A 57,671-nucleotide genomic window follows, 5' to 3' on the forward strand; every position below is an offset into this window, starting at 1 on the left:
CCCCCCCCCCCCCCCCCCCCCCCCCCCCCCCGACCATCCCGCGAATTTCGGCAGGCTCTGTTCGAAAGGTTCGGCTTTGGCCGAAACCATCGACCTCGAGGGCAGGCTGCTTCATCCCGAAATCCACGGCCGCCGGGCCGGCTGGGACGAGGCGCTCGACCTTGTCGCCTCGACCTTCTCGCAAACCATCGCCGAGCACGGACCGGATGCGGTCGCCTTCTACGTTTCCGGCCAGTTGCTGACCGAGGACTATTATCTCGCCAACAAGCTGATGAAGGGTTTTGTCGGCTCGGCCAACATCGACACCAATTCGCGTCTCTGCATGGCCTCGTCGGTCGCCGGCCACCGCCGCGCCTTCGGCTCCGACACGGTGCCAGGGAACTACGAGGATCTCGAGCTTGCCGACCTGATCGTGCTGGTCGGCTCCAACCTCGCCTGGTGCCATCCCGTCCTCTACCAGCGGATCGCCGCGGCCCGCCAAAGGCGGCCGGACATGAAGATCGTGCTGGTCGACCCGCGCCGCACCATGACCTCGGACATTGCCGACATGCACCTGGCGATCGCGCCGGATGGCGACGTCGCCTTGTTCACCGGTCTGCTCGCCTGGCTCGGCCAGCACAATGCGCTGGACCGCGCCTATATCACCGCGCACACCACCGGTTTCGGACAAGCGCTTTTCGCCGCCTCGGCGCTCGATCTGGCGGGCGTTGCCGCAGCGACGGGCCTCGGCGAAGACGAGCTTGTCCGTTTCTACAGCCTGTTTGCCGCGACCGCGAAGACGGTGACCGTCTACAGCCAGGGCGTGAACCAGTCGTCCGCAGGCACCGACAAGGTCAACGCCATCATCAACTGTCATCTCGCCACCGGCCGCATAGGCAGGCCGGGCGCCGGACCATTTTCGGTGACCGGCCAGCCCAACGCCATGGGCGGCCGCGAGGTCGGCGGCATGGCCAACATGCTCGCCGCCCATATGGAGATCGAGAACCCCGAACACCGTGACCGCGTGCGGCGCTTCTGGAATGCACCTGATGTCGCGCAAAAGCCTGGCCAGAAGGCGATCGAGATGTTTCAAGGTGTGGCCGACGGGCGCGTCAAGGCGCTGTGGATCATAGCCACCAACCCGGTCGATTCGATGCCGGACGCCGATGCCGTCGAGGCCGCGATCAAGGCCTGCCCGTTCGTCGTGGTTTCCGACGTGCTGGCCAGCACGGACACCGTCCGCCACGCCCATGTCCGGCTGCCCGCCGCCGCCTGGGGCGAGAAGGACGGCACTGTCACCAATTCCGAGCGCCGCATCTCGCGCCAGCGCGCGTTTCTCAGCCTGCCCGGTGAAGCGCGGCCCGACTGGTGGATCATTGCCGAGGTGGCGCGTCGGATGGGATTTGGCGAGGCGTTTGCGCATAAGACGCCGGCGGCGGTTTTCGGCGAGCATGCCGCGCTGTCTGGGTTCGAAAATGAAGGCGCGCGGGATTTCGATATTGGTGCTTATGCTGGAATCGATGCGGAGGCCTATGGGGTGCTTGAGCCGTTCCAATGGCCAGCGCCGAGCTCAGGCACCCCCCTCTGGCCTGCCGGCCATCTCCCCCGCAAGGGGGGAGATCAGCTGTTGTCGCGGCATTCGCCAATTACCGACGACGCAGGACATATGCCGGCATCAAAGCTGCCAGTCTCCCCCCTTGCGGGGGAGATGGCCGGCAGGCCAGAGGGGGATGTTCAAGCTGGACCTGGCCCCTCCAACACCCGCTTCTTCGCCAACGGCAATTTCTACACCCCCGACCGCAAGGCGCGCTTCATCGCCATCCGCGCCACCACGGAAATCCGCACCACACCTGACTTCCCACTCGTCCTCAACACAGGCCGGATCCGCGACCATTGGCACACGATGACGCGCACCGGCAAAAGCCCACGTCTGTCCCAGCACATCGCCGAGCCCTTCGTCGAAATCCATCCGGCGGATGCAGAACACCATGGTATTGGCGATGCCGACATCGTGCGCATCTCCAGCCCGCGTGGCGAAGTGTTCGCGCGTGCGCTGATCACGGCCCGCCAGCGCCGTGGCAGCCTGTTCGCGCCGATGCACTGGACCGATCAGTTCGCCGCCAAAGGGCGGCTCGACACGCTTGCCGCGCCGCTCACCGATCCAATCTCAGGCCAGCCGGCGCTGAAACACGTCGCGGCCCATATCGAGAAATTTGCGGCCAGGGCCTTTGGTTTCGCGGTGACGCGGCAACATCCCCAGGCAATTGCCGCTCCCTATTGGGCGGCAGCCCGCTGCAAGGGTGGATGGCGGGTCGAGCTTGCTTTCGCCGGGGCCGAGGTCGATTGGACGGGCTTTGCCCGGTCACTGTTTGGTGTGGAGCCGCGACAAGAAATGCTTGCCTATCACGACCGCGAGGCCGGCCAGCATCGCATTGCCGCTTTTGATGGCGAGCGCCTCGCCGGCGCCTTGTTCGTCGCGCCCGGTCCGGTCGCGGTGTCGCGCGGCTGGGCGGCTGAACAGCTGGAAACATCCCACGCCGGCACGCGCGAACGCTTCCGCATCGTCGCCGGTCGTGCCGGCGCCGAACGGCCCGATGCCGGCGCGACCGTCTGCTCCTGCTTCAGCGTCGGCGTCAACCAGATCGTGACGGCCGCGGCGGCCGGCTGCACGACCGTCGAAGCCATCGGCGATGCGCTGAAGGCCGGCACCAATTGCGGCTCCTGCCGGTCCGAGATCCGCGCCATCATCCTGGCCAACCGCGTTCAGGCCGCCGAATGAGTTGCGTCCAGGGCGACCGGATCAGCCATGTTCCACGCGCCGGCGGCCCGCCAAAGACAATCAGGCCGTCGGCATTTTTGCCAATCACGATCTTCTTTCGATAATCCACTCAGTCACTTTTCGGAGTAGAACGCGGCAAAGCTTCGCCGCCGAGCGATCTCTTATCGCTCGTCAGACCATGGCTGGTCCGCACTCATGTCCGAAAGGCGTGCCCCGCCGCTCGGAATGACGCGGAAACCATGCCTGGCCCTCATGAAGATCAATTAAACGGGCGGCCGTTCGGCTGACTATTATTGGAAGGGGTTTTCCAAGCCCTAGCAATCAGTTAGCGGACTGGATCATGACCCATCGCCGTAGCTCCATGCCTTGGTTGGCCCAGTTCTCCACAATTGGTACGTCTGGACACAAGTGTTGAAGACTGGAAAATGGGAAACGTAACTTCGCCATGCGAGTTTGATTCAAGCATCAGGAGACCAGCGCTGAATCTGGAAGACATAGCCCGACATCCGGCCTTGCACCGCTACGTTCAAGAACAGTCGAAGGCGCTGATCCGAATCTATGAGGAGAGCCCGCGGCTGGCGTCCATTTTTGCCACGCAGCAGCGCTGGCTGTTGGGTCATGTCGGCCTGGCCATGCACTTCAGGCGCGACCCTAACGACCGCCGCAAGGACCTGACCGTATCGCGCTTCATCGAGGTCGTGCACAAGAACGAGGTAGCCAGCCGCAACACTGCGGACGCTTTCATCAAGGAGATGCTGCACTACAAGATCGCGGAGTATGTGGCGGGTGGGGATGGCCGCACCCATCCCCTGCAACCGACCGCGGCCACCATCGAGAGATTCACCGGCTGGGTGATCGCCCATCTGCGCACGCTTGACCATATCGATGGGGGCGACCGGCTCGCCAGATACCTGGACCGGCCCGACATGCTTGCCACGCTGCAGCCCCTGGTGGCTGACGGCCTGCTTGCCTCGAAGCCGGTGCGCGAACCCAACCAGACCTTTTCCCTGTTCATCTGGCTCAACAATGGCGGCATCGTCATGGATTGGCTAATGTCAGGCATCGATCCCGACCATGCCGACCTGGAGCGGATTCCGACTAGCGTGGTTGCGATCGGCGACTTCGCCAAATGGCTCAAGCTGTCGCGGACCCATCTCGGCCGCAAACTGCGGACCGCCGAGGAACTCGGCAGCATCGGCTGGCTCGGCCAGCGAGGCCATTCTGTGATGTGGGTATCGCACGGATTCTACGAGGAATACATGACCGTGCAGGCCGCCAAGCTGGCCGTCGTCGACGATGCCTTCAAAGCTTGCTTCCCGCCATCGCAAGCCGGCGCCTGAGCGGCGCCGCGCGAGAGGGACGCGGTCAAGCTGGCCATCGTCGCCAACGCCTTGCCAAAGCCCGTGTCGATTGATGCTCGCCGAGCACGCTGACACGGGCCTTGGTCGGCAATCTCAATCGATGTCGAACGAGACGCCCTGGGCAAGCGGCAGCGCCTTCGAATAGTTCACCGTATTGGTGGCGCGCCGCATATAGGCTTTCCACGCGTCGGACCCGCTCTCGCGGCCGCCGCCGGTTTCCTTTTCGCCGCCAAACGCGCCGCCGATCTCGGCCCCCGACGTGCCGATATTGACGTTGGCGATGCCGCAGTCCGAACCGTCGACGCCGAGGAAACGCTCGGATTCCTGCAGGTCGCGGGTGAAGATCGACGACGACAGGCCGGCGCCAACCGCGTTGTGCTCGTCGAGCACGGTATCGAAATCCGAATATTTCATCACATAAAGGATCGGCGCGAAGGTCTCTTCCGTCACCGGCGAGACCTGTTTCGGCATCTCGACCAGCGCCGGGTGCACGTAGTAGGCGTCCGGATGGCCGTTCTCGACCCGCGCGCCGCCGGTCACCTTGCCGCCATGCGACACCGCTTCCTCCAAAGCCTTCTGCATGTTGTCGAAGGCAGCCTTGTCGATCAGCGGCCCGACCAGCGAAGAGGTCTCCAGCGGGTTGCCGACCGACACACTTTCGTATGCCTTCCTCAGACGTGGAACCAGGGCGTCATAGACACTGTCATGCACGAACAGGCGCCGCAGCGTCGTGCAGCGCTGGCCAGCGGTGCCCATCGCTCCAAAGGCAATCGCACGCAGCGCCATGTCGAGGTCCGCCGTCGGGCAGACGATGCCGGCATTGTTGCCGCCGAGTTCCAGCACGGCGCGCGCGAAGCGCTTGGCCAGGCGCGGCCCGACGTCCCTGCCCATGCGGGTCGAGCCGGTGGCCGAAACCAGCGGCACCTTGGGATGGTCGACCAGGATCTCGCCGACCGCCCGATCGCCGATCAGCACCGGCGCCAGGCCCTGCGGCGCGTCCGCGCCGAAGCGCTTGACGGCGCGTTTGAAGATCGCCTCGCAGGCAAGTGCGGTCAGCGGCGTCTTCTCCGACGGCTTCCACACCACCGCGTCGCCGCAGACCAGCGCCAGCGCTGCGTTCCACGACCACACCGCGACCGGGAAGTTGAAGGCCGAAATGACGCCGACGACGCCAAGCGGATGCCAGGTTTCCATCATCCGGTGGCCTGGACGCTCGGTGGCGATGGTCAGGCCGTACAATTGCCGGGACAGACCGACGGCGAAATCGCAGATGTCGATCATCTCCTGCACTTCGCCGAGGCCCTCGGACGGAATTTTGCCGACCTCGATCGACACCAACCGGCCGAGCTCGGCCTTATGCGCACGCAGTTGCTCGCCAAGCAGGCGCACCAGTTCGCCGCGCTTCGGACCCGGAACCAGCCGCCAGGATTGGAATGCCTTGTGCGCGGCATCGATGGTCTTGGCCGCCTCAGTCGGCGAGATGGTCTTCAGCGCCGCGATCTCCTCGCCCGTCACCGGGCTGCGCACGATCAGGTCGCCGCCAACAAGCGCGTCCTTGGCGACACCCAGTTTCGCCAGAAGTTCGGCCGTTTCCTTCGCTATCGTCATTTTTGTCCCTTTCAGATCCCGTCGCTCAAATGGCTTCGGTCAGAGCTTCGCGCCACGTTCCCGCGTGCCGGCTGGCATCTCGGGCACAGTCATGGCGTGGCATTACGCGTTTCAGGGGGAAATCGCCACCCCGGCATGGTCCAAGCCCAACCTGCACGATTGAGCCAGGCAGACGGAGCTTAGTTGGCCTTTTTTGCCGGCGCGCGCACGGCGCCGTCCTTCATCAAGCGGTCGATATGCATGCGGATATGGGCCGCTTCGGCCGCCGTATTGGCAAGCGCGATGGCGCGGTCGAAAGCGATGCGCGCCTCGTCGCCCCGGTCGAGCTGCATCAACAGCCCGCCCTTGAGGCCGAAGAAGTGGAAATAGCCGGAAAGCCTCGGCTCCAGCGGTTCGATCATGGCAAGGGCTGCTTCCGGGCCGCTCACCTTGGAGACCGCAACCGCGCGGTTGAGCGTCACCACCGGCGATGGCTGCATTTGTTCGAGCAGGCCGTAAAGCAGGTCGATCTCCACCCAGTCGGTATCCTCGGCCTTCGTAGCCCGGGCGTGCAGCGCCGCGATTGCCGCTTGCACCTGATAGGGACCGGGCTTGCGATGGCGCAACGCCTTGTCGACCAGCGCCAGCCCTTCGTCGATCATCTTGCGGCTCCACAGGCCGCGATCCTGGTCCTCGAGCAGCACGATCTCGCCGTCTTGGTCGAAACGGGCCGGCGCCCGCGCATGCTGCAGCAAAAGCAGCGCTGTCAGCCCCATGATCTCCGGTTCGGTCTGGAACAGCCTGAGCAGCAGCCGAGCCAGCCGGATTGCCTCCTCGCAGAGCGGCGCACGGGCCGGCGCCTCGCCGCTGTTGGTCGAATAGCCTTCGTTGAAGATCAGGTAGACCATGGCCGCCACCGCAGCCAGCCTTTCCGAGCGCTCGACCGCGCCCGGCGTCTCGAACGGCACGCCGGCGTCCGCGATGCGCGCCTTGGCGCGGGTGATACGTTGTTCCATGGCGCTTTCGCCGACCAGGAAGGCCCGCGCGATCTGCTTGACGGTGAGACCGGAGACGATGCGCAGCGCGACGGCGATCTGCTGTGTCGCGGGCAAATCAGGGTGGCAGCAGATGAACAGCAGCCGCAGGATGTCGTCGCGGTAATGCGCGCCGTCCAGCCGCTCGGCGATATCACTTTCGGCATCCTCCAGATCGGAGATCTGGTCCTCTTCCGGCATCGGCGCCTGCTTGGCGCGCTTGCGCACCGCGTCGATGCCGCTGTTGCGGCCGACGAAGATCAGCCAGGCCGCCGGGTCGCGCGGTGGCCCGTTCTGCGGCCAGTTCTTCAACGCCCTGAGGCAGGCATCCTGGAAAGCTTCCTCCGCGGTATCGAGATCGCGGAAATAGCGCAGCAGCGCGCCCATCGCCTGCGGGCGGGCGGCGCTGATCGCGGAGCTGATCCAGGCAAGTTCGGTCATACGGCAACCTTGGATGGATTGAAGATCGAGACCGGCCGGATTTCGTAGGAACCGCCGCTCGGGTTGACCTCGGAAAGTTCGCGCGCGAATTCGACCGCCTCGTCGAGATCGGCGCAATCAAGCGTGTAGAAGCCAAGGAACTGTTCCTTGGTCTCGGCGAACGGCCCGTCGATGACGACCGATTCGCCCTTGACCTTCCGCAGCGTCGTCGCCGCCGTCGTCGGCAAAAGCCGCGCCACCGGGCCGAGCCGGCCGGCATTGGCGTACTTCTGCTGAACGTCGAGGAGATCGGTCATGACCTTGTCGTCCTGCTCCTTGCTCCAGGAGCAGACGACGTCTTCGGAGGCATAGCAGAGGATGGCATAAAGCATGGGCGGTCCTTTTCTGTATCAAAGGACGAAACAGTAAGACCGATCCCGACACGACGTCGATAAAAAAATCCGACGGCTTTGGATTTGCCGCCGCTGGCAACCGCAATCAACCTTCATGTGCCCTCAACCATCTCAGCACGAGCGCTTCCTCCTCGTCGAGACCGTCGATGGAACGCTTGCGCCTGTTGGCTTCGGCCATTTCGGCAAGTAGGCGCCCCTGTGACCAGGCTTCGAAGACCCGCGGGTGGATATAGCATTTTCGGCAGACGGCGCGGGTGTTGCCCAACCGCTCGGCCACCTTGTCGATGACGCTGTTCATCACCCGCTTTTGCTGTGCCTGGCTTTCGGGCAATTCCGTCTGCGCAAACAGCGACGCGGCATGGATGGTGCCGCCCCATGTGCGGAAATGCTTCGAGCTGAACGCATCGCCGGCAGCGCCCCTGATATAGCGGTTGACATCGTCGGAGCGGACCGGACGCCTGTTGCCCTCCTCGTCGAGATACTGGAACAGCTTCTGGCCCGGCAGATCCTGCGCACCGCGCACGATGCCGGCGATGCGGCGGTCGACCAGCTTCAGTTTCCATTCCTTGCCGGATTTGCCCTTGAACGCAAAGCGCAGGCTCGATCCCTTGATGTCGACATGGCGGTCTCGCAACGTCGTCAGGCCGAAGCTCTTGTTGTCGCGGGCATAGGCGGCATTGCCGACGCGGATCATCGTGTTGTCGAGCAACCAGACGATAGCGGCAACGACACGCTCGAACGGCAGGCCGTGACGGCGCAGGTCGCCGTCTATGGTGCGCCGCAGCTCCGGCAGGCTTTCGGCGAAGGCGACGAGGCTCGAATATTTGGCGCTGTCGCGTTCTTCGGCCCATTGCGGATGATAGCGATACTGCTTGCGCCCCCGCTGATCCCTTCCGGTCGCCTGGATATGCCCGTTCGCGTCGGGCGAAATCCAGACATCCGTCCAGGCCGGCGGGATGACGATCGCCTCGATACGCGCCCTCGCGGCATTCGAGACCGGTCGTCCGTCAGGTCCCTTGTAGGAAAATCCCTTGCCTGCCTTCAGCCGGCGAATACCGGGCTCGGCATCGCTGACATAGGTCAGCGCGGCGTGTTCGGCCGAGGTTTGCGCCCCGTTTTTCGGCACAGCGCCGCTGTCGGCCGACGTGCCGCGCGATAATCCGGATCTCTGCAGCATGACCGCTCCACGCCAAATATCCGTAGATAAGCCGTTGGCTGACCGCTGGTTCCACCGCCGGCCGCAAAGTCGGTGGCAACCGACATCCGTCGGCCGGCGAGATGCGGGGAATCCAGAGCAATTCCAGGAAAAGTATGAAACGGTTTCCCGGAAAAGCGCAGCGCTTTCCCTTTGGGAATTGCATCAAAAAGAAAGAGTTAGAGGGCGCTTTGCAGTTCTATCCGTGGTGCCGAGAGACGGCATCGCACGGCGAGCTTCAGCCTGTAGCGCAGGCAGCGCCAGGCTTCCGACCGCCGCTTCGGCGCGGCCGCGGCTACCGCCAGGAACCGTGCGGCGGTGTCGAGGTCGCCCCGTGCATAGTGGACGCGCGCGATCTTGAGGGCGACAAGCCCCTCCCTGGTCTTCAGCGCCGAGAGCGGGATGCTGCAATCGGTGAGTTTGCGCAATTCATGGCGCCACTCCAGGAAGCGCCGCACCGGGTTGATCGCGAAACGATCGTCGGAACGGGCCGGCGAAACCTCATAGACCATGACGGGCTGCGGAATCATGGCCAGCGACGCCTTGCTCATCAGCCGCGCCCAGAACAGCGTGTCCTCGTCATAGGCAAGGCTGACCGGAAACCGTGTTTCGCCGATCAGGCGCCGGGATGCCAGCACGCTGCCCACGGCCACCGAACGTATATCGCCTTTGACATAGGCCGAAGCGTTTGCGAGGCAGGCGTCCTGATAGCCGTTCGGCACCTTGATCTGCCGGTCCTGGCCATTCACGCGTCGGCGGTAGGCGCCAACGATCATGTCGGCTTTCGGCTGGCTCTGCGCCTGCCGCAGCAGCGCGCGCAATCCACCTTGAAGATGCAGGTCGTCGGCGTCGATCAGATACACCCAGGGATGGAGCGCCTGCGCCAGCGCCCCGTTTCGGGCGCCACCGGCATCGCGGCAGTCGGCCGGCAACACGCGTAGCGGCAGCGACAGTTGTGCCGCCGCCTGCCGTGCGACCGCCGCCGTGTCGTCCGTCGATGCGTCGTCGACCAGCAGGACCTCGCCGATGACCTCGGCCTCGCCTCGCAGCGACGCCAACGTTGTCCCAATGGTAGCCGACGCGTTGTGGGCAGGAATGACGACGCTGACCGCTTTCAATTACAAAATCCCGCGCCTGCGCGCTCTAGCAGTATAATGGCTGTCCCCTCGAAACGAACATAGAATAGCGGCCCCTTCGACGTTTGAGAAGCCGCTTCATCCACCCGCATTTGCAGCGACAGGGTGCGCCTCCTGTTTCGGTCCGCCTCATGCCTTTTCGAGGGCAACCGGAATGACGTCGACAGCCTGCTCACCGACCTGCCCGCCGGTGGTCTTCAACACACCAACGATCGGTGCCACGTCCGAATAATCGCGGCCGAAGCCGACCGTGATATGGTCGTTGCTGGCCCGCATGCCGTTGGTCGGGTCGAACTCCTGCCAGCCGGCGTCGCGCCCGCACCACACCTTGACCCAGGCGTGCATGGCATCGGCGCCTTCCAGCCGTGGCTTCCCCTTTGGCGGAATGGTGCGCAGGAAGCCGCTGACATAGCCGGCCGGAATGCCGAGCCCGCGCAAGCCGGCGATCATGATGTGCGAAAAATCCTGGCAGACGCCACGTTTCAGCTTGAAAGCATCGCTGGCCCGGGTCCGCACCGTGGTCGCCTCGCCATCATAAGTGAAATCGCGGTGGATGCGCTCGCACAGGGTCAGCGCCGTACCGGCGGCCGAGTTGCCGACGCTGTCCTGCGCATAGGCGGTGATCGCGGCATCGATGCCCGCATGGCTGCTGGCAGTCAGAAAGTGATGCGGCGAGGCAGACGCCAACGACCGCACCGCGGCGAGTTCCTGCCTGAGCCGGCCGATATCGGGCGACACATCGAGCCCCGGCTCGGGCCGCGATACCGAAACGCGCGCGCTCATCCTGATGTCGAGCGCGTCATGCGCATCGCGAAAGGCGATCGAGGTAACACTGTTGCCGAAGAAGTCAGAGAAATCCGACCGTTCATTGGGCGCCGGCGCAAAGGACAGGGATGCCGCAATGACGCGCTGCACGCCGGAAATCGTAGACGGCAGAACACGGATCTGATGGCGGCCGCCGCCGGCCGCGGCTGCGTAGTCGTAGTGCAGATGAAGCCTGATGTCGTAAAGCATGCCCTACTTTTCTTGTCTTGGCCCGGGTTCCGGTCGCAAAACCGTGCGATCTGGGGCCTAGCCGAAATAGGCTTTCGAAAGGCTGCTGTAGAGGCCGCCTATCTCGCTGGCGAGATCGTCCAGAGCCTTTGCCGTCATGTCCGACGGCTCCTTGATGGCGATGGCCGTGTTGAGCTGCAGGATCTCCTTGGCCGCCGGCGACATATGCCCCTCGCCGCCAACCGAGGGCAACAGGCCGATCTCGGCCTTCAGCCTTTCGAGCTGGAACAGGATAGAGCGCGGATTGAGCGGATCGAGCGCCAGAAGATCGATCACCGTGCGCCGGCCGGCCTGCACCGGATATTGCCGGCGATGGGTCATCACGCTGTCGCCGATCTCCAGCATCATGTCGAGCGCGCCGTCAGGCGCCTTGGTGCTGGTCAGCCGGGCGAGCGTGCGGGCGATCTGGATGCCGCGCTCCAGCCGCCGGCCGATCTCGAGGAAGCGCCAGCCGGCGAAGCGGTACATGTTCTCGTGCAGCAGGCCGGAGAAGCCGGCGAGCTTGCGCAGGATGACGGTCATGGCCCGCGTCGCGTCATCGCCGGGCGCCACCGTCGTTGCGAACTGATGAATGGTCTTCGACAGGTCCTTGAGCGCCAGCCAGCCATCCGGCGAGAAGCGGTCGCGTATCTGGCCCGCGCTGTAGACGGCGCTGTCCAGCGTACCGATCAGTCCCGACGGTATAGCCGTTTCGACGTCGATGCCGAACGGTTCGAGATAATCCCTGATATCGGCCAGCAGCGGCATGTCCGGATCGGACGTCTCGGCGAGCCGCACATGATAGGCCCGCAGGATGCGTACCGTGTCTTCCGAGCGTTCGATGTAGCGGCCGAGCCAGGTCAGGTTTTCCGCCGCGCGGCTGGGCAGGCTGCCTGGCCTTGTGCGGCTGAAACTGTCGCCCTCCTGCGGCAGCAGCGTCTCGCGCTCCACCGGCCGGTCGCTGACCACCCAGACGTCGGCCGCCTGGCCGCCGCGCTGCATGGCGATCGCCGTCGGGTCGAGCGACAGGCCGACGCGGGCAAAACCGCCCGGCATCACCGTCCAGCCCTCGGGCGTGCGCGCCAGATAGACGCGCAGGCTCGCCGGCCGCGGCTCCAGCCAACCGCCGACATAGACCGGTGTCGTCGAAAGCGTCACCGCTTCCTGGCCGACGAAGGCGGCGCCCTCGCGTTCGATGTGCGCCACCAGCTCCGCCCGCTCTCCGGCCGACAGCGCCGAGCCGAGCTTGGTCTGGCCGTCATCCTCGAAGGCAAGCCTCGTCGATAGTGCCGGGCCGATCACCATACGGTCGATATTGGCCAGCACATGCGCGCGTTCGGATTGTTGCCCGCACCACCATGTCGCCACGCTGGGCAACTTGAGTTCCTCCCCGCGCAGCTCGCGCGCGATCTTGGGCAGGAAGCCGAGCAGCGCCCGCGTTTCCATCAGCCCCGAACCCAGCGCATTGACCGTCGCAACCGCACCCTGGCGGATCGCCTCGACCAGCCCCGGCGTCCCGATCTGCGAATCCGATCTCAGTTCCAGCGGATCGGCGAAAGCGGCATCGAGCCGTCGCCACAATACGCTGATCGGCATCAGGCCCGACACGGTGCGGACCATCAGCCGGCCGCCGGAAACGGTCAGGTCCTCGCCTTCGAGCAGCATGATGCCGAGGTAGCGGGCGATATAGGCGTGTTCGTAATAGGTTTCGTTGAGCGGCCCCGGCGTCAGGATGGCGACACGACCGTCGGTTTCCTTGGCCATGCCGATCAGTGCATCGCGGAAGCGGCGGAAGAAGCCCGCCAGCCTATGCACATGCATCTCGCCATAGATGTCGGACAGCGCGCGCGTGGTTGCGACGCGGTTCTCCAGCGCGAAACCGGCGCCGGACGGCGCCTGCGTGCGGTCGCCCAGCACCCACCACCTTCCGTCTGGTCCACGGCCAAGCTCGAAGGCGCAGAAATGCAGGAAATGGCCGCCGGGCGGCCTGGTGCCGACCACCGGCCGCAAATATTCCGGGCTTGCGGCAATCAGCCCCGCCGGCAGAATGCCCTTTTCGACAAGCCGGTTCGGCCCATAGATGTCGGCGATGGTTTCCTCGAACAACTCGGCGCGCTGGACGAGGCCAGCGCTGATGTCGGCCCATTCGGCGTCTTCGATGAGCAGCGGCACATGCGCCAGCGGCCATTCGCGTTCATTGGCGCCGGCCTTGTCATAAACGCGGTAGTAGACGCCGGCATCGCGCAGATACTGGTCGGCGCGAGCGAAGCGCTGGCCGAGCCTTTCGGCGCCGAGTTCGTCGAGCGCCTCGATGAAATGCTTCCAGACCTGGCGGGGATTGCCCGACGCATCGACCATCTCGTCGACGACGCCGTCAATCGGCTGGTAGTGCTCCAGCAGGCTGTGGGTCTGCGGCTTGCCGCGTACCCTTCTGTGATTCCCCTTTGCCATCGCTGATCAGAGTCTTGCCGGCCGCCGAAGGTCAAGGGTCATCGGGAAATCTTCCGCCGGTTGTTCCTCGCGCAGCACATAGCCTGATGGCGTGTGGCCGCGCGGTTCGAAGCGGGCGAGCCGCCGTGCCTCGGCCTCGTTGCCGTTGACCGGGAAGGTGTCGTAATTGCGCCCGCCGGGATGCGCGACGTGGTAGACGCAACCGCCGACCGCCCGGCCGGACCAGCGGTCATAGATGTCGAACACCAGCGGCGTGTTGACCGGCAGCGCCGGATGAAGGCCGGAGGCCGGCTGCCAGGCCTTGAAGCGGACGCCCGCCACCGCGACCTCGCGGTTGTCGGTAACCTTCATCGGCACGATGCGGCCATTGCAGACGATCGCATGACGCTCGGGGTTGAGACCCTCGGTCTTGACCTGCAGCCGCTCGACCGAGGAATCGACGAAGCGCACGGTGCCGCCGATGGCGCCCTGCTCGCCCATCACATGCCACGGCTCCAGCGCCTGCCGCAGCTCCAGCTTGATGCCAGCATGCTGGACCTCGCCGCAGAAGGGAAAGCGGAATTCGAGCTGGGCGTCGAACCATTCCGGACGGAATTCGAAGCCATTGAGGTTGAGGTCGTCCAGCACATCGAGAAAATCCGCCCAGACATGATGCGGCAGCATGAAACGGTCATGCAGCGAGGTGCCCCAGCGCACGAAGCGCCCGTCGAGCGGGTTTTTCCACGCGCGAGCAATGATCGCCCTGACCAGCAATTGCTGTGCCAGCGACATACGCGCATTGGGCGGCATCTCGAAGCCGCGGAATTCGACCAGCCCAAGACGCCCTGTCGGACCGTCCGGCGAAAACAGCTTGTCGATGCAGATTTCCGAGCGGTGCGTGTTGCCGGTGACGTCGGTCAACAAATTGCGGAACAGCCGGTCGACCAGCCACGGCAGAGGTGCAGAGCCGGTGTCCGGATGCGGCACCTGCGCCATGGCGATCTCGAGCTCGTAGAGCGAGTCGTGACGCGCTTCGTCGAAACGCGGCGCCTGGCTGGTCGGTCCGATGAACAGGCCGGAGAACAGATAGGACAGCGAGGGATGCCGCTGCCATTGCAGCACAAGGCTCTTCAGCAGATCGGGCCGGCGCAGGAACGGACTGTCATTGGGCGTCGCGCCGCCGACCACCACATGGTTGCCGCCGCCGGTGCCGGTATGGCGGCCGTCGATCATGAACTTGTCGGCGCCAAGCCGCGTCAGCCGCGCCTCCTCGTAGATCCCCGTTGTCGTCGCCACGCAGTCCTGCCAATTGGCAGCCGGATGGATGTTGACCTCGATGACGCCGGGATCGGGTGCCACGCGGATGACGTTGAGGCGCGGATCGTGCGGCGGGCCATAGCCCTCGATATGCACAGGAAGACCGATGGCCTTTGCTGCGTTCTCGGCGGCGGCAACCAGTTCGAGATAGTCCTCCAGCGCCTCGACCGGCGGCATGAAGACGCATAGCCGTCCATCGCGCGGCTCGACCGAGAGCGCCGTGCGCACGGCGCCGCCGATCTCGGTGATTTCCTGCTCGACCCGGTCCTGCTGGCCGGTGGCGGCCGTGAATGAAGCCGCCTGCTGGCGCCGCGCCATCTCGTCGGCGCCTTCAAGCTCGGCTGGCGCGGGCCCTGGCAGCATGGCTTCACGCGTCGGCAACGGGCCGCGCGGCAGCGACGGATCGACCGGCACGATGTAGGGGAACTGCGCCGGCGGCACGTGAGGAAGCGTGCCGAGCGGCAGCCGATAGCCGACCGGTGAATCGCCCGGCACCAGGAACAGCCGGCCGCGCCGCGTCGTCCATTTTTCGGACCGCCAGCGAGGGTCCGACGCCTGGCTGTTCCACCGCTGCACCGGCAGCACATAGCCCGACGGCTTGGTCAGCCCGCGCTCGAACACCTTTGCCATGCGGCTGCGTTCTTCCGGGTCTTCCAGCTTGGAGTTAGATGGATCGACATTCTCTGGCAGCTTGCCTTCCTTGAGCAGCCACTCGGCCGGATCCTCATAGGCCTCGCTGACCATGGACGTGTCGATGCCAAGCTCACCGGCGATCGCCGTCAGCAGGTTTTCCGCCTGCTGCGGGCCAACATTATCGGCCGCGCTCTTTTCGTGCGCGATCAGCGACGGGTCGCTCCATACCGGCTGACCGTCGGTGCGCCAGTAGAGTGAAAAGGTCCAGCGCGGCAGGGTTTCGCCGGGATACCATTTGCCCTGGCCATAATGCAGGAAGCCGCCAGGCGCGAAGCGTTCGCGCAGCCTTCGGATCAGCGCATCGGCCTTTTCGCGCTTGGTCGGCCCGACGGCGGCGGTGTTCCACTCGGCGGATTCAAAGTCGTCGATCGACACAAAGGTCGGTTCGCCGCCCATGGTCAGCCGCACGTCCCCGGCCGTCAGCGCGGCATCGACCTTGTTGCCGAGCACGTCGAGCGCCTGCCAGCTTTCGTCGGAGAACGGCTTGGTGATGCGCGGATGCTCGGCGATGCGATCGACCCGCATCTCGAAGCCGAACTCGACATTGGCGAAGCTCGCCATGCCGGAAATCGGTGCCGCATTGCGGAAATGCGGCGTTGCCGCCAACGGCACATGGCTCTCGCCGGTGAGCAGGCCGGAGGTCGGGTCGAAGCCAATCCAGCCGGCGCCCGGAAGATAGACCTCGCACCAGGCATGCAGGTCTGTGAAATCGACGGATGTACCGGCCGGCCCATCGAGCGCCACCAGATCCGGCTTCAGTTGGATCAGATAGCCCGAAACGAAGCGCGCGGCGATGCCGAGATTGCGCAGGATCTGCACCAGCAGCCAGCTCGAATCGCGGCACGATCCCTTGGCCGCGGCCAGCGTCTCCTCCGGCGAGAACACGCCGGTCTCCATGCGCACGATATAGGCGATCTCGCGCTGCAGCCTGGCATTGAGATCGACGAGGAAATTGACCGTATTTTCCGCGCTGCGGTCGACGGTCTTCAGAAAGGCCGAGAGCAGCGGTCCCGCCGGCTCCGGCGTGCGGTAGATGGCGAGGTCGTCGCGGATCTCTTCCGGGTATTCGAACGGAAACGTCTCGGCCGACGGCTCGACGAAGAAATCGAACGGATTGTACACCGTCATGTCGGCGACGAGATCGACCTCGATCTTGAGCTCCGTCACCGGTTCCGGAAACACGAAGCGGGCGAGGAAGTTGCCGTAGGGATCCTGCTGCAGGTTGACGAAGTGGTTCGCCGGCTCGACCTTCAACGAATGGCTGAGCACCTTGGTGCGGGAATGCGGCGCCGGCTGAAGCCTGATGATTTGAGGACCGAGCACCACCGGCCGGTCGTATTTGTAATGGGTCAGGTGATAGACGGCTGCCAGAATTGCCATAGGGCCCCGGAATTCAGCGTTTCAAACGAACGCTAGACCCTGACACATCAGGCGGCCATTCTCCAAGCAGAGATGTTGCGGTGCACCTAATTTAGGCAACGGTCGCGGCTCAGAAAAACGCCTGTATCCCGGTCTGCGCCCGTCCCAGGATGAGCGCATGCACGTCATGCGTGCCCTCATAGGTGTTGACCGTCTCCAAATTCTGCGCGTGGCGCATGACGTGGTAGCCGATCTGGATGCCATTGCCGCCGTGCATGTCGCGGGCCTGGCGGGCGATGTCGAGCGCCTTGCCGCAATTGTTGCGCTTGACGATCGAGATCATCTCCGGCGCCATCTTGCCCTCGTCCATTAGCCGCCCAACCCTGAGCGAGCCCTGCAGGCCAAGCGCGATCTCGGTCTGCATGTCGGCGAGCTTCTTCTGGAACAGCTGCGTGCCGGCGAGCGGCTTGCCAAACTGCTTGCGGTCGAGGCCGTATTGGCGCGCCCGGTGCCAGCAATCCTCGGCGGCACCCATGGCGCCCCAGGAAATGCCGTAGCGTGCCCGGTTGAGACAGCCGAACGGGCCACCAAGGCCCTTGGCGTTGGGCAGCAATGCGTCCTCGCCGACCTCGACGCCTTCCATCACCACCTCGCCGGTGATCGACGCGCGCAGCGACAGCTTGCCGCCGATCTTCGGCGCCGACAGCCCCTTCATGCCCTTTTCCAGCACGAAGCCGCGGATCTCGTCCTTGCCGTTGTCACCCTTCAACTTCGCCCAGACGACGAACACGTCTGCGATCGGCGCGTTGGAAATCCACATTTTGGAGCCGGTGAGCTTGTAACCGTTGGCGGTCTTCTCGGCGCGCGTCTTCATGCCGCCCGGGTCCGAGCCGGCATCCGGCTCGGTAAGGCCAAAGCAGCCGATCCATTCACCCGACGCCAGCTTCGGCAGGTATTTCTTGCGCTGCGCCTCCGAGCCGTAGGCGTATATCGGATACATAACCAGCGACGACTGCACAGACATCATCGAACGATAACCGGAATCGACACGCTCGACTTCCCGCGCGACCAGCCCGTAGGTGACATAGTTGGCGCCGAGCCCGCCATATTCCTCTGGGATGGTGATGCCGAGCAGACCCGCCTCGCCCATCTCGCGAAAGATGCCGGCGTCGGTCTTTTCCTCGAGGTACGCCTCCTCGATGCGCGGCGCGAGCTTGTCGGCGGCAAAGGCCGCCGCGCCGTCCCGCACCATGCGCTCGTCTTCCGAAAGCTGGCCCTCGATCAGGAACGGGTCTTCCCAGACGAATGCATTCTTGTCGGCGGCCATGGCATCTCGATCCTCAAAACGGGTGAAGTCCGGCTTATCGGCCCGTGGCATGAAAAAATCAAACGAAATTGCTTCACCGATCAATGAGCATTAGGAATGAATGATGAGTGTCCAACGCCGCCTTTTGCCCAACATCAGCGCCCTTGCCGCGTTCGAGGCGGTGGCCCGGCTTGGCAGTTTCACCGCCGCCGCGCAGGAGCTGGATCTGACGCAGGGCGCGGTCAGCAGGCAGATCAAGCTACTCGAAGATCAGTTCGGCCGCCGGCTGTTCGAGCGCGACAGCCGCAATGTCCGGCTGTCGACAGCCGGCGAAATCTATGCCGACGCCGTGCGTTCGGCCCTCGGCCAGTTGCGCGACGCAGCCCTTGGATTGATGAGCAATCGACATAGCGGCATCCTGAACCTGGCCATCTTGCCGACGTTCGGCACGCGCTGGCTGATGCCGATGATCCCTGATTTCGTGGAAAGAAATCCCGATATCACCATCAACTTCGTCACCCGCGTCGGCCGCTTCGATTTCGCCAGGGAGAGGCTGGACGCCGCCATCCACTACGGCCTGCCGGATTGGCCGGAGGCCGACTCCACGCTCCTGGTGCGCGAGACGGTGGCGCCGGTAGTGTCGCCCGGTTTCCTCGCCGGCCGCGCCTTTGCCACGCCGGCCGATATTGGCCGCTTGCCGCTGCTGCACATGGCGACGCGGCCCGGCGCCTGGACCGAATGGTTCGAGCACCAGGGCCTGAGCGCGCCGACCGGACCGGGCATGCAGTTCGAGCAGTTCGGCACCGCCGCCCAGGCGTGCATGGCAGGGCTCGGCGTCGCGTTGTTGCCGCTCATCCTCATCACGGGTGAATTGCAGCGCGGCCAGCTCGTGCCGGCGCCAGGCCAACCCATGCAAAGCCGCAGCGCCTATTATCTCGTCGTGCCTCACGACAAGAGAGGCCACCCGCCCGTCGCCAGTTTTCGCGACTGGCTGCTGGGCCAGCTTGAGAAGGAGCCGGCCGTTCTGGCTTGGTAGCTACTTCCGCTTCAGCGCATCTGCCAGCGCGGCGCCAAACGCGCCCTGCTGGGCCGGCCGCTCCGGTTGACGCTGGGGCATTGGCGAACGTGGCGCCGGCTTGCCGCCACCATTGTCGCGTGGCCCTCTCGATGCGCCGCCCTCGCCGCCATCCTTGCGCATGGAGAGTGCGATGCGTTTGCGCTTGGTGTCGACGTCGACGACGCGCACCTTGACCACGTCGCCGGCCTTGACCACCTCATGCGCGTCCTTGATGAAACGGTCGGCCAGTTGCGAGACATGCACCAGACCGTCCTGGTGGACACCGATATCGACGAAGGCCCCGAAGGCGGCGACATTGGTCACCGTGCCTTCCAGCAGCATGCCGGGCTTCAGATCCTTGATGTCGTCGACCCCGTCGGCGAAGGTCGCGGTCTTGAAGCCGGGACGCGGATCGCGGCCGGGTTTTTCCAGCTCGGCCAGGATGTCGCGCACCGTCGGCAGGCCAAAACGCTCGTCGACGAAGACGCGCGGATCGAGTGCCTTGAGCGCGGCACTGTCGCCCATCAGCGAACGCACATCACGGCCGCAGGCGGCGACGATCTTCTTGGCCACGCCATAGGCTTCCGGATGCACCGAGGAGGCATCGAGCGGCTCGCTGCCATTGGCAATGCGCAGGAAGCCGGCGGACTGTTCGAACGCGCGAGGTCCGAGCCGCGGCACTTTCAGCAGATCCTTGCGGCTGGCAAAGGGGCCGGTCGCGTCGCGATGCGCGACGATGGCATCGGCCAGCGATGCGCCAAGGCCCGAAACCCGCGCCAGCAATGGCGCTGAAGCGGTGTTGAGATCGACGCCGACCGCGTTGACGGCATCCTCGACCACCGCTTCCAGCGACCGGCCAAGCCGGTACTGGTCGACATCGTGCTGGTACTGGCCGACGCCGATCGACTTCGGCTCGATCTTGACCAGTTCGGCGAGCGGATCCTGGAGACGTCGCGCGATCGACACCGCGCCGCGCAGCGATACGTCGAGACCGGGGAATTCCGCTGCAGCCGTCGCCGATGCAGAATAGACGGAGGCGCCCGCCTCGCTGACGATCACCTTCAACGGCTTCGGTCCGCCGTCGGACGGCATGTCGGACAGCATGTCCGCGACCAGCTTCTCCGTCTCGCGGCTGCCGGTGCCGTTGCCGATGGAAATCAGCTCGACCTTGTGCAGGCGAACGAGCCTGGCGAGTTCCGCCTGCGTGCCCCTCACATCGTTCTTTGGCGGGAAGGGATAGACGGTCGTCGTCGTGAGCACCTTGCCGGTGCCGTCGACCACCGCCAGCTTGACGCCGGTGCGGATGCCGGGATCGAGCCCCATCGTCGGCCGCGACCCTGCCGGCGCGGCGAGCAGCAGATCCTTGAGATTGCGGGCAAAGACATGGATCGCCTCTTCCTCGGCCCGCTCGCGCAGGTCGCGCATCAGATCAAGCGTCAGGTGCAGCGAAAGCTTGATCCGCCATGTCCAGCCCGCGACCTCCATCAGCCAGCGGTCGCCCGGCAGGCTGCCGCCGATGGCATAGGCATTGGCGACCATTCGCTCGACCGGCTTCACCGGCGAGGTGTCATCGGCATCGACCTCGATGTCGAGCGACAGCACCTCCTCGTTGCGGCCGCGCAGCATGGCCAGCGCGCGGTGGCTCGGCACATTTGCCCAGCGTTCGACATGGTCGAAATAGTCGGAGAATTTCGCGCCCGCCTCCTGCTTGCCGTCGACCACCCTGGCGCGCATGAAGGCGCGTTCCTTCATGTAGGTCCGCAATTTGCCGACAAGATCGGCATTTTCGGCGAACTGTTCCGACAGGATGTCGCGCGCGCCTTCCAATGCGGCCTTGGCATCGGCCACCTCTTCGCTGACATAGGCCAGCGCCAGTTCGGCGGGCACGAGCGAACGATCGGCGAGGATGGCCTCCGCCAGCGGCCCCAACCCGCGCTCCCGAGCGATCTCGGCCTTGGTGCGGCGCTTGGGCTTGTAGGGCAGATAGATGTCTTCCAGCTCCGCCTTGGTGGCGGCGGCGATGATCTTGCCCTCGAGTTCCTCGGTCAGCTTGCCCTGCTCGCGGATGGAGCCAAGGATCGTGTCACGTCGCGCGTCGCGCTCACGCAGATAGGCCAGCCGCTCCGCAAGGTCGCGCAACTGCGTATCGTCCAACCCGCCGGTGACTTCCTTGCGGTAGCGCGCCACGAACGGCACCGTAGCGCCTTCATCGAGCAATTCGATCGCCGCGGCCGCCTGCTCGGGGCGCGCCGCGATCTCGGCCGCGATGATGGCTGCGATGCGCTTGATGTCGGATGCCATGTCATTCCCACTCTTGTCGAAAGAGCGGCGACCATAGGCGCTGACATCCGGTCCGCCAACCGCCGCGCTTCCGTCAGCCCGGCGGGTCCACAGGAAAGCACTCGCTAATTTGGTGGCAGGAGGCGTTTAGACCATCCGGCTCAGCGCTTCGAAAAACGCCACAAGCTCGATATCCAGCGGATCGTCGACCGGCTCCGGCTGCGACGACATCTTGGCGATCACCACTTCGGTCCTGGGGTCGACATAGAGCCACTGGCCATGGATGCCGATGCCGCAATAGGCGCCGTTCTCGTGTCCGGTCTGGTACCATTTGTTGCGATAGCGCCCCTTCGGGAACAGCGGCTGCATCGCGCCGCGCTGCCAGGCTTCCGCGCTGCCGCCGGTGCTGGTCGTGTCGCGCACCCAGGCCTCCGGCACGATGCGCCGGCCATTGGCCGTGCCGCCCTGACGCATCATTTCGCCGACACGCGCCAGATCGCGCGGCGTCACCGAGATGCCGCCGGCGGTGCGTGCCGTGCCTTCCATGTCGACGCCGATAGAAGCCTCGCCGACGGCGCCGAGCGGCAGCCAGAGCTTCTCGCGCATCAGCTCGTTGAAGCGCTGGCCCGAGGCACGCTCCAGCAACAGGCCGAGCAGGTCGGAATTGGGCGAACGGTAGCGGAAGGTCTGGCCATGCGGCTCGGCCAGCCGCTGCAAGGTCAGGATGAATTCGCGCAGGCTTTCGGTGCCGCCGCCCGGGTTCCACAGCGTCGCCCGGCGATAGCGGGCAAAGGCGCTTTCCGGATCGAGATAGGCTTCCTCGAAATCGAGGCTGACGCTCATGTCGAGCACATGCCGCGCACTCGCATCGCCATAGGCCGAGCCGGCGGCCTCCGGAATGTAGTGCGCCACTGGTGCTTCCGGATCGAACACACCCTCGGCTTCCAGTATGCCGGCAATGATGGCGGTCACCGACTTGCTGATCGAGAAGATGATGTGGCGGGCGCCGAAATCCATGTGCGGCGCGAACCAGTCGCCGATGATCTTGCCGCCTTTCATGATGGTCAGCGCGTCGGTGCTGGAGCGGACGAGAAATTCGGCCACCGTTTCCGGCGCGCTGGCGACCGAGACCTTTTCGCCAAGCAGGCCACCGAGATCTTGCATCGGTGCCTCGATGCCCCCGGCCGCCGTGACGCGCGCCGTCGGCACCAGTTCGCCGAGGTTCTGGAACGACCATCGGTTGAATGGGTTCTCGCGCCAGTTGGCGAGCAGCACCTCGTTGCGACGGAAGCCGTAGCGGGTCTCGAACACGGTCATGCCGGTCATGGCGTTTCCTCTTGGAGTCGTTTTTTCTAGGGGGGGCTCAGCTCAACGCGGCGGCGATGGCATGCACGGCCTTCAATGTCGCCATGGAGTAGGCGAGGTTGTTGAAATCCGGATAGCTCGACAGCTTCACCACGACCATTCCCGTGTTCCAGTCGATGTGGATCATCTGCCCGAACACGCCCCGGCACATCAGCGCGCGCGAGCGGGGATCCTCGATCCAGAACTGGTTGCTGTAGCTGCCTTCCGGCAGGCTGGCGGAGAAATCGGGGCCGTGCCTGCCATTGCGTGTCGTCTCGATCCATTCAGCCGGCACGATGCCGCCGCCATTGCCGAGGATCATCTGGCCGAAGCGGCCATAGTCGCGCAACGTTGCATTGAAGCCACCATCGGCAAGCGCATAGCCGGCGCTGTCGACGGTGAAGCAGGCGCTTTCGTCAGCGCCGAGCTTTTGCCAGAGCTCTTCCGAGACCAACTGCGCCAGCCGCTTGCCCGTCACCCGTTCCATGATAAAGGCGAGCACGTCGGTCTCGATCGAGCGGTACTCGAATTTCGTTCCGTGCGGTCGGATTGTGTCCTTCAAGCCCAGGATCAGGTCGAACATATGCGAAGGCCAGCGAAAGTCCGGATCGCTGCCCGGTGGCACCGGCTTCCAGCCGGTCGCGACATCGACCTGGCCGATGTCGGAGTAGCGGTCGGTGTATTCCTCGGAGAAGCGCACGCCCGTGGTCATGTCGAGCACATGCTGGATGCTGGCCCCGGCCCATCCCGTTGCCTTCAGCTCTGGCAGGTAATCGGTCACCGCCTTGGCTGGATCGATCAGGCCACGGCCGGCCAATATGCCGAACACCGATCCGGTGACGGACTTCGCCATCGACTGCGACAGATGCAGCGTGCGCTCGTCCATGCCGTTGAGATAGCGCTCATAGGCGACCCTGCCGTTTTTGAGCACCAGGAAGCCATCCGTGTAGGTCTCGTCGAGCAGCCCCGCGAGCGTCGAAGGCTGGCCCTCGCTGCCCTCGACCGGCAGCCCGTCGAGATCGACCTCGGCGCGTTCGAGGCGGTGGCGATGCCCATTGCCGCGCCAGACTTCGGCGGTCGGCAGAATTTCCCTGATGTGCTGAAACGCCCAGCGGTTCCATGGCGGCCTGTCCCAGTCGAGCTTCGGCGGCACCATGGCGGGCGGCGAGCCTTGCATGATCGGCGGCCGCGGATCGCTGTTGCGATAGGAGTCCATGAAAGCCATTCCCGGAACAAAAAAGACCCGGCGGCGTGTGCCGCCGGGTCCCATCGCGTAGCGATTACTTCTGCAGTTCGGTCCAGATCTTAGTGTAGAGTTCCTGCGTTTCAGGCGGGCACATCTTCTGGAATTCGCCTTTCGGCTTGGCGTCGGCCGGAATGACGACTTCCGGCGCGTCCTTCATGTCGGCCGGCATGTACTTGTCCGAGCCCGTGATGGCGTTGGCATAGCGATGGAAGGCCGAGAGGCCAGCCGCGTTTTCCGGATCCATGATGAAGTTCTGGAACAGCTTGGCGTTCTCGACGTTCTTGGCTTCCTTGAGGACGACGACGTTGTCGCTCCACAGGCCGAAGCCTTCCTTCGGATAATTGTAGTGGATGGCCGGGTTGGCCAGCCGCTGGCGCAGCGCCGAGCCGTTCCAGTCACTGGTTGCCTTGAAGTCGCCGGCGCCCATCTTTTCGATGGTGTTGTATTCCATGGCGATCCAGTTCGGCTTGGCCGCCACCAGGAGGTCACGCACCTTCTTCAGCACCGCCTTGTCATCGGTGCACTGCTGGCCGCCGACATATTTGATCGCCGCGAAGATGACGTCGCCCATTTCCGGGACGACATTGACCTTGCCCTTCAGTTCGTCCGGCGTGTTGAAGACAATGCCCCACGTATCGGCTGGGCCCTTATAGGCATCGGTGTTGACGACGACGCCGATCGTGCCCCAGGCCCACGGCACGGAATATTTGCGGCCGGGGTCGAATTCAGGATTGGCCCATTCCGGCGCCACGTTCTTGAAGTTCTCCATCTTGCCCGGATCGGTCTCCAGCACGAGACCTTCCTTGATCCAGATCGGCACATAGGTCTGCGACGGAACCGCGATGTCGAAACCGGTGCCGCCCTGGCGAATCTTGGCAAGCGCGGTGTCGTTGGAATCGTAGTCGGTGATGGTCACCTTGACCTTGTATTTGTCCTCGAACTTCTTGATCACGTCGGGGCTGGTGTAGTTGCCCCAATTGTAGATGTTGAGCACGCCCTCGGCGCGGGCAAGCCCCGTCGATGCTAGCAACGCCAACCCCATGGCGGTCGCTGTTGTCTTCCAGTTCATCGTTCTAACTCCCATTTCAGGTTTCAGTCTCGTTTCCTGCTGACGAAGAAAAACAACGTGACGATCGCGACCGAAAGCAGCAGGAAAGCGGTCGATATCGCGTTGATCTCGGGTGTAATGCCGCGGCGGATCTGGCCGAGCATGTAGGTGGGCAACGTGTCCTGGCCGCCCGACTTGACGAACTCGGTGATGACGACATCATCGAGAGAGATGACGAAGGCCAGCATCAGTCCGGCCAGGATGCCGGGCCACAAAAGCGGCAGCGTGATGCGGCGGAAGGTCTTCCACGGCGTCGCGTAGAGGTCGGCGGCCGCACGTTCCAGCGTCAGGTCCATATTCTCCAGCCGCGCCCGGATCGGCAGGTAGGCGAAGGGAATGCAGAACGCCGTATGCGCGGCGACCAAATAGCCGATCCCCGAATAACCAGTGAAGATCTTGATGCGCGAGAAGAAGATCAGCAGCGCCACGCCGGTGACGATCTCGGGCACCATCAGCGGCTGGTTGATCGCCGCGTATTTGAAGGTGAGGCCGGGATAGGATGCCGTGCGCGTGGTGGCGAGCGCGGCCATGGTGGCGAAGATGGTCGAGAGCACCGCCGCGATGGAACCGATCTGGAAGGATCGCAGCGTCGCATCGATGACCTGCGTGTTCTGGTACGCCGACTGGAACCACTTGAACGAAAAACCGCCCCATTCCGATGTCGAGCTGGCCGCGTTGAAGGCGTAGATGACCAGCACGATGATGGGCAGATAGAGCACGACGAAGCAGGTCGCGGCGATCGCCGTGAATCCCGGCTGGTGCTTGATGGAGAAGTTGTCAGCCATGACGCACTCCCGACTTGCCGGCATTGCGCACATAGGCAAGCAGCGCCACCATGACGATGATCATCACCGTGATCGACAGCGCCGAGCCGAGCGGCCAGTTGCGGCCCTGGCCGAACTGCAGTTCGATCAGGTTGGACAGCATCATGTTCTTGCCGCCGCCAAGCACGCTCGGCGTCACATAGGCGCCAAGCGCGGGGATGAAGACCAGGATCGAGCCGGCGATGACGCCGGGTTTGACCAGCGGGAAAATGATCTTGCGCAGCACCTTGAAGCGTGTCGCGTAGAGATCATAGCCCGCCTCGACCAAACGAAAATCGAGCTTCTCCATGCTGGCATAGATCGGCAGCACCATCAGCGGCAGGTAGACATAGGCCATGCCGACCAGGATCGCCGTATCGGTGTAGAGGATCTGGATCGGCGCCGAGACGATGCCGAGCTTCAAGAGGATCGTGTTGATGATGCCTTCGTTGCGGATGATCTGCAGCACGGCGAAGGTACGGATCAGGAGGTTGGTCCAGAACGGGATGGTGATCAGGAACAGCCAGAGATCCCTCGTCTTCTCGCTGCGCGTCGCCATGAAATAGGCGGTCGGGAAACCGAGCGCCAAGGTCGCGAGCGTCGTCACCACCGCAAGCTTGACCGAACGCCAGAGGATGGTGACATGCGCCGCAGCGAGCGAAAGCGTGTCGTCGAAAATGTCGCGCTCCAGCAGCACCGATGTCCAGGCGTCGGACGAGAACTGCCATTTCACGTCGCCATAGGCGCCGGGCGTCAGAAACGAATAGACAAGCACGATCAGCAACGGGCCGGTCGCGGCAAACAGAATGACCAGCAGCGCCGGTGCTGACAACAGCCAGCGGTCACGCACATCGCGCCGCTCCGCTGCCTTGGCGACTTCTTCCGCGGTCGCCATCAGTCCCTCAGCACTTGCGCGGCGTCGTTGCCGATCATGATGCCGACCTTGTCGCCGCGTTCGAAACCGCAGCCGGCGCTGCGCGTGTTCTGCTGGCGCACGGTGAAAGCCTCGCCGCTGTCGAGCTGGACATGGATATGCGTATCGGTGCCGAAATAGACGATGTTTTCGACCGTGCCCGCGAGGTCGCCCTTGTCCTTCGTCAGCTTGGCATGCTCGGGCCTCACCACCACGGTGGCGTTGTCCTTTGGCTGGAAGCCTTCGGCAATGGTCGCCTCGATGGCCGTGCCGGATTTGAGCGTCGCGCGCGCCCTTCCGTTGCCGATGCCCGATATCGCTGCGGTGAGGAAGTTGGTTTCGCCGATGAAGTCGGCGACGAAGCGTTCCGCCGGCTTGTCGTAGATGTCCCAGGGCGAGCCGACCTGCAGGATCTTGCCCGACGACATCACCGCGATGCGGTCCGACATCGTCAGCGCTTCTTCCTGGTCGTGGGTGACGAAGATGAAGGTGATGCCGGTCTCGTGCTGCAGCCGCTTCAGCTCGATCTGCATTTCCTTGCGCAGCTTGTAGTCGAGTGCGGACAGCGGTTCGTCGAGCAACAGCACTTTGGGCTGCGGCGCCAGCGCCCGGGCCAGGGCCACGCGCTGCTGCTGGCCGCCGGAGATCTGGCTGGTGCGCCGGCCCGCCAGCGCTTCCATCTTGACCAGCTTCAGCATCTCGGCGACGCGCGCCTTGATCTCGGCCTTGGGCTTACCCAGCATTTCCAGGCCGAAGCCGATATTGTCGGCCACCGTCATGTGCGGAAACAGCGCGTAGGACTGGAAGACGGTGTTGACCGGCCGCTTGAAGGGCGGCAACGGTGCGATGTCCTGGCCGTAAAGCAGGATCTCGCCGGCGGTTGGAAAATCGAAGCCGGCGATCAGCCGCAGCAGCGTGGTCTTGCCGCAGCCGGATGGTCCCAGCAGCGTGAAGAACTCGTTTTCGCGGATGGTCACCGAGACCGTATCGAGGGCAGCGACCTGCCCTTCCCCTGATCCGAAAATTTTACTGACGTTTACGACTTCAATTGCATTCCGATCCGGTTTTTCCGGCACGATACGCCTCACTGTTGACCCCGCTCTTGCTGGCGAGGTTTTTCCCCTGTTGGATGTGACCACACGGCCGGTAGGTTGGCAAGTCCGGCATTGAATCACAGTTCAGTAGTCATTCATCCGGCTAGCAAGCCGCATGCCATTGTCAGGCCTGGTAGGTGACCTTGCCGCCGCAGATCGTCGTCACCGGCCGCAGTCTGTGCAGTTCGGCCGGCGCGGTCCTCTCGATATCATCGGACAAAACCACCAGATCGGCCATATAGCCTGGTTTCAGCATACCCTTGCGGTGCTCGGCGAACTCCGCATAGGCACCCTCCACCGTGTACGCGGTGAGCGATTCATGCAGCGAGAAGCTCTGGTCCGGGTCGCTTTCTGCCCATGGTTTGCGCATCACTGCCGCCTGAATACCCAGGATCGGATCGATCGGCGACACCGGCCAGTCCGATGCGAACACGACATGCGCGCCTGCATTCTTCAAGGTCCGCCAGGCATAGCTCAGCGGCCAACGGGCCGGCCCGATGCGCGACACGGTCGGCTCCAGCGGAAAATCCATGGCGCCGGGCGGATGCGGCGGCTGCATGGAAGCGATGACACCGAGTTCGGCGAAGCGCGGCACGTCCGATGTGGTCGTGACCTCGATATGTTCGACGCGATGCCGGCTGTCGCGCTTGCCATTGGCCTTTTGCGCCGCCTCGTAGCCGTCGAGCACGGCGCGGACGGCGCCGTCGCCGATCGAGTGCACGGCGATCTGCAGTCCACGTCTGTCGACGGCAACCGCCAGATCGATGAACTGCTGCGGCGTGAACAGCGGCTCGCCGACCCAGTCGGTGCGATCGGCATAAGGCTCGACCATCACCGCCGTCCAGGAATCGAGCACGCCATCGTAGAACACCTTGACCATGCCCGAGGACAGCCACTCGCTGTTGTAGCGCTCGGTCATCACGGACGCCTTGTCGAGCATGTCGAGCGTCATGAAATTCTTGTAGTGGAACGGGATCTGGACGCGGCAGGGCAAGCCTTCCGCGGCCTCGATCTCGGCCAGCAGCTCAAGCTGGTAGAGATTGCCGTCCATGTTCTGGATCGAGGTGATGCCGTGGCGCGCGCACCAGGCAAGCCCGCGCCGCATGATGTCGCGGTCGGCGGCGCGTTCTTCAGCCGACGGCATCGGGTCCGGCTCGCCGCCTGTCGCCAGCCCCAGCCGCACCCGGCTCTCGCCGGCAAGGTCGAGCACCGGACCGAAGGCCTCGCCCTCGCGCAATTCGCCCGCCGCCAGCCCATCGTCACCCATGACGATCTCGTTGCCCGGACCAAGCGTGCGGCCGTGCAGGATGCCGGCCATCTCCAGCGCCCTGGTGTTGGCCCACATCGTGTGATGGTCGGGCGCGGCCATGCAGAAGGGCCGGTCCGGCAGGATTTGATCGAGATGGTGGCGCGTCACCCGCTCGCTTCCAAGCACGGTGTAGTCGACGCCCTGCCCGACCAGCATCGCGGCATTGGGCCGGGTCGGCGCATAATCGCGGATCGCCTTTTGCAACGCCTCGAAGCCATGGACGCCGCCAAGCTGAAGATGCGCGAGCTCAGCTCCGCCGGAGAACAGATGCATGTGGGCTTCGATGAAGCCCGGGATCACCGAGCCGCCCTTGGCGTCGATCACCTTTGTGGCCGGACCTTTAAGCTCTTCGATGGAGGCACGGCTGCCGATGGCGGCGATGGTGCCGTCCTTGACGGCAACGGCCTCGGCGGTGGGATTGTCATCGTCCATGGTCAGCATATGACCATTGATGACGATCAGATCCGCATTGTGACCCGCATCTGTGACAGACATCGCGACTCCGCGCTTTTGACGACTGACTGAGACCGGCAATCCTCTTGTCCGACAAGCTGCCACGTCACCGCAGCGGCGCTATCGGACGAAAAATGATGCCAGTGCGCTGTCTCTGGAAATTCCCCTTGTGATCCCTGAAAACAGCGTGGATAAAAGAATGCGACTAATTATTCGCGTTTGTCAACGTACCGAATTTCGAATGTATTGGACAGCACCTGCACCCGTATTGAGACCCGGCAGGGAACGAGGACATCGAGCAGTGAAGCGCAGTCTCAGCCGCGAAACCAGGAGGGCGCTCGAACCGCGCAAGCAGCCGCGGCAACAGCGGTCGAGCAAGGTGGTCGACCGGATTCTCGACGCGGCGCTGGTCTTGACGCGGGAGCAGGGAACCAAGGCGCCGACGACGCTCGCCATTGCCCGGCGCGCCGGCCTGTCGGTCGGTTCGGTCTACCAATACTTTCCCAACAAGGAAGCCATTCTCCTGGACCTCGCCCGGCGCTGGCTGTCCTCCTTTCCCGAGGTGATCGCGAGGCGCATCGAGGTCGTGCCGCCCACCAACCGCGACGAGTTTCGCCAGGAAGTGCGCAAGCTCTTCATCGACACGTCCACGCTCTATCGCGACAACGCCACCCTGATGCCGGTGATCGAGGCCATTTCCGGCAACGCCGACCTCAGGCCGATCCAGGACGAATATGACGAGCAGATCATCGCGCTGTACGCCGCATGGCTGCAGCATGTGAATCCAGCCCTTGAAGACGAGATCGCCAGCCGGCTCGGCGTGCTGATGATGGACGTCGGGCACGCCTGCCGGCTCGTGGGGCTGAAAAGAGATCGCAAGACATACGACCTCATCGAGGACGATGTGGAAAGAATGTGGCTCGCTTTGGTGACCCCCTATCTCAACCTTGACTGATTTCGCATTTCGAGAGGAATTTTATGAAGACTGTCTATTCGCCGCTTCATGCCGGTCATGCCGGCCAGATGGAACTGGTCACATCGGCGATCGTGCCGGGTTTTGAAAAGCCCTCGCGCGCCGAATTCATCAAGGCGCGGGTCGAAAGCGAGAAGCTCGGTCCAATCGTCCTGCCGCTCGAGCACGATCTTGCCGCCGCCAAACGCATTCACAAATCGGACTATGTCGACTTCCTGCCGACGGTGTGGCCGCAATGGGTGGCCTCAGGTCACGAGGGCACGGCCATGCCCTTCACCTGGCCGACGCGCGGCCTGCGCGGCGACGTGCCGCCGAAGCGCGTCGACGCGCTGCTCGGCTACTATTCCTTCGATGCCGGCGCCACCTTCGTCGAAGGCACATGGGCGGCGATCAAGTCATCCTATGACGTGGCGCTCACCGCCGCCGGCCTGGTCAAGGCCGGCGAAAGGTCCGCCTTCGCGCTCTGCCGTCCGCCCGGCCATCATGCCGGCGCCGGCTTCATGGGCGGCTATTGCTACATCAACAACGCCGCCGTCGCGGCGCAGTGGTTCCGCGATCAGGGTGCCAAGCGCATCTCGATCCTGGATGTCGACTATCACCACGGCAACGGCACGCAGGAGATCTTCTATGACCGCGCCGACGTGCAGGTTCTCAATCTGCATGGCGACCCGATGGTCGAGTATCCGTTCTTCCTCGGCCATGCCGACGAGCGTGGCGCCGGCGCGGGCGAAGGCTTCAACATCAATTATCCGATGCCCTTCGGCACAGGCTGGGACGTCTGGAACGCCTCGCTGGAGGACGCCTGCGCCAGGCTCGCCGCCTACGCGCCCGACATCGTCATCGTCTCGCTCGGCGTCGACACCTTCGAGAAGGACCCGATCAGCCAGTTCAAGCTGACCAGCCCCGACTATCCCAAGATCGGCCGCCGCATCGCCAAGCTCGGCCTGCCGACGCTGTTCGTCATGGAAGGCGGCTATGCCGTCGAGGAGATCGGCATAAACGCCGTGGGCGTGCTGACCGGTTTCGAAGATCGGTAGCCTTCTCGCAAGCACAGCGACAGGCACGAAAGAAAAGGGCGGCGCGGCCGCCCTTTTTGCAGGCTACGCCGCGGTGCCAGTGCTTGGCGCGGCCATCGGCGCCACTGGCTTGCGTGACCGGCCGAGATAATAGACCGTCGCCGCAGCGATGACGCCGGCGGCCAGGATGCCAACCGCCAGAACCGGCCGATACCAGAACCAGGCAATCGCGATTGTCGTCGTGCCGACCAGGATCGCCAGGAAGAAGGCGATGATGCCGGTTCCCATCCGCGCCATGCTGCCGAGGAACGGGATGACGTCGAGGATCACGCCAATCGGGCTGAGGAACAGGGCAAAGCCGATCGTCAAGAGCAGCAGGCCAGCGGCACGCAGCAGCCAGGTGATCAGCGTGTTGGCGCTGACCGCCTCGGCGAACATCTTGTCGGCCGGTACCTGGCCCATATCGACCATCAGCAGCGCATCGCCTGCCTCGGTCTGGTAGGACTCGAACCGGCTGCCGGCCTGGCGCGCGACAATGCTCACCACGCCGAGCGGCGCAAGCTCGTAGCCGATGCGGTAATCGCCGAGCGCCGGCGTTGTGTTGTCGGTACCGAGATAGATCCTGCCGTCGACGATGCTGAGCGGCTTCGTACCGGTGTAGGCGGCCTTTATCGCGGCCGATTGGCTTGGCGATAGCGAAAGATCCTTGTCGCCCTCGATGCGATCCAGCACCGGCGCATCGAGATCGAAGGCGACGAGCTTGCCTTCCGGAATCTGGAAGGTCCGGCTGTGGATCGCCATCGGCGGATTCTGATGGCCATCAGGCTTCTTGAAATCCGACGAGTCGATCTGGCTGTCGTCCCACACCTTCGAATAGCTGTAGGTCGTCTCCGTCTCCTCGCCGCCGCCGAGCTTCTTGGTGGTCTCGGATTTGGAGTCCTCCTTCCACTGATACATCTCGACGCTGCGCGACAGGCGCAGGCCTTGCGCAGCGATCCCGAAATCCGGATCCGACAGCCCGCTATCGGCTGTCACCGGCCCGCTGACATGCACCAGTTTGCCGTCATTGGCGGCGTCGACACTGTCGGCACCGGCCGAGACGACGGCGCCGGCGCCCTCGGCCAGCGAGCGCGCCGTCTGCACCGCGCGGCCTTCGTTCCAGAACAGCCCGATCACCATCAGCACGACCAGAAGCAGGCCGAATATGACCCCGCCGACAGCGCGCTTGATCCGCCCGAACCACGAGACGGATGTAACTTCCCGAAATGAATCGCTCATTGTTTCCCCCGAAACCGGACCATGCCATGAGCCTGCGTACGACTGCCCCGACGACTTCGTCAAACATGCCGTCTACAGGCTCGATTGCCGGAGATGCCCACCCCTTCGGCATTTCGAATCTATCGCAACGGGCGGGCCGCCGATATGGCCGGCTTGCGCAGTCCCGACATTTTCACGCCTCGAAGGCTACGAAAATCGCCTCCTGAGTCGCACCTCGAGTCCATCAGATTCGATTTTGTCAAATCGCGTTTGATGTCGGATTCATCTGCGGGTAGATTAGACCCGAATCAGCCGGTCCTCGGGGGGCGCGGCGACCACCCAAAGTCTCACGTTCCGGAAATTTTCCGGCGCCAGACGCGGACGGCTTCGCGTTCCCTGAATGGATTCCGTCTGATTGGGCGCGGCCCCGCGCCTCGTGTGTGTCTCGTAAAAGTAACGCGTTTTCGGGTTCGGCGGCTGGCTCTCCAGCATCCGGACATCAGAATCGATTCCGGCCAAAAGCAACAGATGAGCAGTCCCGCCGCGCTTCTTCAATCCGACACATTAGGCTCGCGCCTGACGTCGCGCGGTGATCTCACCAGCTTTTTCATGGAATTGACCGCCGAGATCGGCGCTGACAGCTACATGCTGGTCGCCATCGTCCATGACCAGGACCGCAACGACGCGCGCATCGTCTCCTCGAACTGGATATTCGACGCCATCGAATTGATCGGCAAGCGGCTGATCGCCGGCCTTGCCCAGGGTGCTCTCACCGTTGCGCCCGGTATCCGTCCAAGACCGCTGGTGGCGGCGCAGGCGCCGGATGCGGATGGACTGGTCTCCGGCGAAGAGGCGCGCCTGCTCGACGTACTGGGCCATGCCGAGATCTATTCGCTGCGGCTGAATGTCGGTCGTCAGCGCCTGTTCGCCCTGTTCTCGGCGGCAAGTGCCGGCAAGATCGACCAGCCGGCGCTGATGAAGGCGCAACTGAAGTGCTGCTATGCGCTCTCGCACATTCCGCAGTTGATCGCCGCCGCCGCCATGCAGGATCCGCTGTCGGACCGCGAGCGCGAATGCCTGTTCTGGGTTTCGGAGGGCAAGACCACCGATGAGGTCGCCGTCATCCTTGGCGTCTCGTCCAACACCGTCAACAGCTACATCACCCACGCCATCCAGAAGTTCGCCGCCAGCAACCGCGCGATGGCCATCGCCACGGCGATCAGGAGTGGCATCATTTGAAAAACGCCGACATCAAGGAAGCAGCCGAAGCCCTTTTCAACGAGCAGCGCAACCCGTTCGGCGCCTTCTCGCTCGGCTCCGAAACGCATCACGCGGTCACCATTCCCGATGCCGTGCGCCGCTGCCGCTGGATATCGGTCGACATCAACGCCTCGGCCTTCGGCCTGTTCTTCGTCAGCCCGTCACCGGAGCGGGCACGGCTGGTCCCGTGTTTCGATTCCGACTATCCCGGCATCGCGGTGGCGACGAAGTTCATCTCAGGCGCCAATGGCGAGGAGATCGTGCGCCATACCCGCAACTCGACGGAGCCGCGCTGGTGGACGGATGACGGCGTCGCGGCGATGGCTGAGATGTTCGGCAAACTCGCGTGGACCGAGCAGATGGCGCCGCTGGCGCCCGGCACCGGTGGTATCGCCCTACCCGTCCATGCCGATCGCGGCCAGTGCGGTCTCGTCGTCTTCCTCGGATCGGAGATCGCCCTCCCCCAGGATACGCTCTACGAAATCCATGCCCGCTGTTTTTCGCTGTTCGCCGCTGTCGCCCGGATCCGCCCCAGCGATGCCGGCAGGATGCGCGCCATCTCCAAGCGCGAACTCGAATGCCTGAAGCTGACCGCCAACGGCAACACCAGCGAAGAGATCGCGCGGCTGCTGAAACTGTCGGTGCACACCGCCAACCAGTACCTGACCCAGTCGACGCAGAAGCTCAACGCCGTCAACCGCAACCAGGCGGTGGCCAAGGCGCTGCGGCTCGGTTTGATCGAGTAGTGAAACGATCAGAGCGGTCGAGGTCTGTTGAGGTTCAAGTAGGTATCAGAAGGCGAGCGGCTCGACCCTGCGGATACGCGCCTCTTCGATCACGGTCTCGAGCAAGGCCGTATTGTGCTCGGGATCTTCGCCCGGCTTCTCGAACGACACGTAGTTGACCACGACCGAGTTGCCGTTCTCGCTCAGTGTCAGCTGGAAATAGACCGTCGCCCCGGGTGGCCGCAGTTCCAGGTCGAGCACGATGCGCGGGCTGCCGCTCCAGTCGACATGCGCCTCGCCGCCATGGCCGAGCCTGAGCGTGCCGGGCATGAAGAACAGCTCCGCCGCTGAATCGATCAGGTCCGACAGGCAGGCAAAATGCTCCAGCCGGATGAAGGCGATGTAGTCGGCGACATCGATCAGCCTCAGTTCGCCCACCACTTGCTCGATGGCGCTGGCGACGATGATCTCGCGGGATTTTGCGTGCGGTTGGCGGTTCATGAAATCTGTCTGCGCTCAGCCTTTTTCGAGTAGACGATCCGCACCAGTTCGGCGACGGCCTGGTAGAATTGCGACGGGATCACATTATCGACCGAAACTTGCTTGTACATGGAGCGGGCGAGCGCCACGTCCTCGAAGATCGGGATGTTGTGTTCCCTGGCGATCTCGCGGATTTTCAGCGCCACCAGATCCTGTCCCTTGGCCACGACGAGCGGCGCCGAATCCTCGTCGCGCACATATTTCAGCGCGATCGAGAAGTGGGTCGGGTTGGCGATGATCAGCGTCGCGCGCGGCACCGCTGTCATCATCCGCTTGCGCGCGCGGTCGCGTGCCAGCGAGCGCAGCCGCGACTTGACGATCGGGTCGCCCTCGGACTGCTTGAACTCGTCCTTGACCTCCTGCTTGCTCATGCGCAGGTCCTGCTTCCAGTGGAAGCGCGACCAGACGATGTCGATCGCCGCGATCAGGCCCATGACGAAGACGATCGCCACCAATATGTCGACCGCGATGCCGCGGATGACGAGGCCGAAGGCAACGGGATTTGTGATCATCCCGGCAAGCAGCTTGCGGTGATCTTCCGACAGCGTGAAGGAGAGCACGGCAATGGCGAAGCCCACCTTTCCCAGGGATTTCAGGAACTCGACCCAGCCCTGAACGCCGAACATGCGGTTCCAGCCCTTGACGATCGAGATGCGCGAAAACTGCGGCCTGATGCGCTCGCCGACGATTTGCGGCATGTTCTGCAGCACCGAGGCGCCGATGCCGGCGACGGTCAACAGCACCAGCAGGCTGACGAGGGCGCGTCCCACTTCCAGCATGACGAGTTTGTAGAGCGCGATGACATCGGTCTCGGTGTCCATCGGCCAGGCTTCCGGCTTCTCGAGAAACGTCGCCAGGAACATGCCTAGGTCGATGATGGCATCCTTGGCATAGAAGACGGTGAACACCAGTATGGCGACGAAGGAGGCGAGAAGCGCGGTTTCCCTCGAATGGGGCAGCTTGCCCTGTTCGATGGTGTCGCGGATCTTCTTTTCCGTCGCCTCCTCGGTTTTCGAATCCTTGTCGACGGCGTCGGACATGCCTTAGGCGGCGTCCTGCGTCGAAGGAAGTTCGAACGCGCCTTCGCGCGACAGGCGGATGGTCGCCGTCACGATGGTTTTGCGTGCCGCCGTGATGTCGGCGGCGGGGATGCCTTCCGACCCCTCCCCGAGTTCGGCTTCGATCATGCGTCGCGACCGTGCGCCGATCGCCGACAGCACCGCCTCGGCGAGCGCCGCGGACGTGCCGCGCAACGCCAGCGTGACAAGTTCGGTCGACAGTCCGTCGAACAGCAGCACGCGTGCCTTCTGCGTAAGCAGCGGCAGGTCGTCGAAAGCGAACAGTCGCGCGCGCACGCCGTCGAGATCAGGCGTACCGGCGGCTTCCAGATCCTGCATGACCTCCTCGAGCAGCGGCTTGTCCAGTTCATTGAGCACGCTGGCGACGCGTGCCTGCCCCACCGACGTATCCTTGGTCGAGGTCTCTGCCAGCACGCTGGTGCGCAGCCGGTTCTCGACAATCCTGGCCGCGGCATCCGGAACATTGGCCATGGTCACCATGCGCTTGATGATTTCGCCACGCATCGGCTTGGTCAGGGTCAAAAGCACCCCCGCCGCCGTCTGCGGCGCCAGCTTCGACAGCACCATGGCCGCTGTCTGCGGATGTTCGCCGGCCAGGAACGTGCCCAGCCGCGCCGGCTCGAGCTTCTCGAGCTCCGGCCAGATCGGTGGTGGGCCTTCCGGAGCGACCTCGAATTTCTTGTCGCCCATGATCGCGCTCATCTCTTCGGGCGAGAGCGATTCATTGAGGATCGTGTCCATCCTGTCGGCGGAATCGAGCAAGCCCGCGCCCTCGGTGAATTCGGCCTCGAATTCGGCGACGATGCGCTCGAGATCGCTCTGTGGAATGGTCCTGAGCAGCCGCGCACCCTCGATCAGCGCCTTCAGCTCCTCCTGCTTGAAGAATTTCAGGAGACGGCTGGCCGACGGCTTGCCCATCGCCACCAGGATGGCGGCCGCCTTCTGCGCGCGCGTCAAGGTTGCCGGCGTCGTCATATTGCCTCTCGCCTCCGCTGCCACCGGCAAGCCCCGCAAACCATGTCTAGGCGCCCTTCGTACCGGCGATGATTTCGGTCAGCCTGATGCCGAAGCGCGAGGGATCGCTTTCCAGCACCGTGATCTCGCCACGCGCGATCTTGCGGCCGTTGACGACGACGTCGACCGGTTCGCCGATGCGGCGGTTGAGCGCGACCGTCGACCCTTTCTGCAACGCCATCAGGTCGGACACAGCCATCTCGGTGCTGCCGAGAATGATCTGGACATCGACGGGGATGTTCATGATGACGCTGGAATTGGCTCCTGCCGCGGCCCGGAAGGCTGCGTCGGGGCGCTGTTCCTCTTCATGCAGGACCCCGCGCAATTCCTCGATGGCGCGGTCGAGCTGCTCGTCCGGCTGGTCGAGGTCTGGTTCTGCCTTGGTCTTGGCCATGTATCGTCTCCAAATGCTCAGGCGCGCCCGGCGCCAGCCGGCATCAACCCGTCGATAAAGTCCTGCCCGGCATCGAAGGGATGCCTGATCCGGACGGTGTAATTCTGTCCCAGTTTGCCGAACTCGCATACGAACAGCGTCTGGCCGCGCGCGCTGAGGCGAGCCCGCGATTGCGCCGTTTCCTCGAAATCGATGACCTGGCCCACTTCCAGCCTCGCAAGGTCGCCGAGCGTCAGCCGCGCCAGCGGCATGGCGGCTTCGAGCGCCACCGTCGAGCGCATCACCTCTTCAGAAAAGCGTGCGCGCCAACTGGTGCCGGGATCGGCCTCGCTGGCGCTGGCGATACCGTCGCGGCCGGCCAGCACGATACGCTGCGGCATCGTTACCGTGATGCTGCCACTGTCGACCGGCGTCGAGATGCCAAGGACGATGCGAATTGCCGCGCCGTCGCGCAAAACATGCCGCCTGGCCTCGATGCCGGACATGGCCCGCGGGGCCGGCAGTCGCAGTTCGAGCGAGCGCTGCCCCGATCCGTTCAGCGCCTGCGCTACCTCCTGGAAAACCATGGTCGAGACATCGGCCTCGAGCGGCGACAGGTCGCGCTCGATCGGCGACACCGGCATGTCCGGGTCGCCGCCAAACAACGTGGAGACCATGATCGCGATCGCGGCTGCGTCGATGACGAGTGTCATCGCGTCCGACGAAGCCGGTGAGCCGACCACGGTCATGGCGAAATTGTCGCCGGCGCGCGAGCGCGCCTCGGTAACGCGGCTGACCTCGACCGACTTGAGATCGACGATGACGGGGACGCCAAGCCCGCTCGACAGCCCCTTCTGCAGCAGCGGCACGGCGCGTTCGGCCATGGCACGGCCGGCGTCGATGACCTGATCGGCCTCGCCGCTGTCACCGACCAGACGCTCTATGATCAGCGAGCGCGCTTGCGCGGGGCTGCCTGGACTGGTCATGACCGTGTGGGCACCGATCTGTCGTGCATCGCTCAGGCGGCCTTCTTCTCGGCGGCGCCGGTGTTCATCGTGCTCTGCTCGACGGCGTCGATGGTCGGCCGCTCGTAGGAGGAGATGGTCTTGCGGCCGAACTCGATCGCCACCTGCGGCAGGGCGCCGTTCATATAGGCGAGCAGCGTCTGCTTGACGATGATGTAGAGGCGGTTCTTCTTCTCGCGCACCGTCTTGATCTTGGTGGCGACGGGCCCGACCACCGCATAGGACAGGAAGATGCCGAGGAAGGTGCCGACCAGGGCGGCGCCGATCAGGCCGCCGAGGATTTCCGGCGACTGGTCGAGCGCGCCCATCGCCTTGACCACGCCAAGCACAGCAGCAACGATGCCCAGCGCCGGCAGGCCGTCGCCGACTGCGACCAGCGCGTGATAGGCCTTCATCTTGTCGGACTTGATGGTCTGGATTTCCTCGTCCATCAGCGCCTCGATCTCATGCGAGCGGGCATTGCCGATGATGATGATGCGGCAGTAGTCGCAGATGAAGGCCATCAAATCGTGGTTCTTGAGCACGGTCGGAAAGGCCTGGAAGATCGCCGATTCTTCCGGATTGTCGATATGCGCCTCGACCTCGCTGCGCGATTTCGAGCGCAGCTCTCGCATCAGGCTGTGCAGCACACCGAGCGTCTCCAGGTAATCCTGTTCCTTCGGCACCGCCTGCTTGAAGGCTTCGAGAATACCCCTGCCGGTATCCTTGACCGTCTTCATCGGATTGGCGACCAGGAAGGTGCCCAGTGCAGCGCCGCAGATGACCACGGCTTCCCACGGCTGCACCAGCACGTGCAGATGCCCGCCCATGGCCATGAAGCCGCCGAGGACGCAGCCGAGCGTTACCACCAGTCCAATCAGAATGCCCACGACAGGTCCTTCCGCATTTCACATCAGGTGCAAGGGATAGTCCCCGTGCCTTGTGTGAGGCTTGAATCGGAGCCGCCATGGAACCGAATTGAGGCGATTCAGTTTCGCGCAAGGAAGTGGCGCTATTGTGCTGGCATTGCTTCGGCCGGAGGCGCGTCCTTGCTCAATACCTTTACCAGCTACCAGTTGATCACCAGAGACATCTCGAAGTCGATCGACCGGATCGAGAAACAGCCGACGGTCGATCGCGATACGCAATATTATCTCGCCAACATCACCAAGGTGAAATCGATCGACGATTTCGTCAAGAACGATCGGTTGTTCAAATATGCCATGAAGGCCTACGGGCTTGAAGACATGGACTACGCCAAGGCGTTCATGGTCAAGGCGCTCAAGGAAGGCGTTACCGATCCCGACAGTTTCGCCAACAAGCTGACCGACAAGCGCTACGCCCAGTTCGTCAGCGCATTTAATTTTGCCGCCAACGGCGCCGATGCGACGATCTACAACAAGGCGCAGCAGCTGGTGACGAAGAACTACGCCACGCAGGCGCAGATCGCCGGTCTCGATCCGAATTCCGACTATGTGAAGGGCGAGACGACCTATTATCTCGCCAACATCACCAAGGTGAAGTCCGTCGACGATCTGATGTCGAACAGCCGGCTCTACACCTACGCGCTGGCTGCATATGGTCTAGACTCCGCGACCGAGGACAAGGACCTGATCAAGCAGGTTCTGCAAAGCAAGGTGAGCGACCCTGACAGCGTCGCCAACAAGCAGACGAACCCAGCTTACGCGGGACTGGCTCTGGCCTTCAATTTCGAAGCCAATGGCGAGAACGCCACCACCATCAATCCCGCGCAGCAGCCGACCGTCGACAAGTATCTGCGCCAGACGCTCGAAGAGGATGCCGGCCAAACCAATCAGGGCGTGCGGCTGGCGCTTTATTTCCAACGCAAGGCGCCTGACATAACCAGCTGGTACGACGTGCTGGCCGACACCGCTCTTGCCAGCGTCGTGCGCACCGCGCTCGGCCTGCCCGATTCCTTTGCCACCGCCGATATCGACAAGCAGGCGCAGTTGTTCGAGCAGAAGCTCGACCTCACGGATTTCACCGACCCCGCGAAGCTCACCAAGTTCCTGACCCGCTTCACCAGCATGTACGAGATCAACAACCCGACCTCGACCGCGGTGTCGTCGATCAGCGTGCTCTTCGCCAAGCCGGTCACGTCGGGCATCTCCACCGACCTGATGATGGCCATGCAGAAACTGAAGTTCTGACCATGCGGGACAGTCTCTACGTCGCTCTTTCCGCGCAAATGGCGCTCGAGCGCCGGCTCGACACGATCGCCGACAATGTCGCCAACGCCAACACTGTCGGGTTTCGCGCCACGGGCGTGAAATTCGAGGACGTGGTGTCCGGCACCGGGCAGAAGTCGGTCTCCTTCGCTTCGTCCGGCAAGACCTATCTTTCCGGCGCCCACGGCCCCTTGACCGAGACCGGCAACCCGTTCGATTTCGCCATCCAGGGCGACGCCTGGTTCGCCATCGACACGCCCGCCGGCCCTGTTATGACCCGCGACGGCCGGTTTTCCATGAACGAGAATGGCGAGCTGATGTCGATCGAGGGCCATCCGGTGCTCGATGCCGGCGGCGCGCCGATCCAGCTCGACCCGCGCAACGGCCCGCCCAAGGCAGGGGCCGACGGCTCGCTGCGCCAGAACGACCAGCTTGTCGGCTCGATCGGCCTCTACAATTTCGATCCGGGCGTAAACTTCGTGCGCTATGGCAATTCGGGCATCGTGCCGGCACGCACGCCCGAACCGGTCACCGATCGCTCCGATGTCGGCATCGCCCAGGGCTTCGTCGAGGAGTCCAACGTCAATCCGGTGCTGGAGATGACGCGGCTGATCATGGTCCAGCGCGCCTTCGAAAACACCGCGGCCCTGATGCGGCAGACGGAATCCTCCACCGACGAGGCGATCAAGACGCTCGGCTCGAAGTAGCATGTCGCTCCAACAGCCATCCATTCGCGCACCCGAGAGACAGCTGCAGCCGGCGCCGGAAGACCGTCTCGCTGCACTCGAGCGTGTATGGCGCCGCTTCAGCGGCCCCGACGGGCTGGTCAAGCGCGGCGGCCTCGTCACCGAAGTCACGCCCACGCACTACAAGGTGCGCGGCCTTTCCGATTTCGCTCGGTTGGGCGATATCGTCGAGCAGCGTGGCCTGGCCGGCGCGCGCCGCGGCGAGATCGTCAAGATCAGCCGCGACGAGGTTGTCGTAGCCCCCTTCGAACGCAGTGCCGATGCCGGTATCGGCGATGCCGTCTTCCGCCGCGGCCCGCTCGCCGTGGCTCCGCACGGCTCGTGGCGCGGCCGCACCATCGATGCGCTGACCCGGGCGATCGACGGAGGCCCGCCGCTCGTCAGGGGTGACGACATGGCGGCCAACGCCACCACGCCCGGCGCCATGGCCCGGCAGCGGGTCGGCACGGCGTTCATGACCGGCGTCAAGGTCATCGACATCTTCACGCCGCTGTGCCTGGGCCAGCGCCTCGGCGTCTTTGCCGGCTCCGGTGTCGGCAAGTCGACGCTGCTTGCCATGCTCGCCGGTGCCGACGCTTTCGACACCGTCGTCGTGGCGCTGATCGGCGAACGCGGCCGCGAGGTCCGCGAATTCCTCGAGGACACGATCGGCGACAGCATGGCCAAGACCGTGGCCGTGGTCGCCACCAGCGACGAGAGCGCCATGATGCGCCGTCGCGCACCCGACACCGCCATGCGGGTCGCGGAGCATTTTCGCGACCAGGGCCACCGCGTGCTCCTGGTGCTGGATTCGATCACCCGCTTCGCCCATGCGTTGCGCGAAGTGGCTACGGGAACCGGCGAGCCGCCGGTCGCCCGCGGATACCCCGCCTCGGTTTTCACCGAACTGCCGAAGCTGCTTGAGCGAGCCGGGCCAGGAGCCGAGGGAAAAGGCTCGATCACCGCCATCATTTCCGTGTTGGTCGATGGCGACGATCACAACGACCCAATCGCCGATTCCGTGCGCGGCATCCTCGACGGCCATGTCGTGCTCGACCGCGCGATCGCCGAACAGGGCCGCTATCCGCCGGTCAATCCGCTGTCGTCCATATCGCGTCTGGCTGGCAAGGCGTGGAGCCTCGAGCAACGCGCCCTGGTGACCCGGCTGAAGTCGATGATCTCGCGCTTCGAGGACACACGCGACATTCGCCTGCTCGGCGCCTATCAGGGTGGTGTCGATGCCGAACTCGACATTGCCGTGCGCCAGGTGCCGCTGATCTACGAGGCGCTGACGCAATCGCCCAGGGACCGTCCTTCGACCGATCCGTTCTCCGACCTTGCCCGTCATCTCAAGGGAAAGCAGAATGCCGAACCAGGAGAGTGAACGACAGTACACCGAGCGCGTCCTGCGCGAGATGATCGCCGAGGCGAACGCCGCGGAGGAAGCCAGGACACGGGAAACGAATGCGGCCAAGGCAAAAGCCGCTCGTGCCATAGCCGCCAAGGCCGAGGCTGTTCTGGCCAGGGCTGTCAAGCCGATCCTGCCCAGGGCCGGCAGAGCCGAGCCTATCGTGCCCAGGGTTGTCGGACCCACCCTTCACGAGGTTCCTCATGTAGAGGCTGCCGAGATGGCGCAGGCCAGCCGCAACTTGCTGATCGACGACCTGTTCCGCGTCACCGAGTGGCCCCAGCCGCCAAAGGCGCAATTTCCCAGGGTGGGCAAGAAGCCCGACCGGCGAAGCGATGTCGTCATTGCCGCGCTCGGCATTGCGCTGGGTCTCACCTGCGCCCTGTTTCCCTGGTACATCTTCTTCAATCAGGACCAGTTCGGCGTCCAGGCGATCAAGTTCGGCGGCACCGGCACCAATTCGGGGCGCGAGGGTGGCGGCGTGGTCGCCGAACGCAGCGCTCCGCTGACGGCGAAGGACGTTCCCAACGCCAGTCTCGACCTGTTTGCCACGGCAACGGTGCAGGACGATTCAAGGCCGGCATCGCCGCCCGGCGATCAGCCCTTTCCTGCCGACGTCGCGAAATTCCGTATGGTCCACGTCGCCAACGGCCGCGCCATGATCGAGGACGACACCGGCCTGTGGCTCGTCCAGCGCGGCTCGAAATTGCCCGATTCCAGCAAGGTGTCGGCGATCGAACAGCGCAACGGCAAATGGGTCATGCTCACCAGCACCAACCAGGTGATCGAGCTTTCCAGGTAGAGCCGATGCGGTTTGCCCTGAGAACGACATGCATAAAAACAAAGACCTAATGCGCATCGCATGAATCCGTTTCGACGCGACGCGCTTTAGCGGTCGTCCGCAAGGTCCGCGCAAGACTGGCGGCCTAGTCTCTGGGGCATCTGCCCGGAGATTCCCATGGAGCCCGTTTCCCTTTTCGATCTCGCCGCTAAGCAAGCGCAGTGGCTGGCCGTGCGCCAGTCGGCGGTCGCCGGCAACATCGCCAACGCCAACACGCCGGGTTACACGGCAAACGATGTCGAGCCGTTCGAAAAGGTGCTCGACCGTGCTGCCGTGTCGCTGCAGGCCACCCAGGCCGGCCATCTTGCCAGCGCTGCCACCAACGCCGGCTTCGCCATCAAGCCGCAGGAAGACGACGGTGTTGTCATGCCCTCCAAGAATTCGGTGGTGCTCGAGGACCAGCTTCTCAAGGCCGGCGAGGTGCGCCGTTCCTTCGAGCTCAACACGGCCATCGTCAAGGCGTTCCACTCGATGATGATGATGGCGGTTAAGAGCTGATCATGGACGCGCTGACCGCAGCCCTGAAAGTCGCAGCATCCGGCCTTGGCGCCCAGTCCGAACGCCTGCGCGTTGTTTCTGAAAACCTCGCCAATGCCCAGTCGACCGGCACCACGCCCGGGTCCGACCCGTATCGTCGCAAGACCATCAGCTTCGTTTCCGAACTCGACCGGGCCTCGGGCAGCTCGACCGTCGAAGTGAACTCGATCGACCGCGACCCGAGCGACTTTCCCGTCGAATTCCAGCCCGGCAACGAAGCCGCCGATGAGAAGGGCTACGTCAAGATGCCCAATGTCAACGTGCTGATCGAAATGGCCGACATGACCGAGGCCAACCGCTCCTACGAGGCCAACCTGCAAGTCGTGAAGCAGGCGCGCGACCTCATTTCTATGACCATCGACCTGATGAGGAACCAATGATCGTGAACGGCATCGGCGCGCTTAACCTGAAGCCTGGTCTGGGCGACACTACGACTGACCTGCTTCAAGGCGGCGTTGCGCCCGCGGCGTCCGGCAACCTTGGCACCTCCTTCGCCGAGGCGCTGAGCCAGGCCGCCTCCAAGACCGTCAGCACCATGCAGAATGCCGAGCAGGTGTCGATGCAGGCACTCAAGGGCGACGCCGATACCCGCCAGGTCGTCGATGCCGTGATGAGTGCGCAGCAGGCGCTCCAGACCGCCGTCGCCATCCGCGACAAGGTCGTTTCGGCCTATCTCGAAGTTAGTCGTATGGGCATCTGAGGAACAGGCCATGAAAGCACTCGCCATCGCCGCCACCGGCATGAATGCCCAGCAGACGAATCTGGAAGTCATCGCCAACAACATCGCCAACATCAACACCACCGGCTACAAGCGGGCACGCGCCGAATTCTCCGACCTGCTCTACCAGGTCGACCGCACGCAAGGCGTGCCCAACCGCTCGAACGCCTCGCTGGTGCCGGAAGGCGTCTCGATCGGCCTCGGCGTCAAGACGACGGCCGTACGCAACGTCCACACCCAGGGCGAACTGACCAGCACCGGCAACAGTTTCGACATGGCGCTCACCGGCCGGGGCTGGTTCCAGATCGAGGGCGCCGATGGCGGCACGCTCTACAGCCGCGCCGGTGCCTTCAACACCAACGCCACCGGCCAGTTGGTGACCGTGGACGGAGCCAGTGTCATTCCGGCCATCAACGTGCCTGTCGACGCCGTCGAGGTCATCGTCAACAAGACCGGCCAGGTCTTCGCCCGCATCGATGGCCAGACCGACCTGCAGAACCTCGGCCAGCTTCAGATCGCGAACTTCGCCAACGAGGCGGGCCTCGCCCCGCTCGGCGACAACCTGTTCCAGGAAACGACCGCCTCCGGCCCGGCCAATGTCGGCGTCCCCGGCGACCCTGGCTTCGCCACCATCCAGCAGGGCTACCTCGAAGCCTCCAACGTCGATCCGGTCAAGGAAATCACCGAGCTGATCTCGGCGCAGCGCGCCTATGAGATGAACTCCAAGGTCATTCAGGCCGCCGACGACATGGCCTCCGTCGTCTCCAAGAACATCAGGTAACGATGGCCATGCCGATCTCCTGCTCCGCATTCCGCCACACCGCGCTCGTCCTTGCGCTGGTGACCGGCGGCATGCCGGCTTTCGCCCAGGAATCGACAGGTCAATCGGCCACTCAGATCGCCAGCAATCAAGCCGTCGGCGAGGTCGTGCTGATCCCCAACCGGGTCATCTATCCCGGCGAGACCATCCAGCTCACCGCCCTGAAACAGGTGACCCTGATCCCGGGCAAGCACAAGCCCGAGGCGATGGCGACGCTGACCGAGGAACTCCAGGGCAAGGTCGCCAAGCGCACGCTGCTGCCCGGCCGCTATATTCCTTCGACGGCCATTCGCGATGCCTGGCTGGTCGAACAGGGCGCTGCCGTGCAGGTCTTCTTCATCTCGGGCGGCCTGACGATATCGGCCACCGCCGTGACATTGCAGCCAGGTTCCGCCGGCGACCTCATCAAGGTTCGCAACAGCGACAGCGGCAAGATCCTCTCCGGCACGGTGATGGCCGACGGAACCATCCAGGTCAGCGCTTCATGATGCGTCCGCTTGCCCTTCTGCTGGCGGCCTTGCTCGGCCTGCAGCCGGCGCTGGCTGACGGCCTGACGCCCAAGGCCAAGCGCGAACTCGCGGCCAGGAATGGCGGCGTCTACGACGATCCCGAATATGATCCGGCCACCACCACTCGCATGTTCCGCGTTTCGCCCGGGCCAAGCTCGCTGCCGCCTGGCCAGGTCGCCTCGCGCATCAAGGACATCGCCCAGCTGCAGAGTTCGCGCGACAACCAGCTCGTCGGTTACGGCCTGGTCATCGGGCTTGCCGGATCGGGCGATAGCCTGCGCAATTCACCGTTCACCGAACAGTCGATCCGCGCCATGCTCGAAAACCTCGGCATCGCCACCGAAGGCGGCAGCGCACGCGCCAAGAACGTCGCCGCCGTCATCGTCACCGCCAACATGCCGCCCTATGTGCAGTCGGGCGCGCGCATCGACATTGACGTCTCCTCGATGGGCGACGCGATCTCGCTTGCCGGCGGCACGCTGATCATGACGCCGCTGAAAGCGGCGGACGGCGAGATCTACGCCGTCGGCCAGGGCGCGGTCATCGTTTCGGGCTTTACCGCCCAAGGGCAGGCCGAGCAATTGACGCAAGGCGTGCCGACCGCCGGCCGGGTGCCGAACGGCGCCATCGTCGAGCGTTCGGTGAAAGCCGAGTTCGACGACCAGGCGATCCTCACGCTGCAATTGCGCAATCCCGATTTTTCGACCGCCATCCGCATCGCCGACGCAATCAACGACTACACCAGCCAGCGCTTCGGCATGCGCGTGGCGGGCGAGCGCGATTCGCGAACCGTGCAGATCAGGCGGCCGAAGAATGTTTCGGCGGCGCGCTTCTACGCCGAGATCGAGAATCTGGTGGTCGAGTCCGACACGCCGGCTCGCGTTGTCATCGACGAGCGCACCGGCACCATCGTCATCGGCAACGACGTCAAGATTTCGCGCGTCGCCATCAGCCACGGCACGCTGACCGTGCGCATCACGGAAGCGCCGCGCGTCGTGCAGCCCGAACCCTTCTCCAAGGGCGAAACCGCGGTCGAGCCGTTCACCGCCATCGACGCCAGCCGGCCAGACGCCCGTGTCGCCGTGCTGGACGGGCCGGACCTGCAGACCCTCGTCTCCGGCCTCAACCGGCTCGGCGTCAAGCCGGACGGCATCATTGCCATCCTGCAAGGCATCAAGTCGGCCGGCGCCCTGCAAGCCGATCTGGTTCTTCAATAGGCGATGCCGATGATCCTCTTCCTCTCATCCCATGAAAGACCTCGCTCCCGCGCCATCCTATTCGCGGCCGCGGCTCTCGCGGCCATGTCCGTTTCCGGCGGCGGAGCGCACGGCGAGGATGCCGTTCGGCAGGTTCTGCCAGGGGCGCAGCCTGCGGCGGCACCCCAGCAATTGACACGGCAGAAGGCACCGGACCAAAGCGAGATCGAGCGCTTTTGCTCAAACATAGCCGATGCCGCCCGTGACCGCCGCTATGCCTTGCAGGCCGAGGAGCTGAAGCAGCTCCAGGCCGGTATCGACGAGCGCATGAAGGCTCTGGACGAAAAGAAGGCCGAATACGAGACCTGGCTGAAGCGGCGCGAGGTCTTCCTGGCCCGGGCAGAGGACGGCGTCGTCAAGATCTATGCCGGCATGAAGCCCGATGCCGCGGCCGAGCGCTTGGCAATCGTCAACGCCGACCTGGCCGCGGCCATCCTGATGAAGCTCGATTCGCGCAAGGCTGGCGTCATCCTCAATGAAATGGACCAGAAGGCGGCGGCGACGCTCACCGGCATCATGGCCAGCGCAGCCCGAAGGGTAGATCCGTCATGATCCGCAGAACGCTCATCCTGTTCGCGGTGGCTGCGTTGTCCGGCTGCGGCACCAATCTCAAGGAAGTCGGCAAGGAACCGGCCCTCTCTCCGGTCGGCTCCGGCATAGACGGCGGCGATACCGGGTCCCTTTACAAATATCCCGAGACGCCGCGCGCGCCGGTCAAGAAATTCTCGCTGTGGGACGATCGCCAGAGCCGGCTGTTCACCGATCCACGGGCACTGTCTCAGGGCGACATCCTGACCGTCAGGATCAAGATCAACGACCGCGCCAACTTCAAGAACCAGAACGACCGGAGCCGTACCGCCAACCGCAAGCTCGGCTTCGATATCAGCGCCCAATGGGACAAGATCGGCAGCACTGCCGGCAAAGGCGCTGGAGCGCTGAATTCCCAAACCGACACGACCGCCGATGGTGAGATAAAGCGATCCGAGACATTGGAGCTCAACGTGGCGGCCATCGTCACCGACGTTCTGCCCAATGGCAATCTGATGATCACAGGCTCGCAGGAAGTGCGTGTCAACGCCGAACTCAGGGTGCTGACCATCGCCGGCATCGTACGGCCGGCCGACATCGGCGCCGAGAACACGATCCCCTACGAACGCATCGCCGAAGCGCGCATTTCCTACGGCGGACGCGGCCGTATCACCGAGGTCCAGCAACCCCCCTACGGCCAGCAGGTTCTCGACCAGGTTCTTCCGTTCTAGGATTGGGAAGCGAAAACGTGGCCAACGTCGAACAGCTTCAGCATCGCAAGGGTCCTTCCCTTGCCGTCCAGGGTGCCATGCTGCTGGTGGTGACGGCCGCCGCCATCGGCATGGGCTGGATGTCGGGCGGCTATCTCAAGGGTGTCGGCGCACCATCATCGGTGCCGGCTGCGGAGAATGAGGGCAAGACGGCCGAGCCCGCCGCCACGCATGAACCTGGCACGGAATCGACCCTCGTTGCACTGGCGCCGATCACCACCAACATCGCCTCGCCCGCGGAAACCTGGCTCAGGATGGAAGTGTCGGTGGTCTATGACGCGCCGCAGCCGTCAGCCATGTCGGAGGACATCCATCAGGATCTTCTGGCCTTCGTCCGCACCTTGAAGATGCACCAGATCGAAGGCGCCAGCGGCTACCAGCACCTGAAGGCAGATCTCGACGAACGCGCGTCGATCCGCAGTCAGGGACACGCCAAGCAAGTACTCATCAGGACATTTCTGCTCGAATGAGAAAATTCCTTCTCGCCGCGGCGCTGATTGGCGCCACCACATCGATCGCAGCGGCCCAGCAGCTGGACCTTGGCGGCATCGGCAAGGCCGACGGCGCCACCGTCGGCTACATCATCCAGATGTTCGGCCTGCTGACCGTGCTGTCGGTGGCGCCGGGCCTGCTGATCATGGTGACCAGCTTCACCCGTTTCGTCATCGCCTTCTCGATCCTGCGCGCCGGCATCGGCCTGCAATCGACACCCGCAAACCTTATCCTGATCTCGCTATCGCTGTTCATGACCTTCTATGTCATGGCGCCGACCTTCGACCAGGCATGGAACACCGGCGTCAAGCCGCTGATGGACAACCAGATCAGCCAGACCGAGGCCTTCGACAGGATCTCGGATCCGTTCCGCACCTTCATGCTGCACAATGTGCGCGACAAGGATTTCGACCTTTTCGCCGACCTCGCCCGCGAGCGCGGCCAGACCGTTTCGCGCGACACCGTCGACCTGCGCATCCTGGTGCCTGCGTTCATGATTTCCGAGATCCGGCGTGGCTTCGAGATCGGCTTCCTGATCGTGCTGCCGTTCCTGGTCATCGACCTGATCGTCGCCACCATCACCATGGCGATGGGCATGATGATGCTGCCGCCGACCGTGGTGTCGCTGCCGTTCAAGATCCTGTTCTTTGTGCTGATCGACGGCTGGAACCTGCTCGTCGGCAGTCTGGTGCGCTCGTTCAACTGATCGTCCGCACCGTAACGCCTCGGTAGAAGCACCGTCCGCCGAAGAGGCTGGACGGGGTGCGCGGCATCGTAGAAATTACCCAAATTATTTTCGGTTAACCTTCCAGTTTAGCCCTTTGGTAGGGACTTGCCGCCATATTCACTCGCAGATGGCGGGTGATCGAAACAACGGTCATTGGCATGATGCCGCTCCGTCATACCGGGAAAGCCGGTATGTCAAAAAAACACCTGTAAAAACAAGGTACGAGTAGCATGGCCAGTATCATGACGAACGCCGCAGCGTTGACCGCGCTGCAGAGCTTGAACGCCACCCAGAAGAGCCTTGACACCACCCAGTCCCGCATCTCGACGGGTTATCGCGTCTCCCAGGCTTCGGACAACGCCGCCTACTGGTCGATCGCCACCACGATGCGCTCCGACAACCAGGCCATGTCCACCGTTTCGGATGCGCTCGGTCTCGGCGCTTCGAAAGTCGACACTGCCTACACCGGCATGAACAGCGCGATCTCCACCATCAACCAGATCCAGCAGAAGCTGACCGCATCTTACGGCCAGACGGATGCGTCGAAGGAAAAGACCCAGGTCGAAATCGCCGCTCTTCAGAAGCAGCTGAAAGCCTACGCCGACGGCGCCACCTTCTCCGGCACGAATATGCTTTCGGTGTCCACCGCTACCGGCACGGCTGCCGACGTCAAGGTCGTTTCGGCATTCAACCGCAGCTCCACCGGCGCGGTGTCGATCTCGACGATCGACGTCAACGTCGAAAGCATCAAGCTGTATGATGCAGGCGCAACGCCGACCGCGAAGGGCATCCTCGACGCCGACCGCCTCGGCATCAGCGGTGTTGCTGCAACGGCCTCGGCCCCGACCCTCGGCGCTGCCGCGGCGGCCACCGACACCTATTCGGTCGCCTCGCTGAAAATCTTCTCGGGCACCACGGCCGCCAGCGACACTCAGATCCAGCAGATGATGACCGTCGTCGACGCCGCGCTCAAGGATATGACGACCGCCGCCACCAAGCTCGGCGCCGCCAAGAGCTCCATCGACCTGCAGAAGACCTTCACCTCGAGCCTGATGGACTCCATCGACCGCGGTGTCGGCCAGCTCGTCGACGCCGACATGAACAAGGAATCGACCCGCCTCCAGGCCCTGCAGGTCCAGCAGCAGCTCGGCGTCCAGGCGCTGTCGATCGCCAACGGCTCGTCGCAGTCGATCCTGTCGCTCTTCCGCGGCTGATCGCTCTCACCAACCACGAACAACACTAGAATATCGGGCCGCGCCAAAAGCGCGGCCCGATTTGCGTTTGCGCCAGCCCCGCGCAACGCTCGTTCCTTAACTCTCGAAAGCAAGCCTTTAACAGGCCGTTAACCATAACGCGCTAGTCATGGTTAACCATTAGCTTACAACGGATTGGCGAATCGACGGCAATCCATGGGCGGGCCAGCGGCTCGCGAGGGCAATGCCGGTTTTGAGAAACCGGCTCGGAAAAAGGAGCGAGTTTCTTGGCGAGCATCATGACAAACGCTGCGGCGTTGACGGCACTTCAAAGCCTTAACGCCACCAACAAATCGCTCGAGCACACGCAGGCACGGATATCGACGGGCTACAGGGTCTCCGAGGCTTCAGACAACGCCGCCTACTGGTCGATCGCCACGACGATGCGCTCCGACAACCAGGCGCTGTCGACCGTGCAGGATGCACTCGGTCTCGGCGCCTCGAAGGTCGACACCGCCTATACCGGCATGAACAATGCGCTTGATACGATCGGCAAGATCAAGACCAAGCTGCTCTCCACCATTGGCCAGACGGCTGCCGCCAAGGCAAAGACGCAGACCGAAATCACGGCGCTCCAGGCGCAGATGAAGTCCTTTGCGGATGCCGCCACCTTCTCGGGTTCGAATTTCCTGTCGGTGACATCCACGCAGGTCGCGGCCGCAAATGACGGTGTCCAGCCTGACGCCAAGATCGTCTCGTCCTTCAATCGCTCCTCATCGGGCGCGATCTCGCTCGGAACGATCGACATAAATGTCGAGAGCACCAAGCTGTTCGATTCCGGTTTGGCGACCGATGTCAAAAACCAGGGCACGCTCGATCGCCAGACCTCCGTCTATGCCACCGCGGCCGCCCAGAGCCTGTACGACAACGCCTATGCGACCGCGCTCGCCGGCGGCGCCACCGATATTGCCGCCAACACGGCCGGCCAAACCGCGGCTGGCGCGGTCGTCGCCAGGATCGACAACGTTTCCGCCTACAATCTCGACATCACGGCGGCCGGCCTGACCGACGACATCATCACCCAGATGGTCGGCAAGATCGACAAGGTCATGAGCCAGCTGACCGACCAAGCCACCATCCTCGGCGCCGCCAAGAGCTCCATCGACCTGCAGAAGACCTTCACGCAGAGCCTGATGGACTCCATCGACCGTGGCGTCGGCCAGCTCGTCGATGCCGACATGAACAAAGAATCGACTCGCCTGCAGGCGCTGCAGGTGCAGCAGCAGCTCGGCATCCAGTCGCTGTCGATCGCCAACAGCTCCTCGCAGTCGATCCTGTCGCTCTTCAAGAACGGCTAATCCAGCCGTAGCTGACGGACACCCCACCTCCAATTCACGGGCCGCGCGCAAGCGCGGCCCGATTTCATTTTCGCACAAGCTTCGGAGACTAGTGTTCCGGCGGACAGTCATGCTGGGAGTCGCTCTATCGTGCCGGAACAGATCCAGAGCATCATCTCGAATCTCCGCGGTTTTGGTGTGAAGCGCCTCGCCATGCTGGCGGGTATCGCCGTCCTGGTGATGGGCGTCATCGGCATTGCCTCGGTCTATCTCAACCGCCCTGCCTACGACACGCTCTATGTCGGGCTCGATCGTTCCGACGTGAACCAGATCGGCCTGGTGCTGGGCGAGGCAGGCATCGGTTTCGACGTTGGCTCCGACGGAACCTCCGTGCTGGTGCCGGCCGCCCCCACGGCGCAGGCGCGCATGCTGCTCGCCGAAAAGGGCCTGCCCACCAGTGCCAATGCCGGCTACGAACTGTTCGACAATGTCGGCGCGATGGGCCTCACCTCCTTCATGCAGCAGATCACCCGCGTGCGTGCGCTCGAAGGCGAGATCGCCCGCACCATCCAGTCCATAACTGGCATCAAGGCGGCGCGCGTCCACATCGTCATGTCCGAACGCGCCAACTTCCGCCGCGACGAACAACAGCCCTCCGCATCAGTCGTCATCCGCTATTCCGGCATCGACGCCGAGAAAAGCGCCATGTCGATCCGCCATCTCGTCGCCGCCGCCGTGCCGGGCCTGTCGGCCGACAAGGTGACGGTGCTTGATTCCAACGGCAATTTGCTGGCCGCCGGCGATGATCCCTCCAACACCAGTGCTGCCCGCACGCTCGGCGTCGAGCAGACGGTGGAGGCACAGATCGGCGACAACATCCGTCGCGCGCTCACCCCTTATCTCGGCCCGGACAATTTCCGCGCCAGCGTCAAGGCCGAGATCAACACCGACACCCGCCAGACCGAAGAAACCATTTTCGACCCGAATTCCCGCGTCGAACGGTCTGTGCAGTCGGTGCGGGCCAACGAAAACAGCAACCAGAAGCAGGCTTCGACCCCGGCCAGCGTCGAGCAGAACCTGCCGGAGACCCAGGCGACCAGCACCGAGGGTCCGCAGACCTCTTCGGCGAACGACCGCAAGGAGGAGATCACCAATTACGAGATCAACTCCAAGAAGATCGCCACCGTCTCCAACGGCTACACCGTCACCAAGATGTCGATCGCCGTCGTCGTCAACCAGGACCGGCTGAAGACGATCCTGGGCAAGGAAGCGACCCCCGAACAGATCGCCAAGCGCGTCGCCGAGATCCAGAAGATGGTGAGTTCGGCCACCGGTTTCGACGACAAGCGCGGCGACGTCATCGACGTCTCGGCGGTCGAATTCATCGACGGACTGGATGGCGAGGCGGTTCCGCAAGCTGGAATGCTCGATTCCATCGGCCAGCACGCCGGCACGCTGATCAATGCCGGCGCCTTTATCGTCGTGGTGTTCCTGGTCGCCTTCTTCGGCCTGCGGCCGATGGCTGCCGCGCTGACGGCAAAGGCGACGCCCGCTATTTCGGGCCCCAACTTCGATGAGGTCCAGCGCTCGTTGCCGACACCGGAGGCAGCCGCTTCCGCCAATGCCGCCGTCGGCGCCTTGCCCGGCGCAAGGCCCGGCGCCACCCCGCTCGACGATCTTCGCCAGAAAATCAGGCCCGCGCCGCAGGAGCGGCTTGCCCGCATGGTCGACATCAACGAGGAACGCACCGCGCAGATCCTGCGCAAATGGGCGGCCCAGGAAGTCGCGGCCTAGACCATGCCCTCCGCAACCCTTTTCGATCTCCTCCCTGATTTCGGTACGCGCGCGCAGCGTGTCAGCCCGCCTCAGGCCACGGCCGACCCTCGGCGGCCCCCTGAACCGGCGGCATCCCAGGCCGATATCGGCACCCTGATCGCCGAGGCGGTTGCCCAGGCGGAGGCCACACTCACGGAACGCTTCTCGGCCGCCCATGAAGCCGCGCTGGAAGCGGAGCGCCAGGCCAATGCCGAGGAAGCGAGGATCTTTCTGGAGAGCTTCGGCGGCGATGTCGGCAACGCCGTGTCGTCGCGCATCGACGCCATGGAGGCGCGTGTCACCGATCTCGTCGCCGCCACGGTCGCCCGCATCATTGGCGGCGTGGTCAGCGACGACGTGCAGAAGCGTTCGCTTGAAGCGCTGGCCGGCGCGGTTCGTGAAGCTGTCGGCGACAGCGAAGCAGTGCGTATCGCCGTGCGCGGGCCGCTCTCGCTGTTCGAAACACTGAAGGCATCGCTCGGGCCGCGCACTGCCAATCTCGACTTCACCGAGGCGCCCGGCTTCGACTTGACCGTCAACATCGACGAAGCGGTGTTCGAGACCCGCATGGCCGAGTGGTCGGAAACTCTGTCCGAGGTTCTGTCGTGAGCGTCGCTGAAGCCGATCACGGCAGGCACGAGATCATCATCGTGCGGCATGCCCATGGCGACCACGACGAAGGTCACCACGGCGGCGTCTGGAAGATCGCCTTCGCCGACTTCATGACGGCGATGATGTGTTTCTTCCTGGTCATGTGGCTGATCAACGCCGCCAACGAACAGACCAAGGCGGCTGTCGCCAGCTATTTCAACCCCGTCAAGCTGGTCGACCGCAACTCGAGCCGCAAGGGTCTGGAAGACCTTGGTGACGGTCCGAATGCGATCGGCGCGACCGCCGAAAGCCCGCAACAGGCGACAGGCAAGAGCGGGCAGGACGGCACCGGTGGCGCAGGTACATCCGAACGCAAACAGGACAAGCAGGAACAACAGCAGTCCGAGAGGTCCGACGAACATCTCTTCGCCGACCCTTACGCGGTGCTCTCGGAGATCGCCACCGACACCGGCGTCATGCAGAACGTCAGCCAGAAGGGCGACGGCGGCGCGCAAAGTGCCGGCCCGGCGACCGGCGCCTCCGGTGGCGCATCCTATCGCGATCCCTTCGAGCCGGATTTCTGGTCGCAGCAGGTCGCGGCACCGGGCGCCGAGGCGAGTGCCCAGCGCCCCAGGATCGAAGGCGACCCGGTCAAGCCGGGCGACAAGGCCGCCGAGACACAGGTCGCCAAGGTCAAGGCCGTGCCGCCGGCACCGCCTCTCAAGGACGCGCCCCTCGAGCCCTTGGCCAAGGATGCGGCCGCGACGATGGCCAAGGCCAGCGATGTCAAGCCCGGCGATATCAAAGCCGGCAATACCAAGGCCAGCAATGCAGAGGCCGGACAAGGCAACGCCGCGGAAGCGGCCAAGGCGGACGCTACCCCTGCCAGCCGAGAAGCCGCGAAGCCTGAGGCCGCGGAAAAGGCACCGACCGCCGCCGCGCTGAAGGCGGCGGCCGATGTCAAGCGGCAGCTGGCCGATGCCTTCAAGCCCGGCGACAAGCTGCACGACGGCGTCTCGGTCGAAGCCACGGACAAGGGCGTCGTCATCTCCATAACCGATCAGCTCGACTTCGGCATGTTCGAAGTCGGCTCGGCCTTGCCGCGCCGCGAACTGGTGTTGGCGATGGAAAAGATCGGCCGCATCGTCAACAGCCAGAAGGGCACCATCAGCATCAACGGCCACACCGATGCACGCCCCTTCCGCAGCGACAGCTACGACAACTGGCGGCTGTCGACGGCGCGCGCCCATTCCGCCTACTACATGCTCGTGCGCGGCGGCGTCGACGAACGCCGCATCACCGAAGTCGCAGGCTTCGCCGACCGCCAACCGAAGGATCCGGCCGATCCCATGGCGGCGGTCAACCGTCGCATCGAGATATTGATGGCGGCCGGCGGATGAGACGGGTGGCCGTCATCAGCCGCATGATGGGCCTGCTGCTGCTGGCTGCCGGACATCCATCGTCCGGCTTCGCCCAGGATGCGCTGCAGCCCTATCAGCTGGTGCGCTCGCTGCAGCTCATCCAGGACCGCATCGCCGCCGGCGATCACGCCGCCATGCCGATGCAGGCCAAGCTGCTCGAGATGACCGATGCGCGTCTGCGCGAGGCGGATGCGCAGGATTTCCAGGAACCAAAGAATTTTCGCGCGCTCCTGGTCTATGGCATGAGCGGCGGCAATCCGGTGACTGTCGAGGCAGCCGTGTCGCGTGCCGCCGCCGATCCGGGTGACCTGGCCATCGCCAAGGGCGTGATTGACTATCTGAATGGCCGGCCCGGCGACGCGATCAAAGCCCTCGGGCCGATCGATCCGATGGCGCTGCCCGGCGATCTCGGCGCATTCCTGGCCCTGGTCACGGGGTCGCTCCTAGCCGGCGACGATCCAGCGGCGGCACTCAAATTGCTCGATGAGGCCAAGCTGCTCAGCCCCGGCACGCTGGTCGAGGAAGCGGCCTTGCGGCGCTCGGTCGGCATTGCCGTGGCGCAAGGCGACGCCGCGCGTTTCGCGCTTGCTTCCACGCAGTATGTAGAGCGCTACCTCTATTCGCCCTATGCCAGCCAGTTCGCGGATTCTTTCGTCTCCGGGGTCATCGCGCTGCACATGTCGATCAGCCAGGACAAGCTGGCCGACATCACCTCGATGATGGATCCCGAGCGCGAGAAGGTGATCTATCTGCGCATCGCCCGCCGTGCCGCGATCGACGGCCTGAACGAGTTGTCGGCCTTCGCCTCGACGCGCGCCGAACAGGGCCGCGACGGCAACACCAATCAGGACGATCCGCGCGCCCTGCTTTATTCCAGCCTGTCCACCGTGACCTCGGACACCATC

General features: G+C 64.0%; 51 protein-coding genes (1 of these 51 running past the window's edge). 27 read left to right on the plus strand and 24 right to left on the minus strand.

Features of this window, described 5'->3' with window-relative positions:
- Window positions 1-2,758: nitrate reductase (locus LB577_RS07445; protein ID WP_224686200.1), on the plus strand; the 2,758-nt coding region annotated here is incomplete at its 5' end.
- Between the two features lie 425 nt (window positions 2,759-3,183).
- On the plus strand, window positions 3,184-4,098 hold the full coding sequence (locus LB577_RS07450) for a hypothetical protein (protein ID WP_224686201.1): 915 nt from the start codon (window positions 3,184-3,186) through the stop codon (window positions 4,096-4,098).
- Between the two features lie 114 nt (window positions 4,099-4,212).
- On the opposite strand, the gene LB577_RS07455 is transcribed toward LB577_RS07450, so the two are convergent.
- The 9 genes from LB577_RS07455 to LB577_RS07495 all read right to left on the minus strand — a co-directional run bounded on the left by LB577_RS07455 (window position 4,213) and on the right by LB577_RS07495 (window position 18,062).
- Window positions 4,213-5,727 (minus strand): aldehyde dehydrogenase family protein, encoded by a 1,515-nt coding sequence (locus LB577_RS07455; RefSeq protein WP_224686202.1) that lies wholly within the window; start codon window positions 5,725-5,727, stop codon window positions 4,213-4,215.
- 179 nt (window positions 5,728-5,906) lie between these two features.
- Window positions 5,907-7,181: an RNA polymerase sigma factor gene (locus LB577_RS07460; RefSeq protein ID WP_023778441.1), complete on the minus strand. Its 1,275-nt coding sequence runs from the start codon at window positions 7,179-7,181 to the stop codon at window positions 5,907-5,909.
- The gene (locus tag LB577_RS07465; RefSeq protein ID WP_224686203.1) at window positions 7,178-7,552 is read right to left on the minus strand and encodes a YciI family protein; all 375 of its coding nucleotides are present in this window, start codon (window positions 7,550-7,552) and stop codon (window positions 7,178-7,180) included. Before LB577_RS07465 ends, LB577_RS07460 begins: the two co-directional genes overlap by 4 nt.
- Before the next feature lie 106 nt (window positions 7,553-7,658).
- Window positions 7,659-8,750 (minus strand): DNA topoisomerase IB, encoded by a 1,092-nt coding sequence (locus LB577_RS07470; protein WP_224686204.1) that lies wholly within the window; start codon window positions 8,748-8,750, stop codon window positions 7,659-7,661.
- A 197-nt stretch (window positions 8,751-8,947) separates the two neighbouring features.
- Complete coding sequence (locus LB577_RS07475) at window positions 8,948-9,886, minus strand: glycosyltransferase family 2 protein (protein ID WP_224686205.1); 939 nt, start codon at window positions 9,884-9,886, stop codon at window positions 8,948-8,950.
- Between the two features lie 147 nt (window positions 9,887-10,033).
- Window positions 10,034-10,918 (minus strand): transglutaminase N-terminal domain-containing protein, encoded by an 885-nt coding sequence (locus tag LB577_RS07480; protein ID WP_224686206.1) that lies wholly within the window; start codon window positions 10,916-10,918, stop codon window positions 10,034-10,036.
- Between the two features lie 57 nt (window positions 10,919-10,975).
- The gene (locus LB577_RS07485) at window positions 10,976-13,387 is read right to left on the minus strand and encodes a circularly permuted type 2 ATP-grasp protein (protein WP_224686207.1); all 2,412 of its coding nucleotides are present in this window, start codon (window positions 13,385-13,387) and stop codon (window positions 10,976-10,978) included.
- A gap of 6 nt (window positions 13,388-13,393) precedes the next feature.
- Window positions 13,394-16,756, minus strand: coding sequence for a DUF2126 domain-containing protein (locus LB577_RS07490; protein WP_224686208.1), 3,363 nt, complete (start codon window positions 16,754-16,756; stop codon window positions 13,394-13,396).
- A gap of 109 nt (window positions 16,757-16,865) precedes the next feature.
- Entirely contained in the window at window positions 16,866-18,062 is a 1,197-nt protein-coding gene (locus LB577_RS07495) for an acyl-CoA dehydrogenase (protein WP_224686344.1), read from the minus strand.
- 103 nt (window positions 18,063-18,165) lie between these two features.
- Between LB577_RS07495 and LB577_RS07500 the strand changes: the two genes are divergently transcribed.
- Complete coding sequence (locus LB577_RS07500; RefSeq protein WP_224686209.1) at window positions 18,166-19,077, plus strand: LysR family transcriptional regulator; 912 nt, start codon at window positions 18,166-18,168, stop codon at window positions 19,075-19,077.
- Here the strand turns inward: LB577_RS07500 and LB577_RS07505 are convergent, their stop codons facing one another.
- The 8 genes from LB577_RS07505 to LB577_RS07540 form a co-directional block, all read right to left on the minus strand.
- Entirely contained in the window at window positions 19,078-21,399 is a 2,322-nt protein-coding gene (locus LB577_RS07505) for a Tex family protein (RefSeq protein ID WP_224686210.1), read from the minus strand.
- 126 nt (window positions 21,400-21,525) lie between these two features.
- Window positions 21,526-22,704 (minus strand): serine hydrolase domain-containing protein, encoded by a 1,179-nt coding sequence (locus LB577_RS07510; protein WP_224686211.1) that lies wholly within the window; start codon window positions 22,702-22,704, stop codon window positions 21,526-21,528.
- A gap of 37 nt (window positions 22,705-22,741) precedes the next feature.
- A complete protein-coding gene (locus LB577_RS07515; protein WP_224686212.1) occupies window positions 22,742-23,938 on the minus strand; it encodes a serine hydrolase domain-containing protein in 1,197 nt (398 codons plus the stop codon).
- Between the two features lie 64 nt (window positions 23,939-24,002).
- Window positions 24,003-25,037: an extracellular solute-binding protein gene (locus LB577_RS07520; RefSeq protein ID WP_013893237.1), complete on the minus strand. Its 1,035-nt coding sequence runs from the start codon at window positions 25,035-25,037 to the stop codon at window positions 24,003-24,005.
- 23 nt (window positions 25,038-25,060) lie between these two features.
- Complete coding sequence (locus LB577_RS07525; RefSeq protein ID WP_023765726.1) at window positions 25,061-25,861, minus strand: ABC transporter permease; 801 nt, start codon at window positions 25,859-25,861, stop codon at window positions 25,061-25,063.
- A complete protein-coding gene (locus LB577_RS07530) occupies window positions 25,854-26,774 on the minus strand; it encodes an ABC transporter permease (protein ID WP_023765727.1) in 921 nt (306 codons plus the stop codon). The genes LB577_RS07525 and LB577_RS07530 overlap by 8 nt, the downstream gene beginning before the upstream one ends.
- Window positions 26,774-27,868: an ABC transporter ATP-binding protein gene (locus LB577_RS07535; protein WP_224686345.1), complete on the minus strand. Its 1,095-nt coding sequence runs from the start codon at window positions 27,866-27,868 to the stop codon at window positions 26,774-26,776. The genes LB577_RS07530 and LB577_RS07535 overlap by 1 nt, the downstream gene beginning before the upstream one ends.
- A gap of 142 nt (window positions 27,869-28,010) precedes the next feature.
- A complete protein-coding gene (locus LB577_RS07540) occupies window positions 28,011-29,690 on the minus strand; it encodes an amidohydrolase (RefSeq protein WP_224686213.1) in 1,680 nt (559 codons plus the stop codon).
- 259 nt (window positions 29,691-29,949) lie between these two features.
- On the opposite strand from LB577_RS07540, the gene LB577_RS07545 reads away from it, so the two are divergent.
- Window positions 29,950-30,603, plus strand: coding sequence for a TetR/AcrR family transcriptional regulator (locus LB577_RS07545; protein ID WP_224686214.1), 654 nt, complete (start codon window positions 29,950-29,952; stop codon window positions 30,601-30,603).
- Between the two features lie 23 nt (window positions 30,604-30,626).
- A complete protein-coding gene (locus LB577_RS07550; protein ID WP_224686215.1) occupies window positions 30,627-31,658 on the plus strand; it encodes a histone deacetylase family protein in 1,032 nt (343 codons plus the stop codon).
- Between the two features lie 63 nt (window positions 31,659-31,721).
- On the opposite strand, the gene LB577_RS07555 is transcribed toward LB577_RS07550, so the two are convergent.
- Window positions 31,722-32,915 (minus strand): TMEM43 family protein, encoded by a 1,194-nt coding sequence (locus LB577_RS07555; RefSeq protein WP_224686216.1) that lies wholly within the window; start codon window positions 32,913-32,915, stop codon window positions 31,722-31,724.
- Between the two features lie 507 nt (window positions 32,916-33,422).
- On the opposite strand from LB577_RS07555, the gene LB577_RS07560 reads away from it, so the two are divergent.
- Together LB577_RS07560 and LB577_RS07565 are read left to right on the plus strand one after the other, a co-directional pair.
- Window positions 33,423-34,133, plus strand: coding sequence for a helix-turn-helix transcriptional regulator (locus LB577_RS07560; RefSeq protein ID WP_023765733.1), 711 nt, complete (start codon window positions 33,423-33,425; stop codon window positions 34,131-34,133).
- Entirely contained in the window at window positions 34,130-34,900 is a 771-nt protein-coding gene (locus LB577_RS07565; protein WP_224686217.1) for a helix-turn-helix transcriptional regulator, read from the plus strand. Before LB577_RS07560 ends, LB577_RS07565 begins: the two co-directional genes overlap by 4 nt.
- Window positions 34,901-34,945: 45 nt before the next feature.
- Here the strand turns inward: LB577_RS07565 and LB577_RS07570 are convergent, their stop codons facing one another.
- Genes LB577_RS07570 through motA form a run of 6 tightly spaced genes read right to left on the minus strand, consistent with a single transcriptional unit; the run spans window position 34,946 to window position 39,779 of the window.
- A complete protein-coding gene (locus LB577_RS07570) occupies window positions 34,946-35,380 on the minus strand; it encodes a hypothetical protein (RefSeq protein ID WP_224686218.1) in 435 nt (144 codons plus the stop codon).
- Window positions 35,377-36,459, minus strand: coding sequence for a flagellar biosynthesis protein FlhB (flhB, locus tag LB577_RS07575; protein ID WP_023778456.1), 1,083 nt, complete (start codon window positions 36,457-36,459; stop codon window positions 35,377-35,379). Before flhB ends, LB577_RS07570 begins: the two co-directional genes overlap by 4 nt.
- 3 nt (window positions 36,460-36,462) lie before the next feature.
- Window positions 36,463-37,473 (minus strand): flagellar motor switch protein FliG, encoded by a 1,011-nt coding sequence (locus LB577_RS07580; RefSeq protein ID WP_023778457.1) that lies wholly within the window; start codon window positions 37,471-37,473, stop codon window positions 36,463-36,465.
- A gap of 46 nt (window positions 37,474-37,519) precedes the next feature.
- The gene (gene fliN, locus LB577_RS07585) at window positions 37,520-37,906 is read right to left on the minus strand and encodes a flagellar motor switch protein FliN (protein ID WP_013893224.1); all 387 of its coding nucleotides are present in this window, start codon (window positions 37,904-37,906) and stop codon (window positions 37,520-37,522) included.
- Window positions 37,907-37,923: 17 nt separating this feature from the next.
- Window positions 37,924-38,871 (minus strand): FliM/FliN family flagellar motor switch protein, encoded by a 948-nt coding sequence (locus LB577_RS07590; RefSeq protein WP_224686219.1) that lies wholly within the window; start codon window positions 38,869-38,871, stop codon window positions 37,924-37,926.
- Window positions 38,872-38,903: 32 nt separating this feature from the next.
- A complete protein-coding gene (gene motA / locus LB577_RS07595) occupies window positions 38,904-39,779 on the minus strand; it encodes a flagellar motor stator protein MotA (protein ID WP_023765737.1) in 876 nt (291 codons plus the stop codon).
- A gap of 159 nt (window positions 39,780-39,938) precedes the next feature.
- On the opposite strand from motA, the gene LB577_RS07600 reads away from it, so the two are divergent.
- The 20 genes from LB577_RS07600 to LB577_RS07695 all read left to right on the plus strand — a co-directional run.
- A complete protein-coding gene (locus tag LB577_RS07600) occupies window positions 39,939-41,060 on the plus strand; it encodes a DUF1217 domain-containing protein (protein WP_224686220.1) in 1,122 nt (373 codons plus the stop codon).
- A gap of 2 nt (window positions 41,061-41,062) precedes the next feature.
- Complete coding sequence (gene flgF / locus LB577_RS07605; protein WP_023778460.1) at window positions 41,063-41,785, plus strand: flagellar basal-body rod protein FlgF; 723 nt, start codon at window positions 41,063-41,065, stop codon at window positions 41,783-41,785.
- 1 nt (window position 41,786) lies between these two features.
- Window positions 41,787-43,187, plus strand: coding sequence for a flagellar protein export ATPase FliI (gene fliI / locus LB577_RS07610; protein WP_224686221.1), 1,401 nt, complete (start codon window positions 41,787-41,789; stop codon window positions 43,185-43,187).
- Complete coding sequence (locus LB577_RS07615) at window positions 43,168-44,013, plus strand: hypothetical protein (protein ID WP_224686222.1); 846 nt, start codon at window positions 43,168-43,170, stop codon at window positions 44,011-44,013. The genes fliI and LB577_RS07615 overlap by 20 nt, the downstream gene beginning before the upstream one ends.
- Window positions 44,014-44,169: 156 nt before the next feature.
- Complete coding sequence (gene flgB, locus LB577_RS07620; RefSeq protein ID WP_224686223.1) at window positions 44,170-44,550, plus strand: flagellar basal body rod protein FlgB; 381 nt, start codon at window positions 44,170-44,172, stop codon at window positions 44,548-44,550.
- 2 nt (window positions 44,551-44,552) lie between these two features.
- Window positions 44,553-44,969, plus strand: coding sequence for a flagellar basal body rod protein FlgC (gene flgC, locus LB577_RS07625; protein ID WP_013893216.1), 417 nt, complete (start codon window positions 44,553-44,555; stop codon window positions 44,967-44,969).
- Window positions 44,966-45,289 (plus strand): flagellar hook-basal body complex protein FliE, encoded by a 324-nt coding sequence (locus LB577_RS07630; protein WP_224686224.1) that lies wholly within the window; start codon window positions 44,966-44,968, stop codon window positions 45,287-45,289. The genes flgC and LB577_RS07630 overlap by 4 nt, the downstream gene beginning before the upstream one ends.
- A gap of 10 nt (window positions 45,290-45,299) precedes the next feature.
- Window positions 45,300-46,088 carry a flagellar basal-body rod protein FlgG gene (gene flgG, locus LB577_RS07635; protein ID WP_013893214.1) on the plus strand — a complete coding sequence of 263 codons (789 nt, stop codon included), beginning with the start codon at window positions 45,300-45,302 and terminating at the stop codon, window positions 46,086-46,088.
- Between the two features lie 2 nt (window positions 46,089-46,090).
- Window positions 46,091-46,615: a flagellar basal body P-ring formation chaperone FlgA gene (flgA, locus tag LB577_RS07640; protein ID WP_224686225.1), complete on the plus strand. Its 525-nt coding sequence runs from the start codon at window positions 46,091-46,093 to the stop codon at window positions 46,613-46,615.
- Window positions 46,612-47,853 (plus strand): flagellar basal body P-ring protein FlgI, encoded by a 1,242-nt coding sequence (locus tag LB577_RS07645; RefSeq protein ID WP_411969220.1) that lies wholly within the window; start codon window positions 46,612-46,614, stop codon window positions 47,851-47,853. Before flgA ends, LB577_RS07645 begins: the two co-directional genes overlap by 4 nt.
- A gap of 3 nt (window positions 47,854-47,856) precedes the next feature.
- A complete protein-coding gene (locus tag LB577_RS07650; RefSeq protein WP_224686226.1) occupies window positions 47,857-48,444 on the plus strand; it encodes a MotE family protein in 588 nt (195 codons plus the stop codon).
- Window positions 48,441-49,151, plus strand: a complete 711-nt coding sequence (gene flgH, locus LB577_RS07655; protein ID WP_023778466.1) for a flagellar basal body L-ring protein FlgH — start codon at window positions 48,441-48,443, stop codon at window positions 49,149-49,151. Before LB577_RS07650 ends, flgH begins: the two co-directional genes overlap by 4 nt.
- A gap of 17 nt (window positions 49,152-49,168) precedes the next feature.
- Window positions 49,169-49,660: a flagellar basal body-associated FliL family protein gene (locus LB577_RS07660; RefSeq protein WP_224686227.1), complete on the plus strand. Its 492-nt coding sequence runs from the start codon at window positions 49,169-49,171 to the stop codon at window positions 49,658-49,660.
- Window positions 49,657-50,388, plus strand: coding sequence for a flagellar type III secretion system pore protein FliP (gene fliP, locus LB577_RS07665; RefSeq protein WP_224686228.1), 732 nt, complete (start codon window positions 49,657-49,659; stop codon window positions 50,386-50,388). The genes LB577_RS07660 and fliP overlap by 4 nt, the downstream gene beginning before the upstream one ends.
- Before the next feature lie 251 nt (window positions 50,389-50,639).
- On the plus strand, window positions 50,640-51,623 hold the full coding sequence (locus tag LB577_RS07670; protein WP_023765749.1) for a flagellin: 984 nt from the start codon (window positions 50,640-50,642) through the stop codon (window positions 51,621-51,623).
- Between the two features lie 266 nt (window positions 51,624-51,889).
- The gene (locus LB577_RS07675; RefSeq protein WP_224686229.1) at window positions 51,890-52,960 is read left to right on the plus strand and encodes a flagellin; all 1,071 of its coding nucleotides are present in this window, start codon (window positions 51,890-51,892) and stop codon (window positions 52,958-52,960) included.
- Between the two features lie 129 nt (window positions 52,961-53,089).
- Window positions 53,090-54,733: a flagellar basal-body MS-ring/collar protein FliF gene (fliF, locus tag LB577_RS07680; protein ID WP_224686230.1), complete on the plus strand. Its 1,644-nt coding sequence runs from the start codon at window positions 53,090-53,092 to the stop codon at window positions 54,731-54,733.
- Window positions 54,734-54,736: 3 nt separating this feature from the next.
- On the plus strand, window positions 54,737-55,363 hold the full coding sequence (locus LB577_RS07685; protein ID WP_224686231.1) for a hypothetical protein: 627 nt from the start codon (window positions 54,737-54,739) through the stop codon (window positions 55,361-55,363).
- A complete protein-coding gene (locus LB577_RS07690; RefSeq protein WP_224686232.1) occupies window positions 55,360-56,745 on the plus strand; it encodes a MotB family protein in 1,386 nt (461 codons plus the stop codon). Before LB577_RS07685 ends, LB577_RS07690 begins: the two co-directional genes overlap by 4 nt.
- Window positions 56,742-57,671 carry the 5' portion of a chemotaxis protein MotC gene (locus tag LB577_RS07695; protein WP_224686233.1) on the plus strand. 438 nt of this gene lie beyond the right edge of the window, so the window shows 930 of its 1,368 coding nt (coding positions 1-930); the start codon lies at window positions 56,742-56,744; the stop codon falls past the right edge of the window. The genes LB577_RS07690 and LB577_RS07695 overlap by 4 nt, the downstream gene beginning before the upstream one ends.

Origin of the sequence: Mesorhizobium sp. B283B1A, assembly GCF_020165735.1 — a bacterium.
In the GTDB taxonomy this organism is placed as follows: Bacteria; Pseudomonadota; Alphaproteobacteria; order Rhizobiales; family Rhizobiaceae; genus Mesorhizobium; species Mesorhizobium opportunistum.

Excerpts from the sequence above, each read along its gene's own strand:
- LB577_RS07450 (WP_224686201.1), top strand. The coding sequence starts at position 3,184 with ATGGGAAACGTAACTTCGCCATGCGAGTTTGATTCAAGCATCAGGAGA.
- LB577_RS07455 (WP_224686202.1), bottom strand. The coding sequence starts at position 5,727 with ATGACGATAGCGAAGGAAACGGCCGAACTTCTGGCGAAACTGGGTGTC.
- LB577_RS07460 (WP_023778441.1), bottom strand. The coding sequence starts at position 7,181 with ATGACCGAACTTGCCTGGATCAGCTCCGCGATCAGCGCCGCCCGCCCG.
- LB577_RS07465 (WP_224686203.1), bottom strand. The coding sequence starts at position 7,552 with ATGCTTTATGCCATCCTCTGCTATGCCTCCGAAGACGTCGTCTGCTCC.
- LB577_RS07470 (WP_224686204.1), bottom strand. The coding sequence starts at position 8,750 with ATGCTGCAGAGATCCGGATTATCGCGCGGCACGTCGGCCGACAGCGGC.
- LB577_RS07480 (WP_224686206.1), bottom strand. The coding sequence starts at position 10,918 with ATGCTTTACGACATCAGGCTTCATCTGCACTACGACTACGCAGCCGCG.
- LB577_RS07485 (WP_224686207.1), bottom strand. The coding sequence starts at position 13,387 with ATGGCAAAGGGGAATCACAGAAGGGTACGCGGCAAGCCGCAGACCCAC.
- LB577_RS07490 (WP_224686208.1), bottom strand. The coding sequence starts at position 16,756 with ATGGCAATTCTGGCAGCCGTCTATCACCTGACCCATTACAAATACGAC.
- LB577_RS07495 (WP_224686344.1), bottom strand. The coding sequence starts at position 18,062 with ATGGCCGCCGACAAGAATGCATTCGTCTGGGAAGACCCGTTCCTGATC.
- LB577_RS07500 (WP_224686209.1), top strand. The coding sequence starts at position 18,166 with ATGAGTGTCCAACGCCGCCTTTTGCCCAACATCAGCGCCCTTGCCGCG.
- LB577_RS07505 (WP_224686210.1), bottom strand. The coding sequence starts at position 21,399 with ATGGCATCCGACATCAAGCGCATCGCAGCCATCATCGCGGCCGAGATC.
- LB577_RS07510 (WP_224686211.1), bottom strand. The coding sequence starts at position 22,704 with ATGACCGGCATGACCGTGTTCGAGACCCGCTACGGCTTCCGTCGCAAC.
- LB577_RS07515 (WP_224686212.1), bottom strand. The coding sequence starts at position 23,938 with ATGGACTCCTATCGCAACAGCGATCCGCGGCCGCCGATCATGCAAGGC.
- LB577_RS07520 (WP_013893237.1), bottom strand. The coding sequence starts at position 25,037 with ATGAACTGGAAGACAACAGCGACCGCCATGGGGTTGGCGTTGCTAGCA.
- LB577_RS07525 (WP_023765726.1), bottom strand. The coding sequence starts at position 25,861 with ATGGCTGACAACTTCTCCATCAAGCACCAGCCGGGATTCACGGCGATC.
- LB577_RS07530 (WP_023765727.1), bottom strand. The coding sequence starts at position 26,774 with ATGGCGACCGCGGAAGAAGTCGCCAAGGCAGCGGAGCGGCGCGATGTG.
- LB577_RS07540 (WP_224686213.1), bottom strand. The coding sequence starts at position 29,690 with ATGTCTGTCACAGATGCGGGTCACAATGCGGATCTGATCGTCATCAAT.
- LB577_RS07550 (WP_224686215.1), top strand. The coding sequence starts at position 30,627 with ATGAAGACTGTCTATTCGCCGCTTCATGCCGGTCATGCCGGCCAGATG.
- LB577_RS07555 (WP_224686216.1), bottom strand. The coding sequence starts at position 32,915 with ATGAGCGATTCATTTCGGGAAGTTACATCCGTCTCGTGGTTCGGGCGG.
- LB577_RS07560 (WP_023765733.1), top strand. The coding sequence starts at position 33,423 with ATGAGCAGTCCCGCCGCGCTTCTTCAATCCGACACATTAGGCTCGCGC.
- LB577_RS07570 (WP_224686218.1), bottom strand. The coding sequence starts at position 35,380 with ATGAACCGCCAACCGCACGCAAAATCCCGCGAGATCATCGTCGCCAGC.
- flhB (WP_023778456.1), bottom strand. The coding sequence starts at position 36,459 with ATGTCCGACGCCGTCGACAAGGATTCGAAAACCGAGGAGGCGACGGAA.
- LB577_RS07580 (WP_023778457.1), bottom strand. The coding sequence starts at position 37,473 with ATGACGACGCCGGCAACCTTGACGCGCGCGCAGAAGGCGGCCGCCATC.
- fliN (WP_013893224.1), bottom strand. The coding sequence starts at position 37,906 with ATGGCCAAGACCAAGGCAGAACCAGACCTCGACCAGCCGGACGAGCAG.
- LB577_RS07590 (WP_224686219.1), bottom strand. The coding sequence starts at position 38,871 with ATGACCAGTCCAGGCAGCCCCGCGCAAGCGCGCTCGCTGATCATAGAG.
- flgF (WP_023778460.1), top strand. The coding sequence starts at position 41,063 with ATGCGGGACAGTCTCTACGTCGCTCTTTCCGCGCAAATGGCGCTCGAG.
- fliI (WP_224686221.1), top strand. The coding sequence starts at position 41,787 with ATGTCGCTCCAACAGCCATCCATTCGCGCACCCGAGAGACAGCTGCAG.
- LB577_RS07615 (WP_224686222.1), top strand. The coding sequence starts at position 43,168 with ATGCCGAACCAGGAGAGTGAACGACAGTACACCGAGCGCGTCCTGCGC.
- flgB (WP_224686223.1), top strand. The coding sequence starts at position 44,170 with ATGGAGCCCGTTTCCCTTTTCGATCTCGCCGCTAAGCAAGCGCAGTGG.
- flgC (WP_013893216.1), top strand. The coding sequence starts at position 44,553 with ATGGACGCGCTGACCGCAGCCCTGAAAGTCGCAGCATCCGGCCTTGGC.
- LB577_RS07630 (WP_224686224.1), top strand. The coding sequence starts at position 44,966 with ATGATCGTGAACGGCATCGGCGCGCTTAACCTGAAGCCTGGTCTGGGC.
- flgG (WP_013893214.1), top strand. The coding sequence starts at position 45,300 with ATGAAAGCACTCGCCATCGCCGCCACCGGCATGAATGCCCAGCAGACG.
- flgA (WP_224686225.1), top strand. The coding sequence starts at position 46,091 with ATGGCCATGCCGATCTCCTGCTCCGCATTCCGCCACACCGCGCTCGTC.
- LB577_RS07645 (WP_411969220.1), top strand. The coding sequence starts at position 46,612 with ATGATGCGTCCGCTTGCCCTTCTGCTGGCGGCCTTGCTCGGCCTGCAG.
- LB577_RS07650 (WP_224686226.1), top strand. The coding sequence starts at position 47,857 with ATGCCGATGATCCTCTTCCTCTCATCCCATGAAAGACCTCGCTCCCGC.
- flgH (WP_023778466.1), top strand. The coding sequence starts at position 48,441 with ATGATCCGCAGAACGCTCATCCTGTTCGCGGTGGCTGCGTTGTCCGGC.
- fliP (WP_224686228.1), top strand. The coding sequence starts at position 49,657 with ATGAGAAAATTCCTTCTCGCCGCGGCGCTGATTGGCGCCACCACATCG.
- LB577_RS07670 (WP_023765749.1), top strand. The coding sequence starts at position 50,640 with ATGGCCAGTATCATGACGAACGCCGCAGCGTTGACCGCGCTGCAGAGC.
- LB577_RS07685 (WP_224686231.1), top strand. The coding sequence starts at position 54,737 with ATGCCCTCCGCAACCCTTTTCGATCTCCTCCCTGATTTCGGTACGCGC.